Origin of the sequence: Paraburkholderia sp. GAS334 (assembly GCF_050436625.1) — a bacterium.
Classification (GTDB): domain Bacteria; phylum Pseudomonadota; class Gammaproteobacteria; order Burkholderiales; family Burkholderiaceae; genus Paraburkholderia.
The window spans coordinates 1-57,671 of the sequence record NZ_JBNDMO010000005.1 but is presented as its reverse complement, the minus strand read 5'-3'; the positions used below and the strand labels follow the sequence as shown (position 1 = coordinate 57,671).

Annotated in this window: 48 protein-coding genes and 4 pseudogenes (1 of these 52 running past the window's edge); 31 read left to right on the top strand and 21 right to left on the bottom strand. The window is 61.9% G+C overall.

Features of this window, described 5'->3' with window-relative positions; translation table 11 throughout:
* From P3T21_RS11090 to P3T21_RS11025, 14 genes are all read left to right on the top strand, one after another.
* Positions 1-1,559, top strand: partial view of a hydantoinase B/oxoprolinase family protein gene (locus P3T21_RS11090; RefSeq protein WP_429255983.1) — the 3' portion only. Its footprint begins 766 nt before the window's first position; 1,559 of the gene's 2,325 nt are visible here — the last part of the coding sequence; its start codon lies beyond the left edge, outside the window; the stop codon is at positions 1,557-1,559.
* 43 nt (positions 1,560-1,602) lie between these two features.
* Complete coding sequence (locus tag P3T21_RS11085; protein ID WP_429255982.1) at positions 1,603-2,109, top strand: acetone carboxylase subunit gamma; 507 nt, start codon at positions 1,603-1,605, stop codon at positions 2,107-2,109.
* 410 nt (positions 2,110-2,519) lie between these two features.
* The gene (locus P3T21_RS11080; protein ID WP_429255981.1) at positions 2,520-4,562 is read left to right on the top strand and encodes a sigma-54-dependent Fis family transcriptional regulator; all 2,043 of its coding nucleotides are present in this window, start codon (positions 2,520-2,522) and stop codon (positions 4,560-4,562) included.
* 1,046 nt (positions 4,563-5,608) lie between these two features.
* Positions 5,609-6,655, top strand: coding sequence for an LLM class flavin-dependent oxidoreductase (locus P3T21_RS11075; RefSeq protein WP_429255980.1), 1,047 nt, complete (start codon positions 5,609-5,611; stop codon positions 6,653-6,655).
* Positions 6,656-6,702: 47 nt separating this feature from the next.
* Positions 6,703-8,175 carry an aldehyde dehydrogenase gene (locus P3T21_RS11070; protein ID WP_429255979.1) on the top strand — a complete coding sequence of 491 codons (1,473 nt, stop codon included), beginning with the start codon at positions 6,703-6,705 and terminating at the stop codon, positions 8,173-8,175.
* A gap of 10 nt (positions 8,176-8,185) precedes the next feature.
* Positions 8,186-8,500, top strand: coding sequence for an NIPSNAP family protein (locus P3T21_RS11065; RefSeq protein WP_429255978.1), 315 nt, complete (start codon positions 8,186-8,188; stop codon positions 8,498-8,500).
* A gap of 78 nt (positions 8,501-8,578) precedes the next feature.
* The gene (locus P3T21_RS11060; RefSeq protein ID WP_429256308.1) at positions 8,579-9,622 is read left to right on the top strand and encodes an ABC transporter substrate-binding protein; all 1,044 of its coding nucleotides are present in this window, start codon (positions 8,579-8,581) and stop codon (positions 9,620-9,622) included.
* 85 nt (positions 9,623-9,707) lie between these two features.
* Positions 9,708-10,541 (top strand): ABC transporter permease, encoded by an 834-nt coding sequence (locus P3T21_RS11055; protein WP_429256307.1) that lies wholly within the window; start codon positions 9,708-9,710, stop codon positions 10,539-10,541.
* A gap of 1 nt (position 10,542) precedes the next feature.
* On the top strand, positions 10,543-11,340 hold the full coding sequence (locus P3T21_RS11050) for an ABC transporter permease (protein WP_154563633.1): 798 nt from the start codon (positions 10,543-10,545) through the stop codon (positions 11,338-11,340).
* Complete coding sequence (locus tag P3T21_RS11045; RefSeq protein WP_429255977.1) at positions 11,337-12,419, top strand: ABC transporter ATP-binding protein; 1,083 nt, start codon at positions 11,337-11,339, stop codon at positions 12,417-12,419. Before P3T21_RS11050 ends, P3T21_RS11045 begins: the two co-directional genes overlap by 4 nt.
* Positions 12,420-12,510: 91 nt before the next feature.
* Positions 12,511-13,203: a GntR family transcriptional regulator gene (locus tag P3T21_RS11040; protein WP_429255976.1), complete on the top strand. Its 693-nt coding sequence runs from the start codon at positions 12,511-12,513 to the stop codon at positions 13,201-13,203.
* Between the two features lie 186 nt (positions 13,204-13,389).
* The gene (locus P3T21_RS11035) at positions 13,390-13,977 is read left to right on the top strand and encodes an amino acid synthesis family protein (RefSeq protein WP_429255975.1); all 588 of its coding nucleotides are present in this window, start codon (positions 13,390-13,392) and stop codon (positions 13,975-13,977) included.
* On the top strand, positions 13,967-14,794 hold the full coding sequence (locus P3T21_RS11030; RefSeq protein WP_429255974.1) for an alpha/beta fold hydrolase: 828 nt from the start codon (positions 13,967-13,969) through the stop codon (positions 14,792-14,794). The genes P3T21_RS11035 and P3T21_RS11030 overlap by 11 nt, the downstream gene beginning before the upstream one ends.
* A gap of 11 nt (positions 14,795-14,805) precedes the next feature.
* Positions 14,806-15,732: a flavin reductase gene (locus P3T21_RS11025; RefSeq protein WP_429255973.1), complete on the top strand. Its 927-nt coding sequence runs from the start codon at positions 14,806-14,808 to the stop codon at positions 15,730-15,732.
* A 50-nt stretch (positions 15,733-15,782) separates the two neighbouring features.
* On the opposite strand, the gene P3T21_RS11020 is transcribed toward P3T21_RS11025, so the two are convergent.
* From P3T21_RS11020 to P3T21_RS11000, 5 genes are read right to left on the bottom strand one after another with little or no spacing between them, the layout of a single operon-like run.
* Positions 15,783-17,456, bottom strand: a complete 1,674-nt coding sequence (locus tag P3T21_RS11020; protein ID WP_429255972.1) for an electron transfer flavoprotein-ubiquinone oxidoreductase — start codon at positions 17,454-17,456, stop codon at positions 15,783-15,785.
* A gap of 9 nt (positions 17,457-17,465) precedes the next feature.
* Positions 17,466-18,122 carry a HutD/Ves family protein gene (locus tag P3T21_RS11015; RefSeq protein WP_429255971.1) on the bottom strand — a complete coding sequence of 219 codons (657 nt, stop codon included), beginning with the start codon at positions 18,120-18,122 and terminating at the stop codon, positions 17,466-17,468.
* Positions 18,119-19,060 carry an electron transfer flavoprotein subunit alpha/FixB family protein gene (locus P3T21_RS11010; protein ID WP_429255970.1) on the bottom strand — a complete coding sequence of 314 codons (942 nt, stop codon included), beginning with the start codon at positions 19,058-19,060 and terminating at the stop codon, positions 18,119-18,121. Before P3T21_RS11010 ends, P3T21_RS11015 begins: the two co-directional genes overlap by 4 nt.
* Positions 19,057-19,830, bottom strand: a complete 774-nt coding sequence (locus P3T21_RS11005) for an electron transfer flavoprotein subunit beta/FixA family protein (protein WP_429256306.1) — start codon at positions 19,828-19,830, stop codon at positions 19,057-19,059. Before P3T21_RS11005 ends, P3T21_RS11010 begins: the two co-directional genes overlap by 4 nt.
* A gap of 24 nt (positions 19,831-19,854) precedes the next feature.
* A complete protein-coding gene (locus P3T21_RS11000) occupies positions 19,855-21,042 on the bottom strand; it encodes an NAD(P)/FAD-dependent oxidoreductase (protein ID WP_429255969.1) in 1,188 nt (395 codons plus the stop codon).
* A gap of 186 nt (positions 21,043-21,228) precedes the next feature.
* Between P3T21_RS11000 and P3T21_RS10995 the strand changes: the two genes are divergently transcribed.
* Positions 21,229-22,194: a LysR family transcriptional regulator gene (locus P3T21_RS10995; protein WP_429255968.1), complete on the top strand. Its 966-nt coding sequence runs from the start codon at positions 21,229-21,231 to the stop codon at positions 22,192-22,194.
* 248 nt (positions 22,195-22,442) lie between these two features.
* Here P3T21_RS10995 and P3T21_RS10990 read toward each other — a convergent pair whose 3' ends face one another.
* On the bottom strand, positions 22,443-23,045 hold the full coding sequence (locus P3T21_RS10990) for a helix-turn-helix domain-containing protein (protein WP_429255967.1): 603 nt from the start codon (positions 23,043-23,045) through the stop codon (positions 22,443-22,445).
* Between the two features lie 224 nt (positions 23,046-23,269).
* Here P3T21_RS10990 and glnT point away from each other — a divergent pair, with 224 nt between their 5' ends.
* The 6 genes from glnT to P3T21_RS10960 all read left to right on the top strand — a co-directional run bounded on the left by glnT (position 23,270) and on the right by P3T21_RS10960 (position 30,977).
* Complete coding sequence (glnT, locus tag P3T21_RS10985) at positions 23,270-24,658, top strand: type III glutamate--ammonia ligase (protein ID WP_429255966.1); 1,389 nt, start codon at positions 23,270-23,272, stop codon at positions 24,656-24,658.
* An 11-nt stretch (positions 24,659-24,669) separates the two neighbouring features.
* Positions 24,670-25,578: a class II glutamine amidotransferase gene (locus P3T21_RS10980; protein ID WP_429255965.1), complete on the top strand. Its 909-nt coding sequence runs from the start codon at positions 24,670-24,672 to the stop codon at positions 25,576-25,578.
* Positions 25,566-26,255 (top strand): protein glxC, encoded by a 690-nt coding sequence (locus P3T21_RS10975; protein WP_429255964.1) that lies wholly within the window; start codon positions 25,566-25,568, stop codon positions 26,253-26,255. Before P3T21_RS10980 ends, P3T21_RS10975 begins: the two co-directional genes overlap by 13 nt.
* Before the next feature lie 25 nt (positions 26,256-26,280).
* Complete coding sequence (locus P3T21_RS10970) at positions 26,281-27,642, top strand: FMN-binding glutamate synthase family protein (RefSeq protein WP_429255963.1); 1,362 nt, start codon at positions 26,281-26,283, stop codon at positions 27,640-27,642.
* Between the two features lie 80 nt (positions 27,643-27,722).
* A complete protein-coding gene (locus tag P3T21_RS10965; RefSeq protein ID WP_429255962.1) occupies positions 27,723-29,159 on the top strand; it encodes an APC family permease in 1,437 nt (478 codons plus the stop codon).
* Positions 29,160-30,977: a bifunctional protein-serine/threonine kinase/phosphatase gene (locus P3T21_RS10960; protein ID WP_429255961.1), complete on the top strand. Its 1,818-nt coding sequence runs from the start codon at positions 29,160-29,162 to the stop codon at positions 30,975-30,977.
* 82 nt (positions 30,978-31,059) lie between these two features.
* On the opposite strand, the gene P3T21_RS10955 is transcribed toward P3T21_RS10960, so the two are convergent.
* From P3T21_RS10955 to P3T21_RS10920, 8 genes are all read right to left on the bottom strand, one after another.
* A complete protein-coding gene (locus tag P3T21_RS10955) occupies positions 31,060-33,402 on the bottom strand; it encodes a DUF1989 domain-containing protein (protein ID WP_429255960.1) in 2,343 nt (780 codons plus the stop codon).
* A gap of 22 nt (positions 33,403-33,424) precedes the next feature.
* Positions 33,425-34,792 (bottom strand): flavin-containing monooxygenase, encoded by a 1,368-nt coding sequence (locus P3T21_RS10950; RefSeq protein WP_429255959.1) that lies wholly within the window; start codon positions 34,790-34,792, stop codon positions 33,425-33,427.
* 86 nt (positions 34,793-34,878) lie between these two features.
* Positions 34,879-35,772: a bifunctional 5,10-methylenetetrahydrofolate dehydrogenase/5,10-methenyltetrahydrofolate cyclohydrolase gene (locus P3T21_RS10945; protein WP_429255958.1), complete on the bottom strand. Its 894-nt coding sequence runs from the start codon at positions 35,770-35,772 to the stop codon at positions 34,879-34,881.
* Positions 35,769-36,626, bottom strand: a complete 858-nt coding sequence (purU, locus tag P3T21_RS10940) for a formyltetrahydrofolate deformylase (RefSeq protein ID WP_429255957.1) — start codon at positions 36,624-36,626, stop codon at positions 35,769-35,771. Before purU ends, P3T21_RS10945 begins: the two co-directional genes overlap by 4 nt.
* Before the next feature lie 63 nt (positions 36,627-36,689).
* Positions 36,690-37,820 carry an aminomethyltransferase family protein gene (locus P3T21_RS10935; protein WP_429255956.1) on the bottom strand — a complete coding sequence of 377 codons (1,131 nt, stop codon included), beginning with the start codon at positions 37,818-37,820 and terminating at the stop codon, positions 36,690-36,692.
* A 51-nt stretch (positions 37,821-37,871) separates the two neighbouring features.
* Positions 37,872-38,888, bottom strand: coding sequence for a heme-dependent oxidative N-demethylase family protein (locus P3T21_RS10930; protein WP_429255955.1), 1,017 nt, complete (start codon positions 38,886-38,888; stop codon positions 37,872-37,874).
* A gap of 11 nt (positions 38,889-38,899) precedes the next feature.
* Positions 38,900-39,835: a PDR/VanB family oxidoreductase gene (locus tag P3T21_RS10925; protein WP_429255954.1), complete on the bottom strand. Its 936-nt coding sequence runs from the start codon at positions 39,833-39,835 to the stop codon at positions 38,900-38,902.
* Positions 39,832-40,401, bottom strand: coding sequence for a dimethylamine monooxygenase subunit DmmA family protein (locus tag P3T21_RS10920; RefSeq protein ID WP_429255953.1), 570 nt, complete (start codon positions 40,399-40,401; stop codon positions 39,832-39,834). Before P3T21_RS10920 ends, P3T21_RS10925 begins: the two co-directional genes overlap by 4 nt.
* 287 nt (positions 40,402-40,688) lie before the next feature.
* On the opposite strand from P3T21_RS10920, the gene P3T21_RS10915 reads away from it, so the two are divergent.
* From P3T21_RS10915 to P3T21_RS10905, 3 genes are read left to right on the top strand one after another with little or no spacing between them, the layout of a single operon-like run.
* Complete coding sequence (locus P3T21_RS10915) at positions 40,689-41,837, top strand: sensor histidine kinase (RefSeq protein WP_429255952.1); 1,149 nt, start codon at positions 40,689-40,691, stop codon at positions 41,835-41,837.
* Positions 41,809-42,456 (top strand): response regulator, encoded by a 648-nt coding sequence (locus P3T21_RS10910; RefSeq protein WP_429255951.1) that lies wholly within the window; start codon positions 41,809-41,811, stop codon positions 42,454-42,456. Before P3T21_RS10915 ends, P3T21_RS10910 begins: the two co-directional genes overlap by 29 nt.
* A 15-nt stretch (positions 42,457-42,471) precedes the next feature.
* Positions 42,472-43,212, top strand: coding sequence for a PAS domain-containing protein (locus P3T21_RS10905; protein WP_429255950.1), 741 nt, complete (start codon positions 42,472-42,474; stop codon positions 43,210-43,212).
* Between the two features lie 66 nt (positions 43,213-43,278).
* Here the strand turns inward: P3T21_RS10905 and P3T21_RS10900 are convergent, their stop codons facing one another.
* Entirely contained in the window at positions 43,279-44,967 is a 1,689-nt protein-coding gene (locus tag P3T21_RS10900; protein ID WP_429255949.1) for an APC family permease, read from the bottom strand.
* A 380-nt stretch (positions 44,968-45,347) separates the two neighbouring features.
* Here P3T21_RS10900 and P3T21_RS10895 point away from each other — a divergent pair, with 380 nt between their 5' ends.
* Positions 45,348-47,309: an enterotoxin gene (locus P3T21_RS10895; protein ID WP_429255948.1), complete on the top strand. Its 1,962-nt coding sequence runs from the start codon at positions 45,348-45,350 to the stop codon at positions 47,307-47,309.
* A 45-nt stretch (positions 47,310-47,354) separates the two neighbouring features.
* On the opposite strand, the gene P3T21_RS10890 is transcribed toward P3T21_RS10895, so the two are convergent.
* The 5 genes and pseudogenes from P3T21_RS10890 to P3T21_RS10870 all read right to left on the bottom strand — a co-directional run bounded on the left by P3T21_RS10890 (position 47,355) and on the right by P3T21_RS10870 (position 53,135).
* Positions 47,355-49,331, bottom strand: coding sequence for a beta-galactosidase (locus P3T21_RS10890; protein WP_429255947.1), 1,977 nt, complete (start codon positions 49,329-49,331; stop codon positions 47,355-47,357).
* 44 nt (positions 49,332-49,375) lie between these two features.
* Positions 49,376-50,017: a DsbA family oxidoreductase gene (locus P3T21_RS10885; RefSeq protein WP_429256305.1), complete on the bottom strand. Its 642-nt coding sequence runs from the start codon at positions 50,015-50,017 to the stop codon at positions 49,376-49,378.
* A 218-nt stretch (positions 50,018-50,235) separates the two neighbouring features.
* A complete protein-coding gene (locus tag P3T21_RS10880; protein WP_429255946.1) occupies positions 50,236-51,696 on the bottom strand; it encodes a trypsin-like peptidase domain-containing protein in 1,461 nt (486 codons plus the stop codon).
* 211 nt (positions 51,697-51,907) lie between these two features.
* Positions 51,908-52,228 (bottom strand): annotated as a pseudogene (locus tag P3T21_RS10875) (LysR substrate-binding domain-containing protein); the annotation flags it as partial.
* A gap of 460 nt (positions 52,229-52,688) precedes the next feature.
* On the bottom strand, positions 52,689-53,135 hold the full coding sequence (locus P3T21_RS10870; RefSeq protein WP_429255945.1) for an SRPBCC family protein: 447 nt from the start codon (positions 53,133-53,135) through the stop codon (positions 52,689-52,691).
* Between the two features lie 326 nt (positions 53,136-53,461).
* Here P3T21_RS10870 and P3T21_RS10865 point away from each other — a divergent pair, with 326 nt between their 5' ends.
* Positions 53,462-53,839, top strand: a complete 378-nt coding sequence (locus tag P3T21_RS10865) for a TraR/DksA family transcriptional regulator (RefSeq protein ID WP_429255944.1) — start codon at positions 53,462-53,464, stop codon at positions 53,837-53,839.
* Here P3T21_RS10865 and P3T21_RS10860 read toward each other — a convergent pair.
* A pseudogene (locus P3T21_RS10860) lies at positions 53,836-53,958 on the bottom strand (HAD family hydrolase); the annotation flags it as partial. The gene P3T21_RS10865 and the pseudogene P3T21_RS10860 sit on opposite strands and share 4 nt — an antisense overlap.
* Positions 53,959-54,153: 195 nt before the next feature.
* Between P3T21_RS10860 and P3T21_RS10855 the strand changes: the two are divergent.
* The 5 genes and pseudogenes from P3T21_RS10855 to P3T21_RS10835 form a co-directional block, all read left to right on the top strand.
* Positions 54,154-54,321: pseudogene (locus tag P3T21_RS10855) on the top strand (encapsulin); the annotation flags it as partial.
* Positions 54,322-54,503: 182 nt separating this feature from the next.
* Positions 54,504-54,677 (top strand): annotated as a pseudogene (locus P3T21_RS10850) (electron transfer flavoprotein subunit alpha/FixB family protein); the annotation flags it as partial.
* Positions 54,678-54,781: 104 nt separating this feature from the next.
* Positions 54,782-55,564: a class II aldolase/adducin family protein gene (locus P3T21_RS10845; protein WP_429255943.1), complete on the top strand. Its 783-nt coding sequence runs from the start codon at positions 54,782-54,784 to the stop codon at positions 55,562-55,564.
* Positions 55,565-55,943: 379 nt separating this feature from the next.
* Positions 55,944-56,315 carry a YciI family protein gene (locus tag P3T21_RS10840; protein WP_429255942.1) on the top strand — a complete coding sequence of 124 codons (372 nt, stop codon included), beginning with the start codon at positions 55,944-55,946 and terminating at the stop codon, positions 56,313-56,315.
* Positions 56,312-57,580, top strand: coding sequence for an RNA polymerase sigma factor (locus P3T21_RS10835; protein ID WP_429255941.1), 1,269 nt, complete (start codon positions 56,312-56,314; stop codon positions 57,578-57,580). Before P3T21_RS10840 ends, P3T21_RS10835 begins: the two co-directional genes overlap by 4 nt.
* Positions 57,581-57,671 lie beyond the last annotated feature (91 nt).

Below are 57,671 nucleotides of genomic sequence, written 5' to 3'. Positions count from 1 at the left end.
CCTACGAGAAGTTCAGCTACGAGGTCATCGAAGAGGGCCGTCGCGGGTTGCAAAGCCGCATCAAGGCGATGACGCTGCCCGGCAAATACCGCAAGGTCGCCTTCGTGGATGTGCCCTACGCCCACGAAGATATCCAGACGCCTTCGGCTTTCGCGAAGATCGACACCATCATGCACTCGCCGGTGGAAATGACGATCCGCCCCGACGCCACGTGGCGGCTGGATTTTGAAGGCGCGAGCCGCTGGGGCTGGCACACCTATAACGCGCACCACGTGGCATTCACGAGCGGTATCTGGGTCATGATGACCCAGACCCTGGTGCCGACCCAGCGCATCAACGACGGTGCCTACTTCGGCACCGAGTTCCGCTTGCCCAAGGGCACATGGATGAATCCGGACGATCGCCGCACCGGTCACGCCTATGCATGGCACTTCCTGGTGTCGGGGTGGAGCGCCATGTGGCGGGGGCTCGGCCAGGCGTACTTCAGCCGTGGCTATCTGGAGGAAGTCAACGCGGGCAACGCCAATACGTCGAACTGGCTGCAAGGCGGCGGCATCAACCAGGACGGCGAGGTGCACGCGGTCAACAGCTTCGAGGCCTCCTCGTGCGGCACGGGCGCCGGCGCCATCAAGGACGGCCTCAATCACGCCGCGGCGATCTGGAACCCGGAAGGCGACATGGGCGACATCGAGATCTGGGAGATGGCTGAGCCGTTGCTCTATCTCGGGCGCAACGTCAAAGCCAATTCCGGCGGCTACGGCAAATACCGCGGCGGGTGTGGTTTCGAAACCCTGCGCATGGTCTGGAAGGCCCAGGACTGGACCATGTTCTTCATGGGCAATGGCTACATGAACAGCGACTGGGGGTTTATGGGCGGCTATCCGTCTGCCACCGGCTACCGGTTCGAAGCGCACAAGACGGGTCTGAAAGAGCGCATCGCGCAAGGGCTCTCGCTGCCGCTCGGCGGCGACACGAATCCCGACGCACCGGACTATGAGCGGCACATCGATGCGACTTCCAGGGTCAAACGCGACAAGCAATGCATGACCACCGAGGATTGCTACGAAAACCACGACCTGTACCTCAATTACCTGCGCGGAGGTCCGGGCTTTGGCGACCCGCTCGATCGGGAGACGGAAGCCATTGCGAAGGATCTCAACAACGGCTTTCTGCTCCCCGAGTTTGCCGAGAAGGTCTACGGCGCGGTGTTGTCGCAGGACGCAACGGGTATCTGGACGGTCGATGCGAAAAAAACCGTGAAGCGTCGCGGCGAAATCCGCAAGGAGCGGCTCGCGCGCTCGTTGCCGACGCGGGAATGGATGAAGGAAGAGCGCGAGCGCGTCCTTACCAAACATGCGTCGCGCCCAGTGCGTCACATGTTCGCGACCAGCTTCGGGTTGTCGGAGAAATTCCTCAACGACTTCCGCAAGTTCTGGGACCTGCCTGCCGACTGGAATATGACCGAGGCAGAGCTGGACGTTCCGTCCTACGGCTCGAAATACCGGATGGATCTTTCGTTGCTGCCCGACGTGACCACGGTGGTTCAGGTCGAAGAGTAATCCATACCGGTATCGATATCGAAGCGAATCAAGGAGTATCGAAATGTCTGCTTACACGAAAGAACAGGTCAGCAATCTGGTCGACGGACGACTCGACTGGGATACGACCGTGCGCATGTTGTCCATGCCGAAAGATCACGAGCGCTTTAGCCAGTACCTCGAAGTATTGCAGGGCAAGGTCGCATGGCCCGACAAGATCGTCTTGCCGCTTGGGCCGCACCTGCATATCGTGCAGGCCGTGAAGAGCAAGCACTGGGTCATCAAGTGCGACTGTGGCCATGAGTTCTGCGACTACCGCGAAAACTGGAAATTGCACGCCAATGTCTACGTGCGCGACACCGAAGAGGCTATGCTCGAGGTCTATCCGAAGCTCATGGCGCCCGACACACAGTGGCAGGTCTACCGCGAGTATTACTGTCCAGGTTGCGCAACCATGCACGACGTCGAAGCGCCGACGCCGTGGTATCCGGTGATTCACGATTTCGAACCGGATATCGAGGCGTTCTACAAGGAGTGGTTGCAGTTGCCGGTTCCCGAGCACGCTGACTAGCGTAAAGGGGAGGACGCGGCTTTTATTGCGCCCGATTGTCCCGCAAGCGACTGCGCCATCCTGCCGGGTGGCGCAGTCGCGTGGACGGACACATATCCTGACAAAGCGGCGCGGCATGGCTGCGTTCACGCGCCGCTCCATGCGCGGCACAGTTTGATGCGGCGCAAAAAGGATTGTCCGAATGAGCGCCCTGTCGCGCAGGCACTGTTCGAAAATCGAACGGTGTTTGTCCGTCGGTCGTCCGGAAATCGAACGCCAGGTGGCGTACTGAACATTCTCCTGCGGCATTCAATCGATGGCATCGATCTTGCCCTTCACGTTGCATGAGCCGAATGGGTTTGACATGTTGCAGCGCGGCAGCGATAGCCGCGCAAGCCGCATGACACGCCCAACCGTCAGCACAAGGCGATATGAAAAAGGAGACAAGTATGGGCATGTCGGATGCCACCCAGATGTTCTCGAACCCTGGCGACGAAGCGGTCATCATGGCTGCATGGGAGCGATTCCTGAACGGCGGGGAAGCACCGCACAGTGTCGTGCGGCACCTCGTTGACACATCGTGGCAACGCTGCGTCGAGCGACAGGTCGATCCCAGGTTGGGTCACGCGCCGCCGCCACTTGACGAGCACCTGCTGTACACGTTGCAGCGCAATCATCGCGATCTGGTTGAGGCAAGCGCGCCGGTGATGGCGCACGCCCGCGATTTTCTGGCACAGACCGAAACGGTCATGGCACTTGCCGAACCGGCCGGCACCATCCTGAACCTAGAAGGCGACCCGGCCGCGATCGCGTCGGCCCACGGGATCCAGCTCCTGCCCGGCGCTTCCTGGAACGAGATGATTTGCGGCACCAATGCGATCGGCACCGCGATCGAGGTTGGCCAGCCTGTGCAGATCCATTCTGCCGAGCACTTCTGCGTCGGCATCAAGCGCTGGACCTGCTCGGCCAACGCGATCCGCGATCCGCGCGACGGCACGATCATTGGCGTCATCGACGTGTCCGGGTTGTCTGAATCCTACAATCGTCATAGCCTGGCACTGGTCGTCACAGCCGCCAGCCGTATTGAAAGCCGTCTGGCTGCGCGGACCATGGAGCTTCGCTACCGGCTACTCGATCGCTGCGTAAGCCGAATGGCGAAGCTCGCGTCCGATGGCGCGGTTGTGTTCGATCACGGCGGCTATCCGATCAAGGTCAACGAACACGCCGAAGCTGCGATTGCGGCCGCCGGCGGCGATCTTTCTCTCACCCGACCGAGGCGCATCCTTGCACTCGCTACGGACTCGTCAAGCACACACCTCTCGCCAGCCGATCTGCCTCACTGGATCCAGCCCGACTGGATCGAGCCGGTGATCGACGACGGCAGGCGCATCGGCAGTTTGCTTATCATTCCGTTCGCGCGTCACACTGCCTCCGCGAGCAGGTCTGTCGGCACTTCACGTGGCTGCGCTGATGGCAAAGCGGCGGCTGGTTTCGAGCGCATTCTGGGCCAGGCCCCAGCACTGCTCGACGCCGTCGACAGGGCTCGTCAGATCGCCCGTTCTCGCGCGCCGGTCGTGCTGCTAGGCGAGACAGGAGTGGGCAAGGAACTGTTCGCGAGGGGCATTCACGAGGCAAGCCAGGCGAACGATGGTCCCTTCGTTGCGCTCAATTGTGGTGGCCTGTCCCGCGAATTGCTCGCGAGCGAACTATTCGGCTATGGCGATGGGGCGTTCACTGGCGCACGCCGAGGCGGCGCACTTGGCAAGATCGAAGCGGCTAATGGCGGGACCTTGTTTCTCGACGAAATCGGCGAAATGCCAGTAGATCTGCAACCGCATTTCCTGCGGGTACTCGAACAGGGGGAAATCTATCGGCTCGGTGAAAACGTTCCGAGGAAGGTGACCTTTCGGCTCGTTGCGGCGACCAATCGCGACTTGAGAAAGGAGGTCGCAGAAGGACGCTTCCGGATGGATTTCTTCTATCGCGTCGCCGTGACGAGTATCCGTATTCCGCCGTTGCGCGACCGGCCGGGGGACATTCGCCGCCTGGCCGAACATCTTGTCCGTCAGTTCGCGACCGGGCAAGGCAGTGCGAGCCCTACGATTGACGCCGGCGTTATCGAGGCGCTCGAAGCGTATTTATGGCCTGGGAACGTCAGGGAGCTTCACAATGTGGTCGAGAGCATGCTTCTCACAGCAAGCGCAGAGACACTGACGCTCGATGATCTGCCTCCGGAGCTGCGTTCGAGCAACGGGCAGGTGAGCGCCGGCGGTGACGAGACGGTTTCGCGCGACGGTCGCGTTACGTTGGAAACGGCGGAGCATGGTGCGATTCGCAACGCGATCATCATCTCTCATGGGAACCTGACATCTGCGGCCCGGCACCTGGGTATAGCGAAGAGCACGCTGTATCAGAAGCTCAGGAAATATGGTCTGAATCGTACGCTGATCGATGCCCGAGGGGAGGGCAGTTAGGTGGGGAGCGGGCGTTCACCGTACCTGGTACTGTAGCCCGTATTCAATCTGTGGCCTTTGCGGCAGTAGAAGTGTCAACTCGCGATGACACGACGTTCGCGTATCTGCCGATCCTTACGGACAAACGTTTGGGCGAAGCGAATCAAGTATGTCACCAGCTTCATGAAGCGAGCGGACCTGTCACTCGCACAGATGGCGACGGCCGATCGCGGGTTCGGTAGTGCAAGAGAGGCTGGTTGGCTACAGGTCTTCACGTGGGGCGGCAGTCGGGCCAACTGCCGCCATTGGCTTGCGTTTTCACGTGGACATTTGAACGTCGGATCCGCAACCAGGTACCGGACATTCAGGTACAGACTCGATCCGGCAAGTTGTCGGTGCGGTCATCCGCGACCCGTCGGTTGCAGTACGGGACCAACTGGGTTTCGAGACTTGCGTCAGTTGACTCTCGCGAAGCGGTAGTGGTTGCACTGACGACTTTCATTCACTTTTACCAAGCCATTGATTTTCACCGTGGGGAGCCTGAAGCCTCGGTATGAACGATGCCAGGATCGTCACGCATTTCCGAAAAGATATCGGCGATCAGCGCAACGCTTGCGCGCATTCGCCGTGTTCCAGCGTGCGCGAGAAGCTGCTTTCCCCGAGCGGCGGATTTTTTTCCAGAGCAACAGCCTCCTCGGGAGGCCGGATGGGTGCGGCGCCTGGGTGCGTCTGAGCGCACGCGAGATGACGGACGCCGGACCCTGATCCCCTCTAGACGAAATCGACGCCGCACCCCTGCCTGAACGTGACCCGTGCCGCTCGCTGCAGCAGGTTCGGCGAGTACTGTTCTTCGCCGACCACGCCTGCACCATCGCTTTGCGGCGCCCCTGGCGGTAGCGCGACATATTATGGTATTCCATAATATTGAAACGCTTGATCTGAACGCTCGGGTGGAATACCGTAATACCAACCGCGGCGTCCCAGCGGTCGACACGGAGCGACGGCGTCCTTCAAAGAGCGCCGGTCGCGGCAGGACCGACTCCCAGCTTTCTGCATACAGGTCGATCATGAAATTCTCGTTGTTTGTTCATATGGAGCGTTACGACGCTGCCACGCCCCACCGGCAACTCTTCGACGAGCTGACCGAGCTCGTCCAGATCGCGGAAAAGGGCGGTTTTGAAACCGCCTGGATCGGCGAGCATCACGCGATGGAATTCACGATCGCGCCCAATCCCTTCATCAACCTTTCGTATCTGGCCGCACGCACCGAGCGGATTCGCCTCGGCACGGGCACGGTGATCGCGCCGTTCTGGCATCCGATTCGCCTGGCGGGCGAGGCTGGCATGGTCGACGTCGCGAGCAACGGGCGGCTCGACCTGGGCATTGCGCGCGGCGCCTACTCGTTCGAATATGAACGTCTGTTGCCCGGACTCGATGCTTTCGGCGCCGGCGCCAGAATGCGTGAACTGGTTCCTGCGTTGCGCGAGTTGTTCAAGGGCGATTACGCGCATCAGGGCGAGTTCTGGTCGTGGCCGTCCACCACGCCGGTACCGCGTCCTGTTCAGCAGCCCCATCCGCCGATGTGGCTGGCCGCGCGCGATCCGAACTCGCATGAGTTTGCGGTGCGCAACGGCTGCAATGTGCAGGTGACCTCGCTAGCCGCGGGCGACGGCGAAGTCGTCAGTCTGATGGAACGCTTTAACGCAGCATGCAAGGCGAACCCCGATGTTCCGCGGCCGCAGATCATGATGCTGATGCACACCTTCGTCGGCGCGGATGCCGCCGAAGTCGACACGGCCGTCGAAGACCTGTCGCGCTTCTACTGCTACTTCAGCAAGTGGTTCAAAAACGAGCGTCCGGCGACGCAGGGCTTCATCGAGCCATTGACCGACGCCGACATCGCGTCGTTCCCGCAATACGCGCCGGAGCAGATTCGCAAGAATCTCGTGATCGGCCAGCCGGGCACCGTGATCGACCGTCTCAAACAGTATGAGGAACTCGGTTTCGATCAATACAGCTTCTGGGTCGACAGCAACATGAGCTTCGAGCGCAAGCGCTGCTCGCTCGAACGCTTCATCTCCGATGTGATGCCCGCCTTCGCCGCGCACGGCTGATTGCCGGTCGTCCCTGAATCGACGTTCTGCACTCAGGAGCAGAAGTTATGTTGAAGTCGTTCCAGCATTACATCGACGGTGAGTTCAGCGAGGCGGCCGACACCTTCGACAGCGTGAATCCCGCGACCGGCGCCGCATGGGCGACGATGCCCGCGGCCAGCGCGGCGGACGTGGACCGCGCGGTGAACGCCGCGGACCGCGCGTTGTTCGCGCCGGAGTGGGCGGGCCTGACGGCTAGCCAGCGCGGCAAGCTGCTATACAGGCTCGCGGACCTCGTCGCGGCGAATGCGCAGGAGCTCGCGCAACTCGAAACGGCGGACACGGGCAAGATCATTCGCGAGACGCGCAGCCAGATCGGCTACGTCGCCGAGTACTACCGCTATTACGCGGGCGTCGCCGACAAGATCCAGGGCGCCTGCCTGCCCGTCGACAAACCCGATATGGACGTTTTCCTGCGACGCGAGCCGGTGGGTGTGGTCGCCGGTATCGTGCCGTGGAATTCGCAGCTGTTTCTCTCGGCCGTGAAGATCGGACCGGCGCTCGCCGCCGGTTGCACGATCGTGCTGAAGGCGTCTGAGGAAGGCCCCGCGCCGCTGCTCGCATTCGCCAGACTCGTGCATGAGGCGGGCTTTCCGCGGGGCGTCGTCAATATTCTGACCGGTTTCGGCGTGGACTGCGGCCGCGCGCTGACGAGTCACCCGCTCGTGTCGAAGATCGCGTTCACGGGCGGCCCCGACACCGCGCGTCAGATCGTGCGCAACTCCGCCGAGAACCTCGCGGCGACGTCGCTGGAACTGGGCGGCAAATCGCCGGTGCTTGTCTTCGACGACGCCAATGTGGACAGCGCCAGCAACGCGGTGATCGCAGGCATCTTCGCCGCGAGCGGGCAAAGTTGCGTGGCGGGTTCGCGCCTGCTGGTGCAGCGCGGCATCCGTGACCGGCTGCTCGCGCGGATCGTCGAAAAAGCACGTGCGATCAGGATCGGCGATCCGCAGGACGTGGATACCGAAATGGGACCACTCGCGACGCGCAAGCAACGCGATCACATCGAAGCCGTGCTCGCTGCCAGTCTCGAAGCGGGCGCCACGCTGCTGACGGGTGGCGGCCGTCCAGAAGGACACGGCGAGGGCTTCTTCTTCGAACCGACCATCGTCGATTGCCCGTCATCCACCGTTCCAAGCGTCGCGCAGGAGCTGTTTGGTCCAGTGCTGAGCGTCATGACCTTCGACACCGAAGCCGAAGCGCTCGCGCTCGCCAACGATACGAAGTATGGCCTTGCGTCGGGCGTGTTCACGCGCGATCTGACGCGCGCGCATCGGCTTACGCGGCAATTGCGTGCAGGCATCGTGTGGGTCAATACCTATCGCGCCGTGTCGCCGATCGTGCCGTTCGGCGGATATGGCTTGAGCGGCCTCGGGCGCGAGGGCGGCCTCGATGCGGTGCTCGACTACACACGTACCAAATCCGTCTGGATCCGCACGTCGGACGACCCGATCGCCGACCCGTTCGTCATGCGCTAAAGAGGCTGACATGTACTACGAAATCCGCACGTACAAGATCAAAACAGGCGCGGTGCCCGCGTATCTGAAGCTGGTCGAGGAAGAGGGCATCGAACTGCAGAAGCGCTATCTGGGTGAACTCGTCGGCTACTTCTTCTCGGAGATCGGGCCGCTGAACCAGATCGTCCACATGTGGGCATATCCGGGTCTCGACGAACGCGAAGCGCGCCGTCAACGGCTCGCGGAAGATCCCGCATGGCAGGCTTTCATTCCGAAGATTCAGGCGCTGATGGAAACGATGGAAAGCAACATCATGAAGCCCGCCGCGTTTTCGCCGCTGAAGTAAGCACCGCATTCGCAAACCGTCCTCTCGAAGCCAGCCGTATCCTTTCAAGGAGCAGTCGTCATGAAGCAAGCGCTACGTATGCCCGCGCGGGCGCGCGCAGTGGCCGTCACAGTGGTTACCGCCGTGGCCGCCGCATCGGCCGTGTTGATCCATGCGCCGGTGTCAGCGGCCCCCGCGCCGATCGTATTCGCCAGTTGGGGCGGGACGACGCAGTCGGCTCAGCAGAAGGAGTGGACGCAGCCGTTCACGCAGGCATCGGGCATTCAGGTCCTGATGGACGGCCCGACCGATTACGGCAAGCTCAAGGCCATGGTCGACAGCGGCAACGTGCAGTGGGACGTGGTCGACGTCGAAGGCGATTTCGCGTATGCGGCGCTGCGTGACGGCCTCGTCGAACCGATCGACTATTCGGTGGTGAACAAGGCGCAACTGGACCCGCGCTTCATGTCGGCGGGCGCTGTGGGCAGCTTTTACTATTCGTTCGTGCTCGGCTACAACAAGGCGGCGTACAAGAGCGGCGCGCCGGCGAACTACGCCGATCTGTTCGACACGAAGCGCTTTCCCGGCAAGCGCACGTTCTACAAGTGGTCTGCGCCCGGCGTGCTCGAAGTCGCTTTGCTCGCCGACGGCGTCGCGCCCGACAAGCTCTATCCGCTCGATCTCGATCGCGCCTTCAAAAAGCTCGACACGATCAAGAGCCAGATCGTCTGGTGGAGCGGCGGCGCGCAGTCGCAGCAATTGATGGCATCTGGCGAAGCGCCGATCGGCGTGTTCTGGAACGGTCGGCTGCATGCATTGCAGCAGACCGGTGTGGACGTGGGCATATCGTGGAATCAGAACCTGACCGCAGCCGACATGCTGGTCGTGCCGAAGGGCACGAAACATAAAGCCGAGGCCATGAAGTTCCTTGCCAGCGCGACGGGTGCGCAGGCCCAGGCGAATTTCGCGGCGGCAACCGGTTATGCGCCCGTCAATCTGAATTCCGCCGCGCTCCTGCCGCCGGATGTCGCGAAGACCCAGCCGGATCAGTACAAAGCGACGCAGATCAATCTCGACATGAAGTACTGGGCCGATCACCGCGATGAAATCGCGAAGCGCTGGTACGCGTGGCAGTCGAAGTAAAGCGCGGCCGGACGAACCCAGCGAAGGAGTCATCATGTCGAATGCAGTCAGTACTATCGCGGAACCGCCGGTCGTGGCGCCGAAGATGACCGTCGGCCTCAGGAAAATCCGGCTGATCGCGCCGGCGCTGTTGCTGCTGGTCGTGTTTTTCCTGTTGCCGGTGCTCTCGCTGCTGCTGCGCAGCGTGCTGGAGCCGACGCCCGGCATTCAGAACTACGCGCAGCTATTCGGCTCGACCACCTATCTGCGTGTGTTCGGCAATACGTTTTTCGTCGCTTCGGTGGTGACCGTCGTGACGGTTGTGATCGGTTTTCCGACCGCGTGGCTGCTCGCGATCGCGCCGCGCTGGATCGGCAAGCTGGTGTTCGCGATCCTGCTGCTGTCAATGTGGACCAATCTGCTTGCGCGCACTTTCGCATGGATGGTGCTGCTGCAACAGACTGGTCCGATCAACCGTCTGCTGATGTGGCTCGGCGTGATCCATGAGCCGTTCACGCTCGTGAACAACCTCACCGGTGTGACAATCGGCATGACCTACATCATGTTGCCGTTTCTCGTGATGCCGTTGCATGCCACCTTGCGTGCGATCGATCCGACCACGCTGCGCGCCGCCGCAATCTGCGGCGCGACCCGCTGGCAGGCATTCTGGCGGGTGCTGGTGCCGCTCGCGATGCCTGGCATTGCCAGCGGCGCGCTGATGGTGTTCGTGATGGCGCTCGGCTACTTCGTCACACCCGCGCTGTTGGGCGGCCCGGAATACATGATGCTTGCCGAATTGATCGCCCAACTTGTCCAGCAGTTGCTCAACTGGGGGCTGGCAGGGGCGGCCGCGTTCGTGCTGCTGCTCGTCACGTTGTCGCTGTACGCGGTGCAGCTTCGCTTCTCGAGCCGCGCCGTGAGCGCCACAGGAGTTCACTGACATGCTGCTCGATTTCGATCGTCTTGGCCCGTTGCGCTGGCTGTTGCTGAGCGTCGGCGGCGCGGTGTCGCTGTTCCTGCTGCTGCCGGTGCTGTTCATCGTCGCGCTCTCGTTCGGCAATTCGCAATGGCTGATGTTTCCTCCACCCGGCTGGACGCTGCAGTGGTACGGCATGCTGTTTGCCGATCCGGGCTGGCTCGACTCGCTGCTGACGAGCGTCGAACTGGGGCTCGTCGTGATGGTGCTGTCGGTGGTGCTGGGGCTGCTCGCATCGCTGGCGCTGACACGCGGCAATTTTCGTGGACGTGCCTTGCTCAAGGCGTTCTTTCTGACACCGATGGTGCTGCCCGTCGTCGTGCTCGCCGTCGCGCTGTATGGCTTCTTCCTGCGTATCGGCTTGACGGGCACGCTGGTCGGTTTCGTGATCGGCCATCTGATCATCGCGTTGCCGTTTTCGATCATCGCGATCAGCAACTCGCTGGAAAGTTTCGACACGTCGCTCGAGGATGCCGCGCTGATTTGCGGCGCCGGGCCGCTTGAAGTGAAATGGCGCGTCACGCTGCCGGGTATCCGGCTCGGCCTGTTCGCGGCGGCAATCTTCTCGTTTCTTGCGTCGTGGGACGAGGTCGTCGTGTCGATCTTCATGGCCAGCCCGACGCTGCAGACGTTGCCGGTGCGCATCTGGAGCACGCTGCGGCAGGATCTGACACCGGTGATCGCCGCCGCGTCGTCATTGCTCGTCGGTCTGACCGTCGTCCTGATGTTGCTGAGCCTGGTACTGAAGAGAGGTAAATCGTGAGCTCACCGTTTTTGCAGATTCAGCGTCTTCGCAAGACCTACGATCAGGTCGTCGCCATCGATCAGGTGTCGCTCGACATCGAGAAGGGCGAGTTCATGACTTTCCTCGGGCCGTCTGGCTCGGGCAAGAGCACCACGCTGTACATCGTCGCGGGCTTCCAGTCGCCGACCGACGGCCGAGTGTTGCTCGACGGCAAGCCGCTGCTGTCGGTCGCGCCGAACCGCCGCAACATCGGCATGGTGTTTCAGCGCTACACGCTGTTTCCGCATCTGACGGTCGGCGAGAACGTCGCGTTTCCGTTGCGCGTGCGACGCTGGCCGGAGGCGAAAGTGCGTGCGAAAGTCGATGAAATGCTCAAGCTCGTGCATCTGGCCGATTGCCGTGACCGGATGCCCGGGCAGTTGTCGGGCGGCATGCAACAGCGTGTCGCGATTGCGCGTGCGCTGGCCTACGATCCGCCGGTGCTGCTGATGGACGAGCCGCTGTCCGCGCTCGACAAGAAGCTGCGTGAGGAACTGCAGACCGAACTGCGGCGCATTCATCAGCAAACCGGTGTCACGATCCTGTACGTGACGCATGATCAGGAAGAGGCATTGCGCCTGTCCGACCGGATCGCGGTGTTCAACAAAGGGCGCATCGAGCAGGTCGGCACGGGTGAGGATCTGTACCGAAAGCCGGCGTCGCGCTTCGTGGCAAGCTTCATCGGCAATTCGAACTTCCTGCCGGTCACGCTGGCCAGCGGCCATTCGGACTCGCATGCGGTGTTCCCCAACGGCAGGCCGGTGCCGATCGCGGGCTGCGACCACGCGCTTAACGCGGGCGACGGCGGCGCGCTGATGCTGCGGCCCGAACAGATCCGTATCCGCGTGCAGGCGCCGCACGTGGCAAACGATGGCTTGCCGGTCGTCGTGCGTGACATCACGTATCTGGGCGACACGATGCACTATTCGGTGGCGACGCCCTGGCAGCAGGAGATCGCGGTGCGCACAGCGGCGGGCGCCCACGAGGCGGGGCTCGCGGTGGGCGCGCAAGCCTGGCTCGACTGGGACCGCGCCCACGCGCAGGTGTTTCCCGCATGACGCGCGGCATCGCGGTCCGTAGCCGACGACTGTGCGATACTATGGTATTCCAAAAACCAACTGACCCAGAATCTCGCTTGGGAAGCTCGCCATGATCGAACAGATGCGCGTTGACCGTAGTGCACCGACCCTTCGCGAACTCACGCTCGAGAAGCTGCGCGAGGCCATTTCGCAGGGCTTTTATCGTCCCGGCGACCGGTTGATCGAGCGAACATTGTGCGATCAGCTTGGCGTGAGCCGCACCGTGGTGCGCGAAGTGCTGCGCCATCTGGAAACGGAAGGGCTGGTGGAGACGGTCGCGCATTCCGGTCCCATCGTCGCGCGGCTCGACCCGGAACAGGTGCAGGAAATCTACGAGATTCGGGCGTTGCTCGAGTCGGAGGCGGCGCGGGCCTGCGCCGAGCTTGCAACACCCGCGCTCGTGAAGCAGTTGCGCGAAATCCGCAAGGAAATCGAAGACGCTTTCGACAAGTCCGACTTCCGCCGGGTGTTGGCTTACACCGAACGCTTTTACGAAGCGATGTTCACGGGCGGCCACAAGCTGATGATGCATCAGGTGGTCAAATCGCTGAACGGCCGCATCAACCAGTTGCGTTCGGTGACGATCTCGTCGCCGGGGCGCGGCGTGGACTCGAATCGCGAAATGAACAAGCTGTTGACCGCGATTGCAAAGAAGGACGGCACTGCGGCCGCTGCCGCGTCGTTCGAGCATGTGCGGCGCACGGCAGCCATCGCCATGGCCGCGCTCGCCGAGCAGGTCACGGATCAAAGCGAAAGCGCCTGAACATCTCGTTTCGTTCGCCAGAAAAACCGTCGCGCGCGACGGTTTTTTTTCGTCCGTGCATCGAAGGGGAGTCTCGTAAACCCGTCATCGGGATGAAAAATCTTGCATACGCTAATATGGAATACCATAATACTTCCAACGCGTCGCGCACTGAGCCAAGGCGCACCTGTCTCCGGAGGAAGTCTGATGAAGCTCGAGATTCGCAAGCTGGTCACCTATGTGGAAGACACGTTCATCGAAGGCGGCAAAGCCGCACCCCGGCCGTTGAAACTGTTCGCGGCTGCGGCGGTGCTGCGCAATCCATGGGCCGGGCGCGGCTTCGTCGAGGACCTGAAGCCGGAGATTCACGCGCTCGGGCCGCAACTCGGTGAAGTGCTGACGGCCGAGATTCTGCGCATCGCCGGTTCCGGCGAAGCGGTGGAGGGTTACGGCAAGGCGGCGATCGTCGGGACGTCGGGTGAAGTCGAGCACGCATCGGCGCTGATTCATACGCTGCGCTTTGGCAACAAGTTTCGCGAAGCGGTCGGCGCCAAGAGTTACCTGAGCTTCACGAACCTGCGTGGCGGCCCGAACTGCCCGGTCACGATCCCGCTGATGCACAAGGGCGACGAAGCCATGCGCTCGCACTACCTGACCATCCAGTTTTCGATCGTCGACGCGCCTGCGCCGGACGAACTCGTGATTGCGCTCGGCGCGTCGATTGGCGGGCGGCCGCACCACCGGATCGGCGACCGCTATCAGGATCTGAAGGAGCTGGGCTCCAATGAAGCGTGAAACCGACATCGCAAATGCGTCGATGAGCGGCGTGTTCGACGGCACGGCCTACAGCGTGGCCGGCGAGGGTGATGTCCTCGTGCTGATCCATGGCGTGGGGATGAATCGCTGCGTGTGGGAACCGCAGGTCGCAGCGTTGAGGGCGCACTTTCGCGTCGTCAGCTACGACATGCTGGGACACGGCGCGAGCCGGCTGCCGGCCGCGTCGCCGCAACTGGACGAATACGCGGCGCAGTTGCTGGCGCTGCTGGATCACCTCGGCATCAGGACGGCGCATGTCGTCGGTCATTCAATGGGTTCGCTGATCGCGCTCGAATTCGCGTTGCGTTACCCGTCGCGGGTGACGAGCGTCACCGCGCTCAATGCGGTGTACGACCGCACGCCGTCGCAACGGGCCGCCGTCATGCAGCGCGCGGCGTCGCTGAACGGCGGGCTCGACCAGCCGAGCATCAATGCCACGATCGCCCGCTGGTTCGACGATCCGGTGCCGGGTCATCTGGCGAACGTCGCGGAGCTCGTGCGCTCGTTGCTGGAGAGCGTCGATCTCGAAGGCTATGCGCGCACGTACCGGCTGTTTGCGAGTTCGGACCAGGCGCATCTGGGCCGCTTGCCGCAACTCGCGATACCGGCGCTGTTCATGACCGGCGAATGCGATCCGAATTCGAGTCCGGCGATGTCGGAGTCAATGGCGGCCGCAGCGCCGCTCGGCCGCGCCGAGATTATTGCCAACGAACGGCACATGATGAACGTCACCGCGCCGTCGATTGTGAATCAGCGGCTTCTGCACTTTATTCGCGATGCGAGCCGTCAGTCCTGAGGAGCAGCACCATGACCGATTCTTCTTTTGACGTTATCGAGTTTCGCCGCGCGTTGGGCGCGTTCGTCACCGGCGTGACGGTGGTGACGACGATCCAGCCGGATGGCACGCCGCGCGGTTTTACAGCGAATTCGTTCACGTCGGTGTCGCTCGATCCCGCGTTGATCCTCGTGTGCATCGCCAGGACCGCGTCGAGCCATCCGGTGTTTTCGCAGACGCAGCGTTTTGCGGTCAGTGTGCTTGCGGAAGATCAGCGGCCGGTGTCGGGCGTGTTCGCGTCGAAGAGCGCGGACAAGTTCGCGCAGGTCGCGTGGCACGCGCGGCGCACCGGCAGCCCGGTGATGGACGGCGCAGCGGCGAGCTTCGACTGCGAGACGCATCAGGTGGTGGACGCCGGCGATCACATCATCCTGATCGGGCGCGTGGTGGACTTCACGCATTCCAGCGCGACGCCATTAGGGTATTGCCGCGGCGCGTATGTGGATTTCAGTTTGTCGCAGGAAGCGTTGGCGGCGACTGGCCAACGTGCGCAGGTCGGCGCGATTCTCGAACATGCCAGAGGGCTCGTGCTGACCAGGACCGCGAGCGGATTGCAGTTGCCTACCGGCACGCGGCTCGAACCGCTGGCGGACGCTACGAGTTTGCGCGGCGTGCTTGACGGTCTGAAACTGAACGTCAACCTCGATTTTCTGTTCGCGGTGTTCGAGGAGAAGGGCGTCACGCACATCTACTATCGCGGGCGCGTGGTCGACGACGCGCCGGCAGTCGCGGACGTTCGCTATGTGCCGCTCGACGCGATACCATGGAACGAGATTCGCGACCCGGCCGTGCAGTCGATGCTGCGCCGCTACGTGAAGGAGCGGACCGAAGATGCGTTTGGCATCTATGTCGGCGATGTCGAAAAAGGGACCGTGCAATCGCTGGTGGCGAATGCGTGAATGCATAAGAAAGGCGGCTTCGAACTCCGAAGCCGCCTTTTTTGCGGCGCTCACATGTTCGGATAGTTCGGCCCACCGCCGCCTTCCGGCGTGACCCACACGATGTTCTGCGTCGGGTCCTTGATGTCGCATGTCTTGCAGTGCACGCAGTTCTGCGCGTTGATCACGAGCCGCTCGCTGCCGTCGTCGTTCTTCACGAACTCATACACCGCTGCCGGGCAGTAGCGGCTTTCCGGGCCGGCGTACGTGGCCAGGTTGATGTTCACCGGCACCGACGGATCTTTCAGCGTCAGGTGCGCCGGCTGGTTCTCTTCATGGTTGGTGTTCGAGATGAACACTGACGACAGGCGGTCGAACGTCAGCTTGCCATCCGGCTTCGGATAGACGATCGGCTTGCACTGCGATGCGGGCTTGAGCATCTCGTGATCGGAATGCTGGTGATGCAGCGTCCACGGCACGTTGCCGCCCAGCACCTTCTGCTCCAGCCCCACCATCAGCGTGCCGAGATACAGGCCCTTGCTCATCCACTGCTTGAAGTTGCGCGCACGGTACAGCTCGGTGTGCAGCCACGACTGTTTGAATGCCTCCGGATAGGCGGCGAGTTCGTCCGCCTGACGGCCCGCCTGCACCGCGTCGAAGGCCGCATCGGCCGCCAGCATGCCGGTCTTGATCGCCGCATGCGAGCCCTTGATCCGCGATGCATTCAGGAAGCCCGCATCGTCGCCGACCAGCGCCCCGCCCGGGAATACCAGTTTCGGCAGCGACATCAGGCCGCCCGCGGTGATCGCCCGCGCGCCATACGACACCCGCTTGCCACCTTCGAGAAACGCGCGGATCGACGGATGCGTCTTGTAGCGCTGGAATTCCTCGAACGGCGACAGATACGGATTCGAATAGCCGAGCCCCACGACAAAGCCCACCATCACCTGGTTGTTGTCCATGTGATAGAGGAACGAGCCGCCGTAGGTGTCGCTCTCGAGCGGCCAGCCGGCCGTGTGAATGACCAGACCCGGCTTGTGCTTGGCCGGATCGATTTCCCACAGCTCCTTGATGCCGATGCCGTAGACCTGCGGATCGACGCCGTCACGCAGCTTGTACCGGTCGTTCAGCTGACGGCCCAGATGGCCACGTGCGCCTTCGCAGAAGAGCGTGTATTTCGCGTGCAGCTCCATGCCGAGCTGGAAGTTTTCAGTCGGCTGGCCGTCCTTGCCGATACCCAGATTGCCAGTGGCGACACCTTTGGCCGAGCCATCGTCGTTGTACAGCACTTCGGCTGCGGGAAAACCCGGGAAAATCTCGACGCCGAGCGCTTCGGCCTGCTGGCCGAGCCAGCGCGTGACGTTCGCGAGGCTCACAACGTAATTGCCGTGATTCTTGAAGTTATCCGGCAGCGCCCAGTTCGGCACGCTTTTGGCGCCGGATTCGCTCAGGAACAGGAAGCGGTCCTCAGTCACGTCGACATCGAGCGGCGCGCCTTTTTCCTTCCAGTCGGGGATCAGCTCGTTCAAGGCGCGCGGGTCCATCACCGCGCCTGAGAGAATATGGGCACCGACCTCCGAGCCTTTCTCCAGTACACAGACGCCCACCTCGACGCCTTTCTCCTGCGCCAGCTGCTTCAGACGGATCGCCGCGGACAGGCCAGCGGGGCCGCCGCCGACGATCACCACGTCGTATTCCATCGACTCGCGCGGGCCGTACTGTTCGATCAGTGCGTTGCTTGCCATAGGGTTCTCCTAGCGGTCCGCCAGCGGTTCAATCGCAATCGACAGCAGTTTCGCACCCGGTCCGAGCGGACTGAGATCCAGCGCTTCGTGCCGTTTTTCGAGCCATATTCCATTCATCGGCGCCAGCGAGACGTTGCGAAGCAGAGAACTGGAGAGCGTCCATTGACCGTCGACTGATAACAGCAACTGACTGGCTGCGGGCGTCACGCGCAACGAATGCGTGTGGATGCTGACGGTCGCGCGGCACGCCTCGCGCCGTGTCATGACATTGAGCACATGAACCGGCCTGGCGGCCAACGTGACCCACACATGCAGATCGCCGGAAAACTGAACCGGTTGCCCCGCGTGGGCGATTAACTGGCCATCCTGCGAATGCAGATCGACTGAGCCGTCATCGAGCAGCACCAGCGTTCGATCGAATCCGGGAAACTGCGAAAACCTGGCCGCGCCACTCAGCGTTGCCAGGCTGACGCGCCAATGGACGCCCGTGTCATCCTCGGGCCCGCGTGCGATGGTCCGTGTAACGCCGCCGCCGTTCGCCCACGGTTCGTGCACCAGACTGGCGCAATTGAAAAAACGTACTGCAGGCTGTGATTCCGTAGCGGGATGCGGCGATGCGTTGCCATTGGCCAATGAGGTTGACGCGCCCGACAGATGAAGTGTCATCGGCTCGTGCCTCCCGCGCCGACATGCGCTTCGATCTCGCCCACCACCTCGAACAGATCGCCGACGAGCCCGATATCCGCGACCGAAAAGATCGGCGCGTCCGGATCTTTATTGATTGCGACAATGGTCTTCGAGTCCTTCATCCCGGCCAGATGCTGAATCGCGCCGGAGATGCCGAATGCAAGGTAGACGTCGGGTGCGACCATCTTGCCGGTTTGCCCGACCTGTGCGGTATTCGGCGCGTAGCCGGCATCCACCGCGGCCCGCGATGCGCCGAGCGCCGCGCCCATCTTTTCCGCCAGTTCGCCGAGCCGGTCCATACTGTCCTTCGATGCCAGACCACGCCCGCCCGCGACGACGATCCGCGCGTCAGGCAGCTCGCGGCCGGTCTGTGCCGATGCCTGGCGCTCGACGAGCCTCGTCCGGCTAAAGCCCGCAGCCGGTTCGAGCGTCACGCGTTGCCCGTTGCCGCCGCTGTCGGCCGCCGGCGCGAACGACGACGCCCGATATGTCGCGAACGTCACGGCGCTGGCCGTGTTCACGTTGGCGATGACGCTTCCCGCATAAAGGCTGCGCACGAACGCGCCATCGCCTTCCGCGGCGATCACATCTGGAATGAATGCACCGCCGACAAGCGCCGCGGCGCGCGGCAGGGCGCTACGGCCGAGCGTCCGATGACTCGCGGCGATCAGCGAATACGGTCCGTGCATCGCGTACAACTGCGCGGCGAGCGTTTCAGGCACAACGTCCTCGCTCGTCGCGCCAGCCATCACGAGAGCGCGCTCGACACCGGCGATCCTTTCGACCGTGGATGCAAGCGCGGCATCCGGCAAGAACACATCGACCGGCAGGCCGCGTTGCATCACCGCAGTGATAACGCGAAGCGTCGCCTCGGCAAGGCGGCCGTTTTCGCTTTCAGCTACGACAAGGCTTCTCATGCGGGGACTCCTGCCTGATCGAATACGCGTCGTTCTGTGAGCGCTGCGATGAGCGCGGCGCTGTCGGCGACCTTGATGCCGGGCTGGCGGACCGGCGGATCGCTGAGCTTGACGATATGGCTCCGGGGCGTCAGATCGATTGCCAGCGTGGCGGCGTCCACGATCGCGAGCGGCTTCTGCTTCGCCTTGACGATGCTCGGCAAGGTCACGCGGCGCGGGTCGGCGAGGCGCAGATCCGCGCTGACGACAGCCGGACCCTCGAGCAGCCACGTCGCCGTGCCGGTGTCGTCTTCGCACATGACGGACCAGCCTGTGCCATCCGCCGAGAGTGCGCCTGCGTTCAACGCCTGCGGCCAGTCGAGCAGGGCGGCGAGCATGGCGGCGACACCGCCGATGTCGCCGTCGATCGCCTGCTTGCCGCACAGCACGAGGCCGTATTCCCGACTCGCCATGTGAGCGTTCAGCAGACGCGCCACCGCCAGCGAATCGAGCGTGGAAGTCGCCGTTGCGGTGTCGATCAGCACGGCATCGTCCGCGCCCATTGCCAGCGCCGTGCGCAAGACGTCCTGGCTGGCTTGCGTGCCGCACGTGATCACCGTCACCTTCGACGCAACGCCGGCTTCCTTGAGTTGCAATGCCTTTTCGACCGCGCATTCGTCGAACGGGTTGAGCGACATCTTGAGGCCGGTGGTGTCGATCGAACCGTTCGCCGAGACCCTCACGCGTACGTTGGCATCGACGACGCGCTTGACTGGAACCAGAATGTTGATTGTCATGACGGGAGCATCCTTCGATCAGGAGACCGCGCCCGAGCCGTACTTGCCCACCAGCAGTGCGCCACTTGCGAACCGGTCGAGCGCGTAGGGCGCGAGGGAAACATCGGTGGGCAGGCCGAGCGCATGTTGGGCGAGGATCTTGCCGATGCCCGGCGACAGCTTGAAGCCGTGCCCCGAAAAACCGAAACCGACCACGAGACCCTCGATATCGCCGACCGTGCCCAACACCGGATTCCAGTCGGGCGTCACGTCGTACACACCGGTCCATGACGAAGCCAGCCCCGCGGCCTCATAAGCCGGGAAGCGTTCGGCCACCTGGGCGCCGACTTCGGCGACATAGTCGAGCGAGATATCGCCCTGTTCCGTTTCCGGCGAATTCAGCGTTTCGCCCACCACACCTTCCGACACCAGCATCTGGCTGCCGCCGTAACTGCGGTAATAGAGCATGCCGGCCGAGCCGAGGTCCTTGAACGCGGGCATCTTGAACGAATACGCGGCGCCGTCGCATTCGAGTGCGAGCACCGTGTGACGCTCCGGCTTGACCGGCAGCGGCACACCGATCCAGCCGGCGAGTTCCGGCGTCCAGATGTTCTGCGTGCTGATCAGGGTGCCGCAGCTGAAGTTGCCTGCGCTGGTTGCGACCCCGGTGATCCGGCGTCCTTCGCGGACGATGCCCGTGACCGTCACGCCTTCCATGATCTTGACACCGCGGCGGCGCGCCGAACGGGCGAAGCCGGTCGCCACCAGATAGGCATCCGCAAAACCCGCCTCCGGTTCATAGCCGGTCAGCGCGGCGTCGTCGAAGTTCGCGATCGGCAGGCGCTCGTGCGCCTGCGCCTTGTCGAGTAGTTGCACTTCGATGCCCATATCCTGCTGCGCGGCGAGCGAGGCGCGCAGCGGTTCCAGCTTGTCGCCGTCGGGCGCGCAGATCAGATAGCCGCATTTGACGAGACCACAGGACGCTTCGTCATCGCCGAGATACTCGGCGAAGTTATTGAATGCCCACCACGAGGAGCGCGCGAGTTCCACGTTCTGGCGCACCGAATAGTGCGTGCGCAACAGGCCGGACGACTGTGACGTGGTGCCCGCGCCGATCGTGCCCTGTTCGATAACCAGCACGCTTTGCGCGCCCAGGGCGGCGAGATGATGGGCGACCGACGCGCCGATGACACCAGCGCCGATCACGATGAAATCGTAGTGGCTCATGTGGACCTCTGTGTGGGCAATGAGGCGAATTCTAGGAAAACGTTGGCCGCGCCAATTTTGTATTAGGCAAACTTATGGCGAGCCAATGCAATTTCTCATCCTGCACACCAACCCTGCGCACCTCGGCACCATGCTGTCGTACCGCACAGGATGACCGGCATGTCACCCACGCGAGCGGAGCATTTCATGAGACGAACCCCGACCCCGATCGATCTGCGCGCGTTGCAGGCTTTTGTGGCTGTCTGCGACAGCGGCTCGATGACGGGCGCGGCGAAGCAGCTCGGCGTGAGCCAGAGCGCCATCAGCCAGTCGATTGCCGCGCTGGAGCGCGATCAGGGCCTGACGCTGTTCGATCGCGAGAGCCGTCCGCCGCGCCCGAATGTAGCGGGGCGCGCGTTGCTGGAGTTGGCGGGGCCGTTGATCGAACACGCGCAGATGGTGAGCGCCCGTATCGGCGATGCCTCGCATACCGGCAAGATGCCGGTGCGCCTGGGTTGCGTCGATTCGTTCGCGGCCACTGTTGGGCCCGAGTTGATTCGTGCGGTGTCGAATTCAGAGCGGCAGATTTCGATGTGGTCCGGTCTCACGCCGGGCCTGAGCAAACAGTTGCACGACCGCGAACTGGATATCGCGATCTGCACGCAGACCACGCTGAACGACGCACGGATCGTCGAAGTGCCGCTGTTTTCCGAGGCGTTCGTGGTGGTGGTTGCGCGTAGCCACTTGAGCGGGCGCCGCAATATAGACTGGCGCACGCTCGCGCTCGAACTGCCACTGATCCGCTATACGGCGCGCTCAGTGATCGGCCAGCAGATCGAGCGTTTCGCGCGACATCTGGGTATCAACAGTCCGCGGCGTTACGAGTTCGATGCGACCGATCCGCTGCTGAGTCTGGTGGCGGCTCGCGTGGGTTTTGCGATTTCGACGCCCTTGTGTCTGTGGCAGGCACGACACTATCTGGACGATATCGCGGTGATGCCGTTGCCGCCGAGCCGTCTTGGGCGGCGCGATTTCTTTCTGTTGCACCGCCAGGGTGAATGGGATCAGTTCGCCGCCGACATCGTCATGCTGACGCGCGGCGTGCTGGACAACGCGATCCAGCCGTCGCTGGCGCGGGCGCTGCCCGATCTGCCGGATGATGCATTGCGCTGAATAACGCCCGTTTGTATAAGCGTTGCTTTTAACGCTGCTTAACCGCACACCTCGTTTTTGTGCAAAGTCGCACCAGTCACAACGACGATGTGCACCGCAGTCAGGCTGATGAGCCTTTCAGCGTCGATATCAGGAACAGTGCATGGCGCCCAAAGCGTTTATTGGTGGGAATCTTTGATTCACTCAGATAAACATGGCACAAACGTTGCATTGATAGAGGCGTCGACTGCGACGGCCGCAGCGAGAGATCAGTCAGCGCTCGACTGCGGATACACAAAGATCGACAGGAATTGAATGGGCGTCTTGATCAGACGCTCAGGACCGTGCGGTATCTCACCCTGGAAGGTGAGCGTGTCGCCGGGATTAAGGATGTAGGTTTGTTGACCATGGCGGTATTCGATCACGCCTTTGAGCATGTGGATGAATTCGGTGCCCGGGTGCTCGAACACAGGAAAACGTTCAGCCTCGTCCTCCATCGTGATCAGGAAGGGTTCGAAGAGCTTGCGCGGACCCTGGTCGTAGGCAAGCAGGTGATAGGTGTGACCGCGTTTGGTGCCTTTGCGGACCACCTCCATGCCGGCGCCTTTTTTGACGAGTTGTGCACCGCCTTGCGGCACGTCGAAATTGCGGAACAGCGTGGAGAGCGAAACGCCGAGCGCCTGGGCGATGCGGTTGAGCACCTCGAGACCCGCGGAGGTCTGCGCGTTCTCGATCTTCGAAAGCATGCCGCGGCTGATGCCGGCCTGCGCGGAGACCTGAGCGATCGTCAGGCCGTGGCGCTGGCGTAGTTCGCGGATGGTGATGCCGAGGTAGCGCTCGAGCGGCGTTTTATTGTCTTCACCGGTTTGCATGTAGGCCTCACGGAAAAGGGAAGCGTAGCAGATTGCAGCGCCGGGTCGCGTGCGAAGAGTTTCACAGTGGGAAGCTTAGTTGCGCACCAATAAAGTTTCTGTTTGATTGAAGACAAGCTTGAAGCGCGCCGAAACCGGCGTTCGGAAGCGTGTTGCATAGCCTGGTCACATGCGTTGCGTGTGGCTTTTCCAAACCACAAAGGATGTTGTTGCAAGGAGTGGCGATGAACCTGAACGATGCGAGCAAGCTGCCGGTCAACGAACTCGGATGCGTGCCCCGCTTCGGCTCGGCGGAAGAGGCGCAAGCTTATCTGACGCAGCAGGGCGTGAAGTACGTGCTGGCGCAGTTTGTCGATATTCACGGCGTGGCCAAGGCGAAATCGGTGCCGGTCAGTCATCTGAAGAGCGTGTTGAAAGCGGGTGCCGGTTTCGCGGGGTTTGCGATCTGGGGCGTAGGTATCGAGCCGAACGGCCCCGACTATATGGCCGTCGGCGATCTGGCGACGCTCACGCCGGTGCCGTGGCAGCCGGGCCTGGCACGGATCGTCTGCGACGGTCATGTGGATGGCGAAGCGTGGCAATACGATTCGCGCGTGACCTTGAAGAAACAGGTCGCACGGATGACCGAGCGCAACTGGACGCTCTTCACGGGTCTCGAACCGGAATTCTCGTTGCTGCGCCGTTCGGCATCGGGCGTGCTGGAGCCATGCGATCCGAGCGATACGCTCGCCAAGCCGTGCTACGACTACAAGGGACTCTCGCGTACGCGCGTCTTCCTGGAAAAGCTCACCGAATCGATGCGCGCGGTCGGGATCGACGTCTATCAGATCGATCATGAAGATGCGAACGGGCAGTTCGAAATCAACTACACGTACACCGATTGCCTGACGTCGTGCGATCACTACGTGTTCTTCAAGATGGCAGCCTCCGAGATCGCCAATGAACTCGGCATGATCTGCTCGTTCATGCCGAAGCCGTTCGCGAATCGTCCGGGTAACGGCATGCACATGCATATGTCGATTGGCGACGGCGAACGCAACCTGTTCGCCGATGCTGCCGACAAGCTCGGCATGGGGCTTTCGTCGCTCGGCTACCAGTTCACGGCCGGCCTGCTCGCACATGCACCGGCGCTGACCGCGCTGTGCAATCCGACGGTGAACTCGTACAAGCGCCTCGTTGTTGGCCGCTCGCTGACAGGCGCAACGTGGGCGCCGGCCTACATCAGCTACGGCGACAACAACCGTTCGACGATGGTGCGCATGCCCGGCGAGCGCATCGAACTGCGTTTGCCGGATGGTGCGTGCAATCCGTATCTCGCGACGGCGGCCGTGATTGCCGCGGGGCTGGACGGCATCGACCGTGGTCTGTCACCGGGCGAACCGGCTAACGAGAACCTCTACGAGTGGTCGCCCGCGAAACTCTCCGAACACGGCATCGGCGTGCTGCCGCAAAACCTCGAGCAGGCGCTCGATGCGCTCGAAAGCGACCGCATGATATGCGACGCGCTCGGCCCGGTTGCCAATGAATTCCTCAAGCTCAAACGGATGGAGTGGCTCGAATACATGCGCCACGTCTCGGACTGGGAACTGAAGACCTACCTCGAATTTTTCTAAGGAGAAGCACTATGTGCGGAATTGTAGGCTTGCTGGTCAAGACGCCGGCATTGCGCGAACGGCTCGGCGAACTGATGGTGCCGATGCTGATCGGCATGACCGAACGCGGACCGGATTCGGCGGGCCTCGCGGTGTTCGGCAAACAGGTCGATGCGAGTCAGCGCAAGCTGAGCATCTACGCGGGCTTCACCGACGAAGGCGCGGACTTCGCATGGCAACCGCTGCTGGACGCATTGAACGCGGCGATGGACGTGACCGCCCGTGTCGATGCCAAGGGCAATCATGCGGTACTGACGGTGCAAGGCAATGTCGAGCGCGTGAAGACGTGGCTGCGCGAGCGCTATCCGAAGCTGTATCTGCTGTCGAGCGGCCGCTCGATCGATCTGTACAAGGATATTGGCTCGCCGTCGCAAGTCGCCGGGCGTTATGACTTTGCGAACCTGAAAGGCTCGCACCTGGTCGGCCACACACGCATGGCGACGGAATCGGCGGTGACGCCCGACCGCGCGCATCCGTTTACGGCCGGCGACGACTTCTGCCTCGTCCACAACGGTTCGCTGTCGAACGCGCATGGCGTGCGCCGCAAGCTCGAACCGCAAGGCATTCACTTCGATACCGACAACGACACCGAAGCCGCCTGCCGCTTTCTCGAATGGCGGCTGCGGGAAGGCGACACGTTGCCGGTGGCATTGCAGAAGGGTTTCGAAGAACTCGACGGTTTCTACACGTTCCTGATGGGCACCTCGACCGAACTCGCGCTGATTCGCGATCCGTTCGCGTGCAAGCCGGCGGTGGTCGCGGAAAACGACGACTACGTCGCTATCGCTTCCGAGTTCCGTTCGCTCGCGCATCTGCCCGATATCAAAAACGCCAGGATCTTCGAACCCGCACCTGAGGAGATGTATGTATGGAAAGCCTGACTTTCGATCTGGAGCGCACGACAGTCCGTGAGCTGAACCAGTTCTTGCACAAACCGGCGAGCGAACTGGAGGGCCAGGCGGTGACGGTCGTCGCGCCAAACGGCGCGCATAACCTCGCAGTCGGTGTGGATGCGCCGGTGCGAGTGACGATCGCCGGTCACGCCGGCTATTACGCGGGCGGCATGAACAAACACGCGACGATCGAGATCGACGGCAGCGCGGGCACCGGCGTCGCGGAAAACATGATGAGCGGCAAGGTGCATGTGAAGGGTTTCGCGTCGAACGGCGCGGGCGCTTCGGCGCACGGTGGCCTGCTGGTGATCGACGGCGATGCGGGCCTGCGCTGCGGTATTTCGCTGAAGGGTGGCGACATCGTGGTGGGCGGCTCGGTGGGCAGCTTCTCGGCGTTCATGGCGCAGGCGGGCCGCATGGTGATCTGTGGCGATGCGGGTGATGCGCTCGGCGACTCGCTTTACGAAGCGGTGCTGTACGTGCGCGGCGAAGTGAAATCGCTCGGCGCGGACGCGCAGTACGAGCAGATGACGCAGGCGGATATCGACGCGGTACGCGCTTTGCTCACCGCCGCCGGCATGGACCACGACCCGGCGTCGTTCAAACGGATCGCCTCCGCTCGCACGCTCTATCACTGGAACGCCGACGCGAACCAGGAATATTGAACACACGCTCTCGAAGAAGGTTCCCATGGAAGCCAAACCCGTTCACTTCGCCCGCTTGCAGCAGGAAGAGTCGCAAGGCTACGACCGCAAGACGATCGACTATATCCACAGCGCCGCGCAGCGCGGCCTCTACGAAATTCGCGGTCTGGGCGCGAAACGCCGCGTACCGCATTTCGACGATCTGCTGTTTCTCGGCGCCTCGCTGTCGCGCTATCCGCTCGAAGGGTATCGCGAGAAATGCGCGACGCAGACAGTGCTCGGCACGCGCTTCGCCAAAAAGCCGGTGGTGCTCGACATTCCGATCACGATTGCCGGCATGAGCTTCGGCGCGCTGTCCGCGAACGTGAAAGAAGCGCTCGGCCAGGCCGCGACCGCGATGGGCACCTCGACCACCACCGGCGACGGCGGCATGACGCAGGAAGAACGCCGCTCGTCGAAGACGCTGGTCTATCAGTGCCTGCCGTCGCGCTACGGCTTCAACCCGGACGACGTGCGCCGCGCCGACGCGATCGAAATCGTGATCGGTCAGGGCGCGAAACCGGGCGGCGGCGGCATGCTGCTCGGGCAGAAGGTCAATCCGCGTGTCGCCTCGATGCGCACGTTGCCGGCCGGCGTCGATCAGCGTTCGGCGAGCCGTCACCCGGACTGGACCGGCCCGGACGATCTGGCGATCAAGATTCAGGAACTGCGCGAAATCACCGATTGGGAAAAACCGATCTACGTGAAGGTCGGCGCAACCCGCACGTTCAACGACGTCAAGCTCGCGGTGCATGCGGGCGCGGACGTGGTCGTGATCGACGGGATGCAGGGCGGCACGGCGGCGACACAGACCTGCTTCATCGAGAACGTCGGTATTCCGACGCTGGCCGCGGTTCGCCAGGCTGTGGACGCGCTCGAAGATCTGAATATGAAAGGCCAGGTGCAACTGATCGTCTCGGGCGGCATCCGCACCGGTGCTGACGTGGCGAAGGCATTGGCGCTCGGCGCGGACGCGGTGGCGATCGGGCAGGGCATGCTGATGGCGCTCGGCTGCAACAGCGATACGTACTTTCAGAACGGCGCGCTGCATTCGGCGGCGGCGGACTACGCGGCGCTGAACACGTCGCCGGGTTTCTGCCATCACTGCCACACGGGCAAGTGCCCGGTCGGCGTGACCACGCAGGACGCGGTGCTCGAACAGCGTGTGCAGCCCGATGAAGGTTCACGCCGCGTGCGCAACTACCTGAAGACGCTGAACATGGAACTGACGACGATCGCGCGAGCGTGCGGCAAGCAGAACGTCCATCACCTCGAACCGGAGGATCTGGTCGCGCTGACGGTCGAGGCCGCGGCAATGGCGCGCATTCCGCTCGCGGGTACTTCGTGGATTCCCGGATGGACCGAATGAATTAAGTTGTTTCGAGATTTTTGACTGTGGAAGAGTTGAGTGCATTCAACCTTGATTCACCAATCTATCAGGAACCCAACATGAGCACTCCGCAAAGCAGCACGCAAGCAGCGCCGGCATCATCCGGCGGCCTGCGTGCCGGTACGTTAGGTTTTCCCGAGGTCATCGGCCAATCCATCGCGAACCTTTCTCCGACCTTCACGCCGTCGATCAACGTGACCGCGATCGCGGCGCTGGCCGGCGCGGGGACATGGTTGATTTATGGTCTTTCGACGCTCGGGCTGCTGCTGGTGAGCATGAGCATCATCGCGCTCTCGAGCCGGATCGCGTCGGCTGGTTCGTTCTTTATCTATATCTCGCGCGCGCTTGGGCCGATGGCGGGTGGCATTGCCGGCTGGGGCCTGATCGCGGCTTACGTGGGCACTGCAATGGGGGTTGGCGCCGCAGGCGTAGTGTTCGTGCAGAACGCTTTTTCGGCCTGGGGCATCAATATCCCGTCGTGGGCGGTCTACACGATCTTTGTCGGCCTGGCCTGGTTCTTCTCGGCACGTGACGTGAAGCTCTCCTCGCGCCTGTCGCTGGCAATCGAAGCCGCTTCGGTGGTGATCGTGGGCGGTGTGCTGATCTATGTGCTCGCACTGCATCCGGACCATATCATCGACCATACGCAACTGGGGCTGCAGGGCGTGAGCGGTAAGGGCATGGCACAGGGCATGGTGCTCGGCATCTTCTCGTACGTGGGTTTCGAGAGCGCGGCCTCGCTCGGCCAGGAAACCAGGAACCCTCTGCGCGTCATTCCGCGTGCGGTGGTCTGGTGCGTGATCCTGTCGGGCCTGTTCTTCATGTTTGTGGCCTATTCGATGACGATCGCCTACCACGACGACGCAGCCAGGCTCGGCGGCGATTCGGCTGTGCTCAGCACCTTGCTCACGAGCGTCGGCGCCTCGCCGCTCGGTCCGGTGTTTTATCTGATTGCCTCGGTCAGCGCGTTTTCGTGCGTGCTTGCGTGCATCAACTCGTCCAGCCGTCTGCTGTATTCGATGGGCCGCTACCAGTTCGTGCACCGCTCGATGGGCATGGTGCACCGCACGCACCAGACACCGTACCTCGCCGTTGCGTTTTCCTCCATCGTGACCTTCGTGGTGTGCATCGCGATGCTCGGCACGGGGCCGCTCAACACCTTCGGCTATACCAGTACGTTTGCGACCTTTGGCTTCCTGGTCGTGTATTTCCTGGTCGCAATCGCGGCACCGGTTTATCTGAAGAAGCAGGGCGAGCTCAAGACGAGCAACGTCGTGTGGGGCGTGCTCGGCGCACTGGCGATGGTCGGTGCGGTGATCGGCAGCGTGTATCCGGTGCCCGATTATCCGTATAACATCCTGCCCTATCTGTTCGTTGCGTATATGCTGGTTGGCGCAGTCTGGTTGATGATGCTCAAGAAGCGCTCGCCGCAGGTGCTCGAGAAGATCGAGCACGATCTGGAAACAAGCGACGTGATGACCCACGGCAAAAAGTAAATGAGTGAACCCTTCTCCGAGGATAGCTTGCCCGCACCGAACACGGGCCGGATGCCAGACGATCCAGAGGGAAGGCCCGCTAGCGGTCGCGGAATGGGCGGCCAGGAAATCGATCTGCAGTTGCGGCCGGAGCGCGGCGAGTGCGCCGCTCTCGAGATCGGTTGTGTTTCTTTCCCTGCCCGCGCCCGCGGGCAGGATCACATCAACGAAGACTATGTCGGCGTGATGCTCGGCGATCTGGCGGCACGCGCTGCGCGTGGCAGCGTGATTGCCCTGGCCGATGGCGTGAGCGGCAGCACGGGCGGGCGGGTCGCGGCCGAACTCTCGGTGCGCACCTTTATCGATGCCTATTACGGGCTCGCCGACACCTTGCAGCCCGGCGTGGCCGCTGCGCGCGCGCTTGAGGCAATACACGGCTGGCTGCATCAGATCGGCCGCGTCGACCCCGCACTGAGGCAGATGGCCGCGTCCTTTGCGGCGCTGATCGTGCGCCGCGCAACCGCGTATCTGGTAGCGGCTGGCGATGTGCGGCTCTATCTGCTGCGCGATGGCCAACTGGTCCAGATCGGTGACGATGACGTGGTGCCGGTCGCCTTCGGTTCTTATGTGGCGCATGCGGTCGGTATGCTTCCGACGCTGGTGACTCGCATCGAAACTCTTGAGCTGCGCGAGGGCGACCGCCTGCTGATGTGCTCCGACGGGCTCTATCGCCGGGTGCCGATGCGCGAACTGCAGTCGGTGCTGGCGGCGCGCGGCGGTGCGCTCGAAACTGCGCGCCGGCTCGGCGCGCTGGCGGTCACACGCGGCTCGCAGGACGACGTGACGAGCGCGGTGCTCGATGTGGGCGCCCTGCCTTTGCTCGATGTCGGTTACCTTGAGCGGGTGGTCGGCGCCTTGCCGATTCCGGCGGTGCCTGATGCCGGCGATGTGGTCGATGGATATCTGCTCAAGAGCGTGTTGAGCGATGGCTTCTATTCGCGGATTTTCGCCGGCTACGATCTAACGGAGCCGAACACGCCGCTGGCGCTCAAGTTTCCCAAGCCGCGTGTCGAGCAGGACGAGAACGTGCGGCAGTCGATCGTCCGCGAGCGCTGGCTGGCAGGCAAGATCGGCGACGATGGCGTGCTCGCGCCGATGCCGGTCGATGCCGACCGGCAAACCCGGCTCTATGTGGTGATGCCGCTCGGCGCAGGCGTCACGCTCGAAAAACTGCTGGCGGCGCCTCAGCCCATGGCGCTGCCGCGTGCGCTCGAGATCGCGCGGCAGCTAGGCCATTCGATCGACGTGCTGAATCGCCGCAATATCTTCCATCGCGATATCAAACCCGAGAACGTGCTGGTGATGCAGGGCGACAGCACGCGCCTGCTCGATCTCGGTTTCGGTTATATGCCGGGCATGCAGTTGCCGGGCCCCGACGCCGCACCGGGCTCGCCCGCTTATATGGCGCCTGAGTTGATGAAGGGCGCACAGGGCGACGCGCGCTCCGAGGTGTTCGCGTATGGCGTAACCCTGTACCGGTTGTTCAGCGGCGGCAAGCTGCCCTACGGCTTCAATGGCCGCGTGCCGCTTTATCAGTACCGGCCGGACGCGCCGCAATGGCTCGACCTGGTACTGGAGAAAGCGCTGCAGCCCGATCCGGCGCGCAGGTATCAGGACGTGCTCGAAGTGTGCGCTGATCTCGAACGTTTTTCGAGCGGTCGAGACGCGATGGCGCCGATCCGGCGCAAGCCCTTGCTCGAGAGCGATCCGGTGCTGTTCTGGCAGGTGGTCGTGGTGCTGTTGCTGGCGCTGCTGGTGTGGTCCTTGATGCGGCATTGAGCGGGTTGGTGGCGCGGCCCCGCCGCGCTACCTGGCGCAAGCCGCGCGCCATTGCCCACGCCGGCGCGCGTGCTGCAGCCGTTCAAGCGCGGACACGGCGCTTGTCCGGGTCGTAGAAGACCGGCGCCACGACCTGAGCGTCGATGCGTTTCTGATGCCCGTCGATCTTGCCGACCTGCAAGCGTGTTCCCGGTTCGGCATAGGTGATATCGATACGGCACAGCGCAATGTTCTTGCCGAGGATCGGAGAACGCACGCCGCTGGTGACCACGCCGATCTGCGCGCGCCCATCGTGCACGCAATCTCCATGATGCGCGGGTTCGTTGCCGGCGAGTTCGAGTCCGACCAGCTTGTGCCGCGGATGCGCGGTGCGGGCAAGCAAAGCATCGCGGCCGATGAAGTCGTCGGCTTTGCTCTTCAGCGGCACCGAGAAGCCGATGCCTGCTTCGAACGGATCAGTTTCGTCGGTGAACTCGTAGCCGGCGAAGATCAGTCCGGCTTCGACGCGAAGCATATCGAGCGCGTTCAGTCCGAGCGGAACCATTCCTAGCGGTTGCCCAGCCGACCACAGGCGGTCCCACACGCGTTCTGCATGCTGCGGATGACACCAGACTTCATAGCCGAGTTCGCCGGTGTAGCCGGTGCGCGAGACCATGATCGGACAGCCTTCGTAGTCGTCGAGCCGGCCGACCAGAAAGCGGAACCAGCCGAGGTTATCGAGTGCCGGCTGGGTGGGCGGCGTCCACACAATCTGCTTCAACAACTCGCGACTCAGCGGTCCCTGAATCGACAGATTGTGAATCTGGTCCGAGGCCGATTTGATCCACACTTTCATGCCGAGCGCCGCCGCCTGCTCGCGCAGCCAGACACCGGCGTAGTCTTCGCCGCCAATCCAGCGGAAATTGTCCGGGCCGAGGCGCAACAGCGTGCCGTCGTCGAGCATGCCGCCGTGCGGATAGCACATCGCCGAATACACGACCTGGCCGACCGCGAGCCGCCGGACGTCGCGCGTCAAACAGTATTGCAACAGGGCTTCCGCGTCGGGACCGATGATCTCGAACTTGCGAAGCGCGGACAGATCCATCATGGCGACGCGCTCCCGGCAGCCGAAGTATTCTTCGACGGTACCGAAGCCCTCGTAGTGCGTGGGCAGCCACCAGCCGCGATAGTCGGTGAAATGCCGGGTGAGCGCGGACGTCTTTGCATGAAAGCCTGACTCGCGGGTCAGTACCGGTTCGGCATCGGGCGTGGTTCGGGTAGCCATGGCAATGGAGAAGCGTTCCTTGTTCGGATAGACGCGGATCTGGATATCGGTCGGATTCCAGCCGTTCGCGGGGTCGATGTCGTCGGGACAGGACGAACTCACGCACACGAGGTCGGTCAGCGCGCGCATCAGCACGTAGTCGCCTGGACGCGACCACGGTTCATCGAGCGTCATTTGCTGATGTGCGTTGATGCCGGTATTGAAGAAGAAATTGATCGCGGGCCAGCCGGGGCGCGGCGCCATGTTAAAAGCGGCGAGGGCGTGGCTCATGTTGTCGCTGCAGTTGCTATGGCCGAAGTAGCCCTGGCTTTCGTAATAGCGCGCCGCGCACGCCAGTGCAAATGAGTCGTGACGGCCCACCGTGTCGCGTACGACTTCGAGCATGGGCTGCATGTTTCGATTGAAGAACTTCGAGAACAGGCCGGGAGCGGGATACGCGTTGCCATTCAGCGTTCTCGTCACGGTCTGGTCGAGGTCGAGTTCTTTGTTTCTGTCCAGCGCGGCGAGATCGAAGGCGACGAAATCCGAACATTGCCGACCCGCGACGTCCAGTACCTGAATGTATTCTCCCGCGCGCACCGTGTACGCGATGGCGGTGCCGGGCTGGATCGTGAAGTCGTTCAGCGTGTCCGCCAATGGTGCGGGAAGCGGCGGCGCGGCGAGCAGCGCGGGATTCGCGCGATCGATCGTGAGACGCAAGCCGGTGGGCGGGTTCTGCGAATCGATCGCCCTTGCGGCACCCGGCGCGGCGACGATGACGAGCAGCGCTTCGGAGGCAATGAGTTTTCGCGTAAAGCCTGCCGGTGTGTCGCCGTTCCAGATAGTCGCCGCGGACTGCAATGCGCTCGCTTCGACGCCGCGCTTGAGCAGACCGGTCAGCACATGCGAGGCCGCGTTGTTATGCAACAGACTCGCAATGAACGAAGCGCCCGCCGACGCTTGTAGCTCGAGCGCGGCCGGCGCCGCTTCGCCATGTGCATCGAAAGCCATGAGTTCGCAGGCCTGCAGGCCTTCGATATCCATGATCTGCAAGGTATCGCCGGGCGTGAGCGCGACGACCGTGAGGCCGCCGCCCGCCACGCGATATCGTTCGCATCCGGCCGCGCGAGCAAACAGCGCCGGCTCAGCGGGACGCGAGCTTATGGGGGTGCGTATCAGCATGTTCTTCCCTGTCTCGCGCCCGTTAGCTGGCGGTTTTCAACGCCGGAACGGGTTCGCCAAGATACGCGTCCATCGAGTCATCGAGTGCCGACAGCCACGGCGTGTGATGAGGCGGGGATTGCGTGCCGGTCATCAGCGAGCGATAGGACTTGTTGCGGTAGCCCATGATGTCGTCATGCTTGTCGTGTTTCCATTCGAGGAAGGTTCGGTTCACCCCTTCGATGTCGAAACTCGGGTAGTCGGTGGCATCGAGCAGCTCCTGGATGTAGCTACCCTGAAACTCGAACATTTCCTGATGGGTGACGAGCTTTTCTTCTTTCGCGCGCCATGCGAGGCTGTGTGCGGTCATGTCCGCTTTTGGCGGCGGCGTGATCCGTCCGAGGATCACGTCGCGCGCGTACCAGGCTTGAGCGTCGAACATGTTGAACGAATACCAGAGGTCCTGCATGCCGAGGTATATCAGGCCTGGATTGTCTTCCCAGAAAATGCCTTTATAGAGGTTCAAAGGCCACAGGCGATTACCGGTCTTCAGGCGTAGTTCGTCGGGCAGGAACGGAAAGTGATGCTGATACCCTGTGCAGAGGATGATCGCGTCGATGCGCTTGTGCGTGTCGTCGGCGAAGTAAGCGATATTGCCGCGCACGCGCTGCAATATCGGTTTCTCTTCCCAGTTTTCGGGCCAGTGATAGCCCATCGGCGCCGTGCGGTAGCAACTTGTGATGCTCTTCGCACCGTACTTGTAGCACTGGGAGCCGATGTCTTCCGCCGAATAGCTGCTGCCGACCAGCAACACATCCTTGTCCTTGAACTCCAGCGCGTCGCGGAAATCGTGTGCATGCAGGATGCGGCCGCCAAAACTCTCAAAGCCGGGGAAGGTTGGCGCATTCGGTGTCGAGAAGTGGCCGCACGCGTTGACAACGTAATCGAACTCTTCCGACGCCGTCGTGCTGGCGGAAAAGTCCTGCGCAGTGACGGTGAATTTTCTGGTTGCGGCGTCGAAGCTCACCTGACGGACCGTCGTATTGAAGCGGATATAAGGCCGTACGCCGGCTTTCTCGACGCGTCCGCGAATATAGTCCCACAGCACCTCGCGCGGCGGATACGAGGCGATCGGTTTGCCGAAATGCTCCTCGAATGTGTAGTCCGCGAACTCCAGACATTCCTTTGGCCCGTTGGACCACAGGTAGCGATACATGCTGCCGTGCACCGGCTCGCCATTCTCGTCGGTGCCGGTGCGCCATGTGTAATTCCACATGCCGCCCCAGTCCTTCTGCTTCTCAAAGCAGACGATATCGGGAATGTCTGCACCTTTTTCTCTCGCGGACTGGAAAGCGCGCAATTGCGCCATCCCGGAAGGGCCCGCACCTATGATTGCGACGCGCTTTTTCATGGTTTTTCACTCGCTAGATATCTAGTACGACAACACAGGATCTCCCGCTGGAAAGCGATGCTGATACGCCAGCCAGGAACACGGATTCACCGATACGCGGCAGCGTCAGCGGCCTGTTGCCGCGACTGGCGCCTTGCAGCCAGAACGGTGTTCTTCATCAGAAAGCCGATCGTCATCGGACCCACACCGCCGGGAACGGGCGTAATGGCGCCGGCCACACGTGAGACGCTCTCGAACTCCGTATCGCCGACGAGGTGCGTTTTATCGCCGGTTTCGACGCGGTTGATGCCGACGTCGATAACCGTCGCGCCCGGTTTGATCCAGCTTGCGTCGATCATCGCCGCTTGCCCTACAGCGGCGACGACGATATCGGCTTGACGGCACAACTCGCGAGCGCCGATGCTGCGCGAATGGAGCACGGTCACCGAACAGTTCGCCTGCAGCAGCAGCGAAGCCATTGGTTTGCCGACGATGTTCGAGCGGCCGATCACCACCGCATGCTTGCCGGTCAGATCGCCAAGCGTCTGTTTCAGCAGGAACAGACAGCCGCTCGGCGTGCATGGCGTCAATGCCGGTTTACCGAGCACCAGCCGGCCGACGTTCTCGCGATGAAAGCCGTCCACGTCCTTTTCCGGATCGATCGCGTCGATCACCGCGCCCTCGTCGATCTGTGCGGGCAAGGGCATCTGCACGAGAATGCCGTTCACGCCGGTATCGGCGTTCAGCGTGCCGATCAGCGACAGCAGCGCGTCCTGCCCGGTATCGGCAGGTAGCTGGTGTTCGATCGAACGGATACCGACTTCGTTTGCACGCAGCACCTTGTTGCGCACATAGATATGGCTCGCAGGATCGTCGCCCACCAGCACGACAGCGAGCGTCGCCATCACGCCAGAAGTCCGAAGCTTTGCCACGTCCTGCCTGACCGTCTCGAGCAGTCCCGCAGCGGCGGCTTTGCCGTCAATGAGTTGAGCCTGGGTCATCGGAAGATCACGGTGCGGTCGCGATTGAGGAATACGCGATGTTCGGTATGGAATTTCACCGCACGCGACAGCGCCACGGTTTCCGTATCGCGCCCGATCGCTACGAGGCCGTCAGGTTGCAGGACGTGATCGACACGCTGCACTTCCTGTTCGATGATCGGTCCTTCGTCGAGATCTGACGTGACGTAGTGCGCTGTGGCGCCGATCAGCTTGACACCGCGTTCGAATGCCTGGTGATACGGCTTCGCGCCTTTGAATCCCGGCAGAAACGAATGATGGATATTGATGGCCCGGCCGGCGAACTGCTTGCAGAGGTTGTTGGAGAGAATCTGCATGTAGCGCGCGAGCACCACGAGTTCCGTCTCCGTCTCGGCGACGATCTTCAGCAGTTCGGCTTCCTGCCGGTCCTTGGTTTCCGGTGTCACCGGCAGATAGATGAAACGGATGCCTTCGCGCTCCGCCATCGGCCGCAGGTCCAGATGGTTGGAGACGATGGCGGTGATCTGCATGTGCAGCTGGCCTTTGCGATGCCGGTACAGCAGGTCGGCGAGGCAATGGTCGAACTTGCTGACCATCAGCAGCACCTTCATCGGTTGCGCGGCGCTGTAGAGCTTCCATTGCATCGCGAAGTCGTTTGCGATGCTGCCGAAGTCGGTGCGTAGCTTGTCGATGCTGCCGGTCTTCGCTTCGTTGAAGCGGAACACCGCACGCATGAAGAATGTGCCGTTGGATTCGTCGTCGAATTGCGCCAGCTCGCTGATATAGCAGCCCGATTGCGCGAGATAGGACGAGACGGCCGCGACGATGCCGGAGGTGGCCGGGCAACTGATCGTCAGTATGTAATTCTGGGTCACTGCGACACTCCTGAAAATACGTGAGAGACGGCGTGAGAGATGTAACGGGAGACCCGCAAAGGATTAGCCGATCGCGGTGCGTTTCTTCTTTTCCGGATCGTCGAACGGCAATTCGGCGGCGCTTGCACGGGCCTTGATGCTGCCGCGCACTTCGAGCGGCGCGCCGGGGCGTGCGTAGTCAACATCGAGGCGTGCGATAGCCATCGAGACGCCGGTCAGCCGTGAGTACATGCCGCATGTGACGACGCCGACCTGCTTGCCGTCGTTCCACAATGCGTCGCGGCCGTTGGCCGCTTCGGTGGAGTCCACCAGCACGCCGAAGATCTTGAAACGCTCCTTGCCTTGCAGACGGAAGTGTTCGCCCGCGCCACAGAACTCGGTTTTTCCCGGCGATACGGTGAAGTCGAGCCCGAGTTCCCACAGCGTGTCGCCCGCCTTTTCGTTCACGAACGGGTACATCTCGGAGTTGTCGTAGGGGAAGAACAGCAGATAGCTTTCGACGCGTAACCAGTCGAGCGCCGTGAACGCGCACGGGATGATGCCGAACGCCGCGCCTTTGTCGAGGACGGTGTCCCAGATGAAGGGTGCATCCGCGGCCTTGCAGAAGATTTCGTAGCCGCGCTCGCCCGTGTAGCCGGTGCGCGAGATCATCACCGGCTTGCCGAAAAGCCGCGTTTGCAGGTGATGGAAATAAGGCAGATCGCGAATGCCCGGCACGTGTTCCGCGAGGAAGTCCACGGCGGCGGGACCCTGTAAAGACAGATCATGCAGATCGTCGTCGAACAGCACGGCGACCTGGCGGCCCTGCGCGGAGCGAACGAGGCGTTCATAACCGGTTCCGGAGCCATGCACTACCATAAACGCATTCGGCCCGGTCCGGTAGACGATGCAGTCGTCGATAAACTTGCCGTCTTCATTCAGCATCGCCGCATACACTGACTTGCCGGGGTAGAGCTTGCCGATGTCGCGCGTGGTTGCCCAGTTGAGCAGGCTTTCCGCGTGTGGGCCGACGTAGTGGACCTTCTTCAGACCGGATACATCCATCAAGCCAGCCTTGGTTCGAATCGCCTCGTGCTGATCGGCGAGGTCGCCGGAATATGTCCATGCGGTGCCCATTCCGTTCCAGTCTTCGAGGTTTGAGCCCAATGCGCGATGACGGTCCGCGAGCGCGGAAATACGCCATGAATTAGCCATGTTTGCTACTCCAGAGGTGAGGATGTGTTTGTGTACGAAATCGGCAAGGCATCAGATGCCGTTGTCGAACTGGCTCAACCAGTCGATCAGGGTCTTCCGGTAACGCGTCATGCCCTTGTAGTCGGCAATTGGCTCAGGCAGGTCACGCAGCACCCGATGAAGACGGCGCGCCCACGCGGGATGGGTCACGAGCTCGGCCATGCTGGCGAGATACGTGCGGATGCTGAACATCAGCGCGTTGCTCTGTGGCAGCCGCGCCATGAACTGCAGTTCGACGCGCAGATGCACGCATTGCGCGACGTTCTCCGGCGTGACCTGGCCGCGCTCCGCGCCCCACAGGTGGTAGTTCTCGGGTGCGGTATCGAGGCGCGGGTTGATCGTGAGTGTCCAGTTCAGACGCCGTACCGGACGGTCTACCTGGATATGCAGCAGATACCTCAGCGCGCGATCGAAAATGCCCATGTCGTGCGCCATCGGCACCGGCGAATGCCATTGCTTGAAACTCATTCCCGCATCGAATGCGAGCGACCAGTCGGCAGGGCCGGTGATGACACCGGCATCCATGAAGAGGTCGCCGTCGCGCTGATCGAGCAGCGCGATATCGCCTTGCGTCTGCCGCATGATGTATTCGAGTGGCTCGCACGGCAGCGTCCCGGCATCGCCGAAACGAAACGCCTGCTCGATGCCGAGCGCTCGATTGCGCCACAACCACTGGTCGCCGGCGCGGGCTAGCGAAAACAGTTCGGGATAATCCTGGGCGAGATGCTCCATGATCATTTCCAGGGCGTCCCACGACGCTTTCTGCATGTGCGGCATTACCATGCAGCGGCGCGAGTCGCTCTGCAGCACGATTGCGCGTTCAGCGACTTCAGAGCGATAGTGCTCGTCGATATCGAACCAGTGCTCGAAGACCGAGCCTGGATCGCGTGACGTTGCCGGCTCGATATTCACCGAATACATGTAGGCGTCTTCGGGAAACGGGAAGGGGAAGCGGGCGATGGCGGCTTCGCTGTTGCGAAACGAAAACGCTTCACGATAGCTTTCGGCGGGCTTCAGAATGACGCTCATGGAGGCGTTCCTCAAAGATCCAGAAAAAGGGAGGTGCTGTGGGCACGCGAGACACACGGCATCAGGTGCGTGGCGCGCCCGGATTCGTGAAGGAACAGATCGCGGTGATCGACTTCTCCGGCAACGTGACGGGTCGAACACTGACCGCAGACACCGCCGCGGCACAGGTTCGGGATGTCGAGTCCGCTCGCTTCGAGCGCTTCAAGCAGGCTCTGGTCTGCCGCCACGTCCAACCTCGAGCCACTGCGCATGAGTGTCACGACGAACGGCGTGCCGGGCCGCGGCGCAGCAAAAGCTTCCCAGTGCACGCGGCCGTCCGGCCAGCCGAGGGCACGGGCCGTGTCTTGCACTGAATCCAGAAGGGCTTGCGGACCGCACACATAAACATGCGTACCCAACGGGCGACCACGCAGCACCCGTTCGATATCGAGGCGCGCGCACTCGCTGTCGTATCCATGGAAGCGGCTGCCCAGGCGTTCGCTCAACTCGGCGCGATACGCGTCAGTGAGCCCTTGCCGGTAGGCGTAGTGCAGTTCGAAATCGGCGGCATCACGCTCCAGCGCGGCGACATGCGCGACAAACGGCGTGATGCCGATGCCCCCCGCGATCAGGATGTGAGCGCGAGCGCCTGAATGCAGGGCAAACAGATTGGCCGGCGGCGTGATTTTCAATGCCGAACCCTCACGAAGCCGCTCATGCATGAACACTGAGCCGCCGCGCGAATCGTTCTGCTTGCGCACGGCAATGCGATAGCTGGATGCGCTCGCCGGATCGCCAAGCAACGAATAGGCGTTGCGCAATGGGCGCTCATCCAGCGGCAACTGCACCTGGATATGGCTGCCCGAGGAAAACTTCGGCAGCCGGCCGTGCGCGGCGACCAGGGTGAACTCGCGTACCACCGGCGTCAGCAGCCGCGTTGCTTCGACTCGAACCTCGATCGTGTTCATGCGTGGCGCTCCAGGTGAGGACGATCCGGATCGGCGCAGACGCCCAGATAGGCACCGATTCGCTGCGAGAAATGCTGGCGCACACTCAGGTTGATTCCGCAGCCGGCACATTCGACTTCGGGCAGCGCGTCGTACACATGCGATGCGCTGCAGTGGACGCAATAGACGGCGCGCGGTGCGGCATCGAGCTCGGAGGTGATTTCTTCCGCCAGCATGCCCGCCTCGCCGGCGAGGCGGCGGACGCGCCAGATGAACGCTTCGTCGCCGCATACATAGAGCCGCAAGCCGATTGCCGCGCGATCCAGGGTCGCGAGAAGATGGCGCTCGAGCGCGTCGTGTGTCGGGAAGAACGATGCACGGCGAGCTGTTGCTGACGTGTCGCCTTGAACGAGCAGTGTGCTCACGTCAGGCTCGACCGGCAGTGTCGCGATGAAAGCTTCGACCTTCGTGAGTGCGTCGGCTTGAACGACCACAACGTGTTGACGCGCATCCTCACATATCCGGAGCGCCTGATACCGCGGAAGGCTCGGAGGAGAGCCCGGTGTTCTGTCGTGCGTCGATGTCATGTCTTTAGTCGCCGGTTCTGTCGATGCGGGTGAAGCACGTGGATCATGTTTTGCTTCAAACGTGTGCATTTGCATCTGAACTAAAACGGGGCGTCTGCTCCATTCGAGTGCGTTCCGAAGCGCTGGTCCGACGGATAAAACACTCGAAAAGCTGCGTTCCCCACGAGCAAAATAGTTTCTTAAAGGGAAACACCGTTCAATCCTGACAACGAGGTATGTCCAAAGGAGTAGTGCCGCAAACGGCACAGTTCTTGCCTCTAAAAAACTTTTCTCACGGGATGCCCCGCATGGCTTTGAGCCGGACCCTGGTGCGGCGACACGCCTCCTCGCAAGCGGCTGGTGAGGTCGATGGCATCGATCTTTCGCTGCGCTTCCGGGATGCGCTATTGCGGGTCTTCGTCGACATCGCGGGCGGGCAAAGGTCCACGCAGCCGTTGCAGTGTTTTCTTGGCCGGCTCGAAGCGGACATTCCCGGCAGTCGCGCAGCGCTGGTGATCGCGGGCGAAATGTTGCTTACGGGGGCGTCCGAAGGTTCCCTCTCATGCGCTGAACATCGCGACTGTGCGCTGAAAGCGTCTCATGCCAAACCGTTGAACCGGTTGTGTTCGGCGTGCTCGCTCGGCGGCCGCACGCGGCTGGTCTCGATGTTTGGGGGCGCAGCGCTTCTGCTCGAACTGACGTCGCCGGCGAGTCAGGCGCTGGCGGCCGAAGTCGGCAATGCCGGGCAGGCGCTCGGTGCTGCGATCGGTTTGATCCACGGGAGACGGCAGGACGAAACACCCGCCACCGACGGCGGCACACAGGCGCTGATCCGCGAGCTTCACGATTCAGTTGCGCAGCAGCTTGGCTTCATGTCGTTTCTCGTCAGCCGGGTGCAGCTGCAGTCACGCAAGCCAGAGGTCGCGGAGCCGCTGATCGCGGAGTTGCGGACCACGATGACGCGACTGCAGCGCGACGTTCGCCAGTTGATCACCGGTGCGCGCCTGACGCTCGAAGGGCGCTCGTGGCGCCAGGCGCTGGCCGATTCCGTCGATGAATTTTCGCGTCGCTGCAACGTGGTCTTCGAACTGGATAACCGCATGCCAGAAATCGAACTCGCGCCGGATGTCGCGCTGCACGCATTGCAGATCGTGCGCGAAGCGTTGTCGAATGTGGTCCGCCACGCGCATGCAAGACATGCGCGGATCGAAGTGATAGACGACCCCGCAGGCGCTTTGTGTGTGACCGTGACTGACGACGGGCTCGGATTGCGACCTGCATCGGTGGAGGAAAATCACTATGGGCTGGAGATCATGCGCGAGCGGGCGCGTGCGATAGGCGCGCGAGTCGCAATCGAGAATGTGCAGCCGAACGGCACGCGGATGCGCCTGCTTGTCCCGAATGACGATGCCAGAAGGGAGTCCCTTGATGGGTCCGACGACGTTGCTTCTGATTGACGACCACCCGCTGTTCAGGCGTGGCCTCGCCGAGTACTTCAACTCGACTGGGGAGTTTCAGGTAGTCGGCGAAGCTTCCAGCGGCCGGCAGGGCATTGCGCTCGCGGAGCAGTTAAGGCCCGGCCTGATCCTGATCGATCTTCACATGCCGGGACTCGGTGGATTGCATGTGCTCGATGAATTGGGCCAGCTCGAGATCGAGAGCCGCAAGATCGTGCTGACCGCCTCGCTCGATCGCAACGAGTTATTGACCGCGCTTCGCCTCGGTGCCGACGGCTATATGCTGAAGGAAACCGAGCCCGAAGATCTTCGCTTATACATACGCAACTGCGTGCAGGGCGTGATCGTGCTCGACGATTGTCTGGTCACGCTCCTCGCGAAAGACGACGATGTTCCCGAAGGTGAAAGAGGCGCTCGCCAGGTCGAACTGACCGAGCGTGAAGCGCAGACACTGGCGCTCATTTCGGAGGGCATGAGCAACAAGCAGATCGCCCGGCAGTTGGGCATCAGCGATGGTACCGTTAAGGTCTATGTCAAGAATCTGCTACGCAAGCTGAATTTGCGTTCCCGGCTTGAACTGGCAGCGTGGGTTCACCGCGATGCCCTTACGCGTCAATGATGAAGGCGTAAACGAATGCAAGACAATGCTGTTGTGAGCGAATTCGCCGCAGCCGCGATGAGCCTCGATGCCTATCCGGTCGCGTTGCTTCAAGTGGATAACGAGGGCAGCATTCGCAGCGCGAACGCTGCATGGGCCGAACTGATGGATGCAAGCGCCGTGGGCGTCGAGATGGCCGCATATGTACATCCGGAAGATCGCCTGATCTGGCGCGAGATGCTGGAGCGGCTGCGTAACGAAGCCGGTGTCTGCAGTCGCGAGCGGATACGCTTTGTTCATCCTCACGGTCAGCTTCGCTGGTTGGAGGTGGCATGTCGCCGGCACGAAGACGCCTTCTTTATCTCCGCGTTCGACACCACGGCGCAAAAGCGTCAGGAGACTTCAATCGAAGCCAGGTTGCGTAGTGCGATGGGACTCCTGAACGGCGTACCGGGATTGATCTATCGCGGCCGCAACAATCCATCGTGGTCAATGGAATTCGTCAGCGACGGCTGCGAAGAGTTGACGGGCTATCCAGCCGCCTGGTTTGTCGACAGTCACGAACATAGCTACAGCCAGTTGATCGTGCCGGAGGATATCGATTACGTCTGGCGTGGGGTGCAGGAAGCACTGGCGGATCGCAGGCCGTTCGAACTGCGTTATCGCATCCGTGGAGCGAATGGCGATCTGAGAAACGTATGGGAGCGCGGCATCGGTATCTATTCAGCGAGCAGCGAGGTGCTGGGTATCGAAGGTGCGATCTTTGCCGTGCGATGAACTTCGCCCGTGTTGCGCGGAGATTCACTCAGCGCGGGCGTTCGGTCTTCAGAGAAACGTGCGCAATCAGGTCGTGATCCAGTGGCTCACGAAGACGACTACCACGCCGAGCACTAACGCCGCATACGGCAGGAAGCCCGCGCGCCGTTTGGTGCTGGCGTTCGACAGATCCATGTCGTCCAGCATCGCGTCCGGGAAGCGGCCTTTGTCAGTCACGTAGTGGCGCCAGATGAACACCGGCACGATCAGCGCCGAGAAGACGATGCCCGAAATCAGGGTGCCCTTGCCCCATACATCCGCCCCCAGTCCCATCAGTGCGAGATTGACGAACGACAACACGGCGCCGGCGCCGAGTACCCATTTTGGCGCTTTGAAAGGGCGCTCCCAGGTTGACCGGTCGAGCCGATGGATCCACGCGGCATTGAGATTCAGGAAGTTGAAGATGATGTAGCCGACATTCGACATCGCGAGTACGACGACGTAGTCGGACATCAGCAGCAGCACAAGATTGAATACGAGGTCGGTCCACATCGCGCGGGTCGGTGCGCCGTTGTGGTTGACGTGCGAAAGATATTTGGGCAGCCAGCCGTCGACGGAAGCCTGGTAGAGCGTGCGCGACGAGCCCGCCATCGAGGTCATGATGGCGAGCACGAGCGCGAACACCAGCATTGGTTGCAGAATGAATTCGCCCCAGCTGCCGACATGCACGATTTTCGCCATCGCTTCGGAAACACCCATGCCGCTGTAGATGCCAGGCGAAAGAATGCCGTCGTAGACAGCGGGTTGCGTGATGTTACCAGCGGCATCCTTGACTTCGGGCGAGACGAGTTGACCGAGACCGAGGGCGCCCTGGAACGCGAGTGGGACTAGCGTGAAGAACACGAGGCACAGGAGTCCGGAATAGACAATCGCCTTGACCGTGTCGCGGCGCGGATCCTTGAATTCGCGCGTATAACAGACTGCCGTTTCGAATCCGTAGGTGGACCAGGCCGCGATAAAGAGTCCGCCGGCCATCAGTTCGATACCGCTCAGATTCCACGTGCCGTCTGTTACGCGGCCGCCGGCGTCTTTCGCGAGCGGATAGAGTGGGAAAAGGTTGTGCATTGGCAGATCGCCCGTCAGCAGCGGATAGACGCCGACCAACAGGAGCGGCAGCAGCGCGGAGATCGCGAGAATCATCTGGAGCCGCGCGGCTTGAAGAATGCCGCGGTGCTGGATCGCGAAGGTTGTCAGCAGAATCGCGGCACCGATCACGAAGGTGGCATTGACCCGTAGACTCAGGCCGCTCGACAACCAGCCCAGATCGACCAGCGTGATTTGCCAGGTGTTGATCGCGGCGGTCGCCGGGAACAACATGTTCAGCACGTAGCCTGCGCCCAAGCCTGAGCCGATTGCCAACACCGGCGACCACGCGAACCAGTTACACCACACGGAGAGCGGAGCGAGCAGCTTGCTGTAGCGCACCCAGGCGACCGCGCCATACACCGATGCGCCGCCGGACTTGTGCGGAAACAGCCCAGCGATTTCAGCATAGGAAAAGGACTGGATGAAGCCGAAACAGATCGAAATCGCCCAGATGATCCACGACGGCTTGCCGACGGTCGCCGCAATCGAGCCGATCGAGAACAGCACCAACGCCGGTACGCCGCTGGCTACCCAGAATGCGCCTGCCCAGCCGATCTTTCTATGAAGTCCTGTTGCGTCTACTGGCGCGGCAAGATGAAGCTCCTGACCTGCATCGTTTACTGAACTCACGTTCGGCTCTCCAAAGGTGTCATCACTCTGGCGACATTCACCGGCCAATATCGGTGGGGCAAGGGGCGCGAAGAGGTACTCCCTCGGAGGGGGGCGTAAGAAATCCTCGATGGGGGATGGCGCGGTGCCCACCGACTTTTCAAGCGTGCTTTGGGAAGATCCCGAACGTGAAAAGAAAGCCGTCGCGAGCATCCGGATGGGCCGCGTCAGCGAACCAGAGGACGTCGCGGGTCTCGCGTTGCTGCTGGCATCACCGGCAGGTCGCAATAGGTACTGCTTCGGGACATGCAGGCCTTGCACACTGTAAAAATTCACGCACTTGCTGAATCCGCCCGAAGTACTCTATGGATCAGGCACCCTCCTCATCCTGGGCTTCGTCCATGCACGCCAAAGAAATTGCGTCCACGCATCCGGGCATGCCCGTGTTCCAGACGAGCGGTGACCGGCATTCCTTCGGTAACGCGGCGATCGCCTTGAACTGGACCGTCAGGCACCAGCACCTGACCGGTTTCGCCCTGACCGACCGCGTGCATGCGCGCACGCTGCCGGTCACTGCGCCATTTGCGCTATCGCTGGCGGACGCCAGCACACTGGGCATTGCCGACCTGAAGCTGCTTGCGCCGCTGCGCGAAGAAACGCTGAGCGCAAATCCCAATGCGTCTCGACTGGCCGAACGGATTGCGGGCAGACGCGTGCACGCCATCCTCGGTGACGAACAGGGTCGCCTGCGGGTGGAGTGGAGCGTGGAGCAACGCGAAAGCTCGCTGTACATGCGCTTGCAGGTGGCGATTACCGCGATCAGCAAGGACGAGCACATTGCCACCGTTTCGCTGTTGGAGACGCAGGCGTCCGGTGCGCAAACCGGCGGTGAGTTCAAGGGAACACCTGTGGTCGCGGGCCACGTCTACCTCGGTTTCGAACTGCCGTTGGCGGAAAGCCAGGTACGCGGCGACACCGTCAGGTTCATCCTGCCGCGGGCCTTGCCACTGGAAAAGGGCAAAACCAGTGTCTTCTCGGCGGTGGCGGGTGTGGCTCGCGAGGGCCAGCTACGCCGCGATTTCGCGGCCTATCTCGAACGCGAACGAGCCCATCCGTACCGCCCGTTCCTGCACTACAACAGCTGGTACGACATCGGTTACCTCACGCCGTACACGCAGCAGCAGGCGCTCGAACGCATCAACGACATCGGCCGTGAGTTGCACGACAAGCGCGGCGTACAACTCGACTCCTTCCTTTTCGATGACGGCTGGGACGACTACAGCGGCAGTTGGCATTTCGGCAAGGATTTTCCGCATGGATTCGTGCCGCTGCGCGACACCACCGCCCGGTACGGCGCGGCGCCCGGCGTGTGGCTGTCACCGTGGGGCGGCTATGGGCCGACGCGGCAGGAGCGCGTGACGCGGGGCCACGCCGCCGGATACGAGATCATCGATGGTTGCTTCGCGCTGTCCGGGCCGAAATACTATCGACGCTTCCATGAGGCCGTGATGGACCTGCTCACGCAGCACGGCATCAATCAGTTCAAACTCGATGGCGCCGGCCATGTCGACAAGGTGGTCCCGGGCAGCCGCTTCAGCAGCGACTGGGACGCGGCGATCCAGCTGATCGAGGACATCCGCGAGGCCAGGCCCGATACCTTCATCAACCTCACCGTCGGCACCTATCCATCGCCGTTCTGGCTGCGCTACGCTGATTCGATCTGGCGCGGTGGCAAGGATGACGACCTGGCCGGCGTAGGCAGCAACCGCGAACGCTGGATTACCTACCGCGACGCACAGACTTACCACAATGTCGTAGCCAGGAGTCCGCTGTTTCCGCTCAACGCATTGATGCTCCACGGCATCATCTACGCGCAGTACAACGATCGGCTGAACATCGCTCAAGGCCAGGATTTCGCTCACGAAGTGCATTCGTACTTCGGCAGTGGCGCACAATTGCAGGAGCTGTACATCACGCCATCGCTGCTGAGCGACGGCGACTGGGACGTTCTCGCCGAGTCTGCCAGGTGGGCCCGGGCGAACGCCGACGTGTTGCGCGACAGCCACTGGATTGGCGGTGCGCCGGACGGGCTCGAGGTGTACGGCTGGGCTGCATGGTCGCAGGTCAAGGCGATCATCACGCTGCGCAATCCCGACAGCCAGGCGAAGCGCTTCGTGCTCGATTTGCGGCGGCAACTGGAGTTGCCGGCGGGCGCGGCGGGACGATTCCAGACGCACAGCTTATGGCGCGACCATGCCTCGCATGTCCCATCGGTGCTGGACGCGGACCGGCCGCAGACCATTCAGCTCTCGCCCTTCGAGGTGCTCACTTTAGAACTGGTGCCGGCCGGTGGCGAAGGGTAATCGAGGTGGCCATGGATTTCCCGGCGTTGGATTCCGGCGGCTTCTTTACGATAGCGTGTGCGCTAGTTCAACCGGTTTCGCTTCAATCTGATGGAGATCGAAGATGATGATCTCGTTGTCACCCTGCTGCAGCCAGAGTGCTGGGCAATACAAACGCTTTTGCGGGCCGATATTCCAGTAGCGGCCGAGATTGTGCCCGTTGACCCAGACCACGCCTTTGGTCCAGCCACTCATGTCGATATAGGTATCGCCGAGTTTATCCAACGGCAAGGTGGCCTTGAAGAACAGTCCGGCCTTGCGTGGGTCCACACAGACGGCGCGCAGGTTAGCGATAAACGCGGTATCCATCGGCAACAGGAAGACTTCCCAGCCGGTGAGCGTGTCGTTCGAGCCTCCCGCATTCTGCAGCGTGACCGGTTCGAGAATGCCTTTGCGGTCGATCATCGCGTGATCGTAGTTAACACGTCCCATGCCCTCCACGAGAATCTCCAGTGATACGGCACCGTCCGGCGACGACGCGAACGGTAATGCAAGCGGCGCGTGGTGCGTAACATTCAGCGACTGCGCGCAGTGCTCCGGCATGAGCGCTCTCGACACGCCGCCTGCATAGTGCTCGCCGACGAAAACGGTCGCGTAATCGTGAACATTCTTGATATCCAGCACACCACCGCGATAGCCCTGCAGCTTCTTGCGATACAGCGCGAAACCGAACGCCTGGCCGACCATCTCGAACGGCTGCAGGTGGACGGTTTGTGCAGCCGGGAGCGCGGCAGGCAGGTTGTCCCAAATGGACGCGTAAAGATCCGGCATCAAGGCCTGGCTTCCCTTGCGCCTGATCGTCGGAACGGGTTTGGGTATATCGGGCAACGGCGTCGATAGATAGCGGGCGATGATGCGGCGGTACTTCATGTACTTCGACGTCGCTACGCCTTGCTCGCTGATGGGTGCTGCGTAGTCGTAGCTAGTAATGTCGGGTTGATATTCGCCTGAATCGGCATCCACGTTTGCGCCGGCATAGAAGCCGAAGCTCGTGCCGCCGTGTATGACATAGAGGTTGAACGACAGCTTCAGTTGCATGAGCGCGTCTAGCGTGCCGGAGATATCGACGGCCGTACCTTTGAGCGTCTCGTCGCCCCAATGGGTGAGCCACCCTGGATACACTTCGCCGGCCATCGCCGGAACGGCCGGAAATTCCCGCCGGACGGCCGCGATTTGCGCTGCATCGCCATTGCTCAATGCAATCGCGCCGCCGGTGACGTTCGTGCGATTCCGTTCAAGCTGCTTGATGCCATCTTCGGTATAGAACGGCCCCTGTATCCCTTCCTGAAGCCAGAGCTGCCGTATCTCTTCGAGGTAAGCCGGGTTGCTCGCGTACGAGCCGAATTCATTTTCGATCTGAATCATCAGGATCGGTCCACCGTTACTCACCAGCAGTGGTTCGATGCGCGGGCTCAGTTCCCTGATGTAGAGCGCTACCGCCGACATGTAGTGAGGATCGTTAGCGGAGTCGGTCCTGAGCTGGATGTCCGGATAACTCAACAGGTACGACGGAATGCCGCCCAGATCCCATTCGCCGCAGATATAGGGACCCGGCCGCAGCAACACCCACATCTCCTCCTGCTGGCACAGTCGAATGAATGCTTCGATATTGCGGTTCCCGGTGCGGAAATCGAAAACGCCTGGACTCGTTTCGTGGTAATTCCACATGACGTAGAGGGCGATGCAGTTCATCCCCATCGCCTTGGCCATCAGGATGCGATGCTGCCAGTATTCGGCGGGGATGCGCGCGGGATGCATCTCCCCGCTACGGATCTGGAAAGGCTCGCCGTCGAGCAGGAAGCTTTCGCCGTCCTCGCTGAAAGAAAAAGTATGTCCGCTTTTGACGGTTGGGGCAGGGATGTCGACTGCGGAAGTTCCGGTCAGGCTGCTGTTCGGCCGAAGCAGACAGCCATCGCCTGTGACACCACGCGCTTGCGAACGGCTCCTTTGGACAAGGTTGCATGACTTTTTCGACGCATGCATGAAGCACCACCTTGCCGAGCCGCTGCGTTGGCGCGGCTGCCGCACTACGCTTCGGCCAGAATCTGCTGGATGACCTGCTCGAAGGTTTCGACGGGTTGTCCGCCGCTCACCAGATAGCGACCGTTAAGGATGGTCGCAGGCACTGACTGGATACCCGCCGCCAGGTATTCTCGTTCTTCTGTACGAACCTCGTCGGCATAGTCGCCGCTCCGCAGTACCTCACGTGCTTCCGCAGCGTCCAGCCCGACGGATTGGGCCGCTTCGACCAGAACATTGTGATCGCTCGGGTCTTTGCCCTCGGAATGATAAACCCGCAGCAGCGCCAGTTTGAGTGGCAACTGCGACCCTTTGACACCGGCCCAATGCATCAGGCGGTGTGCATCGAAGGTGTTATAGACCCGCGTGCGCGGGCCGAAGGCAAAACCAACGCTCGCCCCACGCTCCCGGATCATCGCTTGCGTTTCGGCGATCTGTGCCGGCGTGCGTCCGTATTTTTCGCCGAGATAGTCGACAATGGCCTCGCCGTCCGGCCCCATGTGCGGATTCAACTCGAAGGGATGTACGACTATTTGAGCGTCGACCGCTTCACCCAGGCGCGATAGCGCAAGCTGCAGCGACGACAGGCCGATCGCACACCATGGGCATGCGATATCGGATACGAAATCGATTGTTAGCTGTTTTGTCATTGCTTTCCTGACGGGAATAACCTGTGGCCTGGCCAGCTCGGTACGACGCAAATGCGGCCCATAGGGTAGTGTGGCCTGAATTGCCAATTTTTGCAGGACCGCGTTCTGGACGCAATCCAATGTCGCCGATAAGCACCGCTACGATCACCGACTCCAGCTTGATCGACATGTTGTAGTAGCGTTTCCTCGCGACACCCACGCTGCCCACGCTGGGCTTTTCATCTAGGCTTGACCGAAACAAAGCTGCGTGCGTTGTTGCGCTGTATGAGCACCGCTATCTCCTTGCCTGCCTTTGCTTCCAGCGCTGTCACTTCCGCCTGCGTTTCGACCAGCGTGCCATTGAGCGAAAGGACGATATCGCCGGGCTGGATGCCAGCGCTTGCCGCCGGCCCATCGACCCCGTCCACCATCAGACCTACGGCAAGGTCGTGGGCGTGCAGTTCGTCCTGACTCAGCGGATGCATAATCAAGCCCAGGCGATCCGTTGCGCCACCTTCGGTTTGTCGAGCCTGGGGGCTTTCCGCGGACGCGCCGACCATGACCGTCGTCGTCATCGGTTTTCGATTGCGGATCAGCTTGAGTGTGGTTTTCGTCCCGGGCAGCAGATCAGAAGCAGCCTCGCCGAGTTCGGCCGAGCGATCAATCGTCTTGTCGCCGATCTGTACGATAACGTCACCTGGCTTGAGTCCGCTCGAGGCGGCCGGTGTGCCGGGCGCGACGGAATTGACCAGCGCACCTGCCGGTCGCGGCAGGCCAAAGGCCACCGCCAACCCGGGGCCGACGTCCTGTACCTCCACGCCAAGGCCGCCCGGAGATGTCGCATGCAGGGCTAGCACCTGCGATCGCACCTTGGCCGCCAGGTTGATCGGGATGGCGAAGGTCAGGCTGGGGTGGCTGTCTGAGTCCGCATAAATCTGCACGTCGATGCCGATCACCTCGCCTGCACGGTTGAACAGTGGGCCACCCGAATTGTCCGGGTTGGCGGAGACATCGGTTTGAAAAAACGGAAAACTGCTCCCGTCCGGGAGCGTGCGAGAGGTGGCGCTGACAATGCCGGCGGTAACGGTATTCTCGAAGCTGTCGGGCGACCCGATCGTCAGAACCGGTTCACCGACGCGTACCCGCGACGAGTCCCCAAGTTTGACGGTCGGAAGCTTCGTGGCATCGACCCGAATCACCGCGACGTCGCTCTGAGTGTCGACCGCCAGGACGTTCGCTTTGAATTCGCGTCGATCGGTCAGTCTGACCGTCACTTCGCCGGCTTGATCCACCACATGAGCGGTAGTCAGAATGAGGCCATCGGGGCTAACAATGAAACCGGAGCCGCTACCCGTGATGGCGCGTGGCGAACTGTCCTGAGAGGCCTGCGATCGCGGCACCATGTGCTTGACGAACGCTAGAAGGGGATCGTCAGCATCGATTGCCGGAGGGGCTGTCAGCGACGATTGCTGCTCCGGGGCAGTCGCGCTGATATTCACGACGGCGGGTCCGTATCGCTCTACGATGGTCGGGAAGTCGACCGGTGCTGACGCGTTGGCCGATGAAACCCGTTTTTCCTTCGCCGGCGGCGGAGCCGCGCCGGCGGCGTTCGCCGTCGGCTGCAGGCAAGGATAGCAAGAGATAAACACAGCTATCACGGCAGCAAGGAACCAGGTGCGAGCAAGAGTCCGGTCAAACACAGTGCGCCTCCGTAGCGGGTGTTATGCGCGCGCCAGGCGCGTGAAGCGCCGGTGCGAAGAAGCGTGACCCTCGCCTACTATGATTTATAGCGGAGCAACAGAAAAATTGCAGGTAGCGCTATTCCTGGGGGACGGTTTGCGACTGACGCAGAGCCCCCAGCAACGAACGTTTGCATTGAGCCTGGTGCCGCCGACCCCTCGCACCCGCTTCGAGCGGAAACGACGCGGGCAACACGGCGATCATCCGCTCGCGCGCAATCAGCTTCTCGCGCATCTTTCCGGCAACCGGCACGAGCGTGTGCAGCACGCCCAGATCGATCTCGCCGTTCTCCACCGCGCTCGCCTGCTCGGCGTTGCTCATTTCCCGCAGCGTGAGATCGACATTGGGGATGGATGCGCGCAATGCCGCGATGGCGCGCGGCAATACATCGAAGAGCGCCGTGGACGCGAAGCCGACCGTCAGCCGACCGGCGCGTTGCGCGCCGATTTCGCGTGCCCGGTGCGACGCCGCGTCGATTCTCGCGATGCTCACGAGCGTCCGCAAGCTGTGTGTCACTCTAGTAATAGCAATCGGTATTGTGAGAAGCCGAAACAGCTGACATCAAATGAAGAAGCTGATTACAGACGTTCTACAAGGATTCAAATTCGTTTCCGTTGTCTGGGCCGACAACGCTCGAAACGTGTACCGCTTCGACAGGTTCAATCAGCAACGAAGCATACGTTTTTTAGTCCTTCAATGGCCGTTATGTGGAAAACCGACTACACCTTATGGGTTGAAAGTATGCGCTCAAAAATCTCGAAAACGGACGCTGGTGCCCGCGCAATATTCGCAATGACGAGTGGCCGGTATGGCACTCGGAAGCGGCCGTTGACTTGGTGTCGGACTCGCTGTCGCATCGTGTTCTCGACCATGTCGGCCGCCATGTGAAGTTCGTACCTGGCCGGTGAATATTTCAATTGTGTGTTCTGACGTTCGTCTGGTGCGACGGTTATCAGTCACGGATCTCGGGCTCAACCAGCTTTGCCAACTGAACAAGCGACTCCTGCCAGCCGAGGTAGCACATCTCAACAGGAATGACCTCGGGTATGCCCTCCTGCACAATGGTGAGTTCGGTTCCGCAGGACACCTGCCGCAATGAAATGGTGGCGTGCATCTGGCCGGGCAGGTTCGGGTCGTCGAATCGGTCCGAGTAGCGGATCTTCCCGAACGGCACCAGTTCGACGTACTCGCCGCCGAACGAGTGGCTGTTGCCGGTGCTGAAGTTGCGGAAGGACATCTTGTAAGTGCCACCAACGTGGGCATCCATGTGGTGGACCTGACAGGTAAACCCGTAAGGAGGAAGCCACTTCGCTATCGCGTCGGGTTCGAGGAACGCTCGATAGATGCGTTCCGGAGTAGCGCGCAAGACGCGTTGGAGATGGACGGTTCCGGTAGTCATGGTTTGCTCGCCTTTCACAAGAGAAGTTGGACATACTCCTACGACGATTCGGCGACGCCGGTGTCGACATAGGTTAAGACCAGGAAAAACCCGTAGGTACCGGTAAGTTCACCTGCTACCGATCCGTCGACTAATATTCGAGCAAATCACCCGACATCCTGAAGGGATTCGAGGCCAATGGCCACGCATTTCAGGAATTGGGTGCATGATGACCTATACCGCTTGTTCGTCGAAACCGTGGACAGACAGTCCGCGAGCCTGGTCCATGACACCTGTGTTTCGCTGACTTGTCGAATCGCACGTCAACCATGGCGCAGGAGAGAGCAATGTCTGGACACCAGGTCACTTTGAGTCAGGAGTTCATCGCGCAGCAGCGCAAGCGCCTTGAGGCACTGCGCCGGGAACTATTGGGCGGAGAGGAAAATACGCTCGCGAACGAGCGGGCGGCTCAGGAGCAGCATGGCGACGAGGCCGAGGAGCTCGAGGATAAGGCGCAGGGAATGGCGCAGCGTGAGATCAACCAGACGCTACATGACGTGCACGACCGGCGCATCAGGGATATCAAGCGGGCGCTGCAGAAGATCGCGGATGGTACCTATGGTTTCTCCGATGTTAGTGGTCAGCCGATACCGAAAGCCCGGCTCGAATCAACGCCCGAGGCTATCCTCACCGTTGAGGAGCAGCGTAGCCGCGAGTCCCGCTAAGGCCGCGCGGCAACCTCGTCCAGGTGGTCCAGCAGGTCGGCGGGATCGTCGTGGACGCGTAGTGCGGCAGTTACCTCGTCAGATGCTTCGTCATACGCTCGCCCGCCACATAGCCAACCCGTTCGCGGGCCTTCCCGGCAAGCCTTTGGCGGCATCTCCCCAATGCTTATTATCGGAAAAACCAACGTTCCCTTATTCACGATCCATCCATGGAATTCAAGAACGTATCTGGGGCTTCGTTATGCTAACCACGCTCAAGTTCTGATTGCAGGGCAACAGGTTATGCACGCGCTGAATATTGACGCTCTCAAAGCACAGCGCCCGGCGAGGCAAGCGATCAGGGTTATCCGGTCATCGAGCATATCAAGCGGATCGTGAACGGCGACATCATCTGGGTGCCCGCGCTCGAAGGCGGCAGCGTGCTGTCCATGCGCGGTGACGACTTCGAACTACATCCCGGCGAAGACCTGTCGATTGGCTATCGGCGTGCGCAATGGGCCGCGAGCCCTTCGTTGCCTCCCGCTACGTTGAAAATGCTGTCGAGCTTTTCGTGCTCGTCCAGAAAACGCATGGTCGCTTCATAGGTCGCGGCACCGGAATCAGCGCCCTTGATGACCTCGATGAGGTTCACGTTGGGGAAGCGTTGTCGTAGCACAGAGCGGAACCCGATCTCACGATCTTCGTGACATGTATAGGAGAACATCTGGCCGGCATGAAGGACTCGAAGGTGATCGTGGCGATCAACAAGGATCCGGAAGCGCCGATTTTTAGCGTCGCCGATTACGGTCTGGTGGGCGACCTGTTTGAAGCATTGCCGCTTCTTGTCGCCGAACTGTAAAGCCTCCTCAACTAACCAACCCGAACAACAGCTGGATGCGTCGCTCCCCAGTTAGTGAATTGCTCGCGACTAGTTGTTAATTTTAAACACAGAGAGATTTCAGCATGATTTCCACTACTGATCCGCACGTCAATCGTAAACCCCGAAACATTTCCCAGCCAGAGTGGGACACCCGTGTCCAGCTCGCCGCCGCGTACCGGTTGGCGGCCAAATTCGAACTCACCGATCTGATCTACACCCACATCTCGGCCCGGGTGCCTGGAACAAACGACCAGTTCCTGATCAACCCGCACGGCTGGTTTTTCGACGAAATCACGGCGTCGTCTCTCGTCAAGATTGATGTGGACGGCAATCCGATTGATGACGACCGGTTCGAAGTCAACGCTGCAGGATTCACGATTCATAGTGCGTTGCACCAGGCGCGTCACGATGTCGAATGCGTCGTGCATCTGCACACGACCTACGGCATGGCCGTCGCTGCGATGGAGTGCGGCCTCCTGCCGCTGAATCAGATCAGCATGCAGTTCTATAACCGCGTCGCCTATCACGAATACGAAGGCATTTCGCTCGAGCTTGACGAGCGTGAACGCATCGTGAAGTCGATCGGCAATAAGGATTACCTGATCTTGCGTAACCACGGCCTGTTGACGACCGGCCGCTCGGTTGCCGAAGCGTTCACGCGTATGTATTACCTGAACAAGGCCTGCGAAATTCAGGTTGCAACGTTGTCGGCCGGACAGAAAGTCGTCGTTCCTTCGCCGGAGGTTTGCGAGCACGCAGCCAGGCAGCACGATGACTATGCATACCTCGACACGGTGCACCTCGACCGGGAATGGACGGCATTGCTGCGGCTTCTTGATCGGGATGGCGCAAGCTACAAGGCCTGATCTCCCGGCCAGGTGTTGCCATGCCCGTCGGCCCGCGTGGGGGTCCGCGCGCCAAGCCGCTGTGCGACACGTCAATACGGTCACGACTGCCGCATACTGGCTCGTGGGCCGACGTATCATCGAATTTGAGCAGGCCGGCGAGGGGCGGGCCGAGTACGTACGCCCTCGACAATCTGGTGAAATTGATAGCCGCGCGGAGGGGATGGCGGGCTCGCCCGAAGGGACCGCGCGGAGGGCCCTCGACGGAGGCGAGCGATTAAGGCGGGTGCGCCGTCCGCGATTTTTTCGACGCCGCCTGTCCGTCAGCATGCGGCCCGAGCGTCATTGTAATGGCGGCCCGATGTAATTCGCCCGCCTTAACCCCATGACGGAGGCTCATATGCAATACCTGTTGATGATCTATTCGGAAGAAAACGGCTGGAACCAGATGACCGACAGCGAGCGGCAGCAGGGGGTTGCCGCATATCAGGCGTACACCGAATCGTTGAAAAAAGCGGAGGCGCTGGTGGGCGCCAACCGGCTGCAGAACACGAACACGGCCACCACGGTGCGGCTCGTCGACGGCAAGCCGCAGGTGCTTGACGGACCGTATTCCGATTCGAAGGAGCAGCTCGCCGGCTACTACCTGATCGACGTGCCCAACCTGGACGCGGCGATCGCGTGGGCATCGCGTTGTCCAGGCGCGGCGCACGGCCTCATGGAAGTGCGCCCGGTCTGGACTGCCCCCTACGACGCGCCATCTGCTGCATGAGTGCATCCGGCGGCGGCCGTGACGCTGACGGCGCCGCGCATTCGATTGCCGAGGCGGTCGCTCGCCGCAGTTACGGCAAGCTCGTCGCACTGCTGGCGATGCGCACGCGCGACGTCGCCGCGGCCGAGGACGCGCTGGCCGACGCGTTTGCGGCCGCGCTCGCGGACTGGCCCGAGCGCGGCTGCCCCGCGAATCCCGAAGCGTGGCTGATGACGGTTGCGCGCCGCCGGGCGGTCGATGGCGCGCGTCATCGCCGTGTCGGCGACGAAGTGGCGAACCAGCTTGCGATCCTCGCCGACGAGATCGATGAGCGTGAAGCAGGCATGTTGCCCGATCGGCGGCTTGCGCTGCTGTTCGCGTGCACGCACCCTGCGCTCGAGGCCGCGATTCGCACGCCGCTGATGCTGCAGGTGGTGCTGGGGCTCGAAGCGAAGACGATTGCGTCCGCGTTCCTGATGTCGCCCGCCGCGATGAGCAAGCGCCTCGTGCGGGCGAAGAACAAGATCCGCGAAGCGGGCATTCCGTTCAGCGTACCAGAGCGCGAGGAGTTGCCCAGCCGGCTCGCCGCGGTGCTGGAAGCGGTCTATGCGGCGTATGCGGAAGGGTGGAGCGATCCGGTCGGTGGCGATACCGAGCGGCGCGATCTCGCCGGCGAGGCGCTGTTTCTTGCACAACTGCTCGTCGAGCTGCTGCCCGAGGAGCCAGAGACGCTGGGGCTGCTCGCGCTGATGCTGTATGCGCAGGCGCGGCGCGATGCGCGACGCGATGCGGCCGGCGACTACGTGCCGCTGTCGGCGCAGGATCCGGCGTCATGGGACGCGCCGATGATCGACACAGCCAACGCATTGCTGCGGCGCGCAAGCGCATTCAACGCAATCGGACGCTTTCAGCTCGAGGCCGCGCTGCAGTCGGCGCACATCTACCGCTGCCGGACGCATCGCCCGAACTGGGACGAGATCGTGCCGCTCTACGATGCGCTGCTCGCGATTGCAGCGTCGCCGGTGGTCGCGGTGAACCGCGCGCTCGCGCTGGCGGAACGAGACGGCCCGCAGGCGGCGCTCGACGCGCTCGAGCCGTATGCGGACGATCCGCGGCTGGCCGACTACCAGCCGTACTGGGCCGCGCGTGCCGATCTGCTCGCGCGTGCCGGCGCGGCGGCCGAAGCGCTCGGCGCATACGATCTCGCGATCGGACTCGAGCGCGATCCGGCCGTGCGCCGGTTCCTGCAGCGCAAGCGCTTCCAGCTGTCATCGGTGAGAAGCTAGTGTCGTGAGTTAGAAGTTCGTTGAATCAATCCCCTATTCTTTCCGGAATGACAAAGTGCTGATTAAAAAGTCGCTCGGACTCGCGCAGTCC

Excerpts from the sequence above, each read along its gene's own strand:
- P3T21_RS11030 (WP_429255974.1), top strand. The coding sequence starts at position 13,967 with ATGAAGCGTGAAACCGACATCGCAAATGCGTCGATGAGCGGCGTGTTC.
- P3T21_RS10920 (WP_429255953.1), bottom strand. The coding sequence starts at position 40,401 with ATGACATCGACGCACGACAGAACACCGGGCTCTCCTCCGAGCCTTCCG.
- P3T21_RS10885 (WP_429256305.1), bottom strand. The coding sequence starts at position 50,017 with ATGACAAAACAGCTAACAATCGATTTCGTATCCGATATCGCATGCCCA.
- P3T21_RS11075 (WP_429255980.1), top strand. The coding sequence starts at position 5,609 with ATGAAATTCTCGTTGTTTGTTCATATGGAGCGTTACGACGCTGCCACG.
- P3T21_RS11015 (WP_429255971.1), bottom strand. The coding sequence starts at position 18,122 with ATGACACTTCATCTGTCGGGCGCGTCAACCTCATTGGCCAATGGCAAC.
- P3T21_RS11040 (WP_429255976.1), top strand. The coding sequence starts at position 12,511 with ATGATCGAACAGATGCGCGTTGACCGTAGTGCACCGACCCTTCGCGAA.
- P3T21_RS10895 (WP_429255948.1), top strand. The coding sequence starts at position 45,348 with ATGCACGCCAAAGAAATTGCGTCCACGCATCCGGGCATGCCCGTGTTC.
- P3T21_RS10980 (WP_429255965.1), top strand. The coding sequence starts at position 24,670 with ATGTGCGGAATTGTAGGCTTGCTGGTCAAGACGCCGGCATTGCGCGAA.
- glnT (WP_429255966.1), top strand. The coding sequence starts at position 23,270 with ATGAACCTGAACGATGCGAGCAAGCTGCCGGTCAACGAACTCGGATGC.
- P3T21_RS10945 (WP_429255958.1), bottom strand. The coding sequence starts at position 35,772 with ATGACCCAGGCTCAACTCATTGACGGCAAAGCCGCCGCTGCGGGACTG.
- P3T21_RS11010 (WP_429255970.1), bottom strand. The coding sequence starts at position 19,060 with ATGAGAAGCCTTGTCGTAGCTGAAAGCGAAAACGGCCGCCTTGCCGAG.
- P3T21_RS10870 (WP_429255945.1), bottom strand. The coding sequence starts at position 53,135 with ATGACTACCGGAACCGTCCATCTCCAACGCGTCTTGCGCGCTACTCCG.
- P3T21_RS11085 (WP_429255982.1), top strand. The coding sequence starts at position 1,603 with ATGTCTGCTTACACGAAAGAACAGGTCAGCAATCTGGTCGACGGACGA.
- P3T21_RS10865 (WP_429255944.1), top strand. The coding sequence starts at position 53,462 with ATGTCTGGACACCAGGTCACTTTGAGTCAGGAGTTCATCGCGCAGCAG.
- P3T21_RS10835 (WP_429255941.1), top strand. The coding sequence starts at position 56,312 with ATGAGTGCATCCGGCGGCGGCCGTGACGCTGACGGCGCCGCGCATTCG.
- P3T21_RS10950 (WP_429255959.1), bottom strand. The coding sequence starts at position 34,792 with ATGAAAAAGCGCGTCGCAATCATAGGTGCGGGCCCTTCCGGGATGGCG.
- P3T21_RS11000 (WP_429255969.1), bottom strand. The coding sequence starts at position 21,042 with ATGAGCCACTACGATTTCATCGTGATCGGCGCTGGTGTCATCGGCGCG.
- P3T21_RS11050 (WP_154563633.1), top strand. The coding sequence starts at position 10,543 with ATGCTGCTCGATTTCGATCGTCTTGGCCCGTTGCGCTGGCTGTTGCTG.
- P3T21_RS10990 (WP_429255967.1), bottom strand. The coding sequence starts at position 23,045 with ATGCAAACCGGTGAAGACAATAAAACGCCGCTCGAGCGCTACCTCGGC.
- P3T21_RS11055 (WP_429256307.1), top strand. The coding sequence starts at position 9,708 with ATGACCGTCGGCCTCAGGAAAATCCGGCTGATCGCGCCGGCGCTGTTG.
- P3T21_RS11035 (WP_429255975.1), top strand. The coding sequence starts at position 13,390 with ATGAAGCTCGAGATTCGCAAGCTGGTCACCTATGTGGAAGACACGTTC.
- P3T21_RS10970 (WP_429255963.1), top strand. The coding sequence starts at position 26,281 with ATGGAAGCCAAACCCGTTCACTTCGCCCGCTTGCAGCAGGAAGAGTCG.
- P3T21_RS10965 (WP_429255962.1), top strand. The coding sequence starts at position 27,723 with ATGAGCACTCCGCAAAGCAGCACGCAAGCAGCGCCGGCATCATCCGGC.
- P3T21_RS11065 (WP_429255978.1), top strand. The coding sequence starts at position 8,186 with ATGTACTACGAAATCCGCACGTACAAGATCAAAACAGGCGCGGTGCCC.
- P3T21_RS10995 (WP_429255968.1), top strand. The coding sequence starts at position 21,229 with ATGAGACGAACCCCGACCCCGATCGATCTGCGCGCGTTGCAGGCTTTT.
- P3T21_RS10845 (WP_429255943.1), top strand. The coding sequence starts at position 54,782 with ATGATTTCCACTACTGATCCGCACGTCAATCGTAAACCCCGAAACATT.
- P3T21_RS10910 (WP_429255951.1), top strand. The coding sequence starts at position 41,809 with ATGGGTCCGACGACGTTGCTTCTGATTGACGACCACCCGCTGTTCAGG.
- P3T21_RS11060 (WP_429256308.1), top strand. The coding sequence starts at position 8,579 with ATGCCCGCGCGGGCGCGCGCAGTGGCCGTCACAGTGGTTACCGCCGTG.
- P3T21_RS10905 (WP_429255950.1), top strand. The coding sequence starts at position 42,472 with ATGCAAGACAATGCTGTTGTGAGCGAATTCGCCGCAGCCGCGATGAGC.
- P3T21_RS10890 (WP_429255947.1), bottom strand. The coding sequence starts at position 49,331 with ATGCATGCGTCGAAAAAGTCATGCAACCTTGTCCAAAGGAGCCGTTCG.
- P3T21_RS10960 (WP_429255961.1), top strand. The coding sequence starts at position 29,160 with ATGAGTGAACCCTTCTCCGAGGATAGCTTGCCCGCACCGAACACGGGC.
- P3T21_RS10925 (WP_429255954.1), bottom strand. The coding sequence starts at position 39,835 with ATGAACACGATCGAGGTTCGAGTCGAAGCAACGCGGCTGCTGACGCCG.
- P3T21_RS10955 (WP_429255960.1), bottom strand. The coding sequence starts at position 33,402 with ATGCTGATACGCACCCCCATAAGCTCGCGTCCCGCTGAGCCGGCGCTG.
- P3T21_RS10975 (WP_429255964.1), top strand. The coding sequence starts at position 25,566 with ATGGAAAGCCTGACTTTCGATCTGGAGCGCACGACAGTCCGTGAGCTG.
- P3T21_RS11025 (WP_429255973.1), top strand. The coding sequence starts at position 14,806 with ATGACCGATTCTTCTTTTGACGTTATCGAGTTTCGCCGCGCGTTGGGC.
- P3T21_RS11070 (WP_429255979.1), top strand. The coding sequence starts at position 6,703 with ATGTTGAAGTCGTTCCAGCATTACATCGACGGTGAGTTCAGCGAGGCG.
- P3T21_RS10915 (WP_429255952.1), top strand. The coding sequence starts at position 40,689 with ATGGCTTTGAGCCGGACCCTGGTGCGGCGACACGCCTCCTCGCAAGCG.
- P3T21_RS10935 (WP_429255956.1), bottom strand. The coding sequence starts at position 37,820 with ATGGCTAATTCATGGCGTATTTCCGCGCTCGCGGACCGTCATCGCGCA.
- P3T21_RS10840 (WP_429255942.1), top strand. The coding sequence starts at position 55,944 with ATGCAATACCTGTTGATGATCTATTCGGAAGAAAACGGCTGGAACCAG.
- P3T21_RS11020 (WP_429255972.1), bottom strand. The coding sequence starts at position 17,456 with ATGGCAAGCAACGCACTGATCGAACAGTACGGCCCGCGCGAGTCGATG.
- P3T21_RS10930 (WP_429255955.1), bottom strand. The coding sequence starts at position 38,888 with ATGAGCGTCATTCTGAAGCCCGCCGAAAGCTATCGTGAAGCGTTTTCG.
- P3T21_RS11080 (WP_429255981.1), top strand. The coding sequence starts at position 2,520 with ATGAAAAAGGAGACAAGTATGGGCATGTCGGATGCCACCCAGATGTTC.